We start from the raw sequence: 56553 nt of genomic DNA on the forward strand, positions 1-56553 counted from the left end.
AACCCGACCTCGGTCTTCAACGCCGTCCTGATGCCGATCATCATCATGTTGATGTTCGTGTACATGTTCGGCGACGCGTTCAACGTCGGCGTCGACTACATCGACTACGCGACGCCGGGGCTGATCCTGCTGGCCGTCTGCTACGGGCTCGGCGCCACCGCGACCTCGGTGAACTCCGATATGACGAAGGGCATCATCAACCGGTTCAAGGTCATGGACGTGTCCCGTGGCGCGGTGCTGGTCGGTCATGTCGTCGCCAGTGTGCTGACCAATCTCGTTGCCATCGCGGCACTTATCGGGGTGGCGTTCCTGCTGGGCTTCAGCCCGGCGGCCAGTGCCCTCGACTGGCTCGGCGTCGTCGCCATCGTCGTGCTGCTCGCGATCGCGGCCGGATGGCTCACGTCGCTTTGGGATTGGCGGCGAAGTCGCCGGAAACCGCAGGCATGGCGGCCGTGCCGCTGGTCATGCTGCCGTTCTTCAGCAGCGCGATCGTGCCCGCCGACAAGATGGGGCCTGGCCTGCGGCAGTTCGCGCAGTACCAGCCCTTCACGCCGATCATCGAGACGGTGCGCGGGTTGCTCAACGGCACACCGTCATCCGGCTACGCGATCGCCGCCATCGCCTGGTGCCTCGGCATCGCGATCGTCGGATACCTTTGGGCCTCAGCCACTTTCACGAAGCGAGCGTGATCGAGACCAACTCACTCCAGCTGGTTTCCATGCCCGCCCGAGCCGCCTCAGCGAACGCCGCGTCGCCGAGGTGGCTTAGGGCGGCCTGCTCGATGCGGGCCACGTCCGGTTGCGAAAGATCCGGCAGGCCGCGCATGCCCGCGCTCGCCGCGAGCAGCCGCGCGGCCTGCTCGTACTGTTGCTCGCGCAGCGCGAGATCCGCGATCCCGACGAGCACCTGGGCGATCAGCAGCGGATGCCCGGCCTCCGACACCGCTTGGTACGCCGCGACGCCGTGCGCCCTGGCTTCTTCGAGATCCTCGGCCAGATAGCCGAGCAGGGTTTCGACTATCGACCGGACGATGGCCCGCTTGCCGTCCTCGCCGAGCAGCGTTCGCGCGACGGCGAGCTGCCCGTAGGCCTGCTCGGTATCGCCGCTCCACCGCGCGAGCTCGGCCTTCGACAGCGCCAGCTCGGCCAGCGCGTTCGGCCAGGCGACGCGTTCGGCCACCCGCTGCGCCTCGGCCATGGCGGTCGCGCTCGACTCCACATCGCCCAGTAGCCAAGACAATTGGGCCTGCCGGGAGCGCATCGGCGCGACATCCTCGATGGCACCGACCTCGGTGACGACCGTGATCGCCTGTTCGTAATACTCGACCGCGGCGGCGAACTCACCGCGCATCGCGATGCGGTTCGCTAGTTCGGTCAGCGCGAACGATATGCCGAATCGTTCGCCGATTGCGCGGAACTCGTTGAGCGCCAGCCGAAGATAGTCGTCTGCCTCCTGGCCGCCCTGGCCGAGCTGGATCCGCATCTTGCCCAGCTGCAGCCGGGTCAGTGCGCGCACCCAGGGGTCGTTGTCGTCCAACGAGGGTTCCCACGCGGCCAAGACCTCGTCCGGGTGCCGCAGCATGCGTTCGAGCGGGGCGATCAAGCCGAGCGCCGGGTGATGGTCCGGCACCCGCTGGCTGATTTCGTAAGCCTTGTGGATCCAGTCGGCCGCCTGGTGCTCGTCGCTCTGCTGACCGGAAGTCACGAACTGCACGACGAGCGCGTACACCCAGGCCTTGGTCGCGTCGGGCACCTCGCCGGGCAGGGCGGTGGCGGCCATGATCAGCTCGTTGCCCTCCAGCTTGTGGCCGCCGAGCCACCAGTACCAGCCCGCACCGGCGGCGAGCCGCATCGCACCGGCCGCGTCGCCCGCCGCGAGGGCACCGCGCATCGCGGCGGCGATGTTGTCGTGCTCGGCCTCGAGTACGGCGAGCCAGGCCAGTTGCTCGGCGCGACGCAGATGCGGCTCGGCGGTCTCGGTGAGTTCGGTGAAGTAGGTCAGATGCGCCTGGCGCGCCAGGTCCGATTCGCCTGCCTCCGCGAGACGCTGCTCGGCGTATTCCTTGATGGTGCCGAGCATCCGGTAGCGCGGTGCGCTGTCGCCCGCGGCGACCAGCAACGATTTCTCGACTAGCGCGGTGAGCAACTCGTCCACGTGATCCTGGTCGACTTCGGTGTCCTTCTCGTATCGCTTACCCGCACAGACCCGCTCGGCCGCTTCCAGGCTCGCCCCGCCGGAGAACACCGAAAGCCTGCGCAGCACAACACGTTCGGCGTCGGTGAGTAGCTCCCAGCTCCAGTCGACCACCGCGCGCAACGTCTTGTGTCGCGGCAGCGCGGTACGGCTGCCGCCGGTCAGCAGGCGGAACCGGTCGTCGAGGCGGTGTGCGAGCTGATCGAGCGACATGGTGCGCAATCTGGCCGCGGCGAGTTCGATGGCCAGCGGCATCCCGTCCAGTGCCCGGCAGACGCGCACCATCGTTGCCATCGTGTCCGCGTCGGTCGCGAGGTCCCTGCTCACCGCGCTCGCTCGATCGCGCAGCAACCGAATGGCCGGAGCCGCTTCGATTTCGGCGGGGTCGGCGTCTTCCGCAGGGAGGACCAGCGGCAGGACCGGCCACAGCGCCTCGCCGGTGATGCCAAGGGGTTCCCGGCTCGTCGCGAGAATCCGCACCCGCCTGCACTCGCCGAGCACCCGATGGGCGAAGGTCGCCGCGGACTCGATCACGTGCTCGCAGTTGTCCAGAATGAGCAGCATCGACCGGTCGCGGATCGCGGCGATGACCCGATCCGTCGGCTCCACATCCGCGTCGCTGAGCAGTGCGTCGCGCAGTTTCAGCGCGGACAGCGTCGCTTGCGCGATGTTGTTGCCGTTGCCTTCCACTCCCCTGTCACCGTCGGCGCCGATGGCCGCGAGTTCGACCACCCAGACTCCGTCCGGCAGATCGTCGACCAGCGTGCGTGCGGTTTCCGTGGAGAGTCTGGTCTTCCCCGAGCCGCCCGGCCCGATCAGCGTGGTGAGCCGATGGTCGGCGATGAGGTCGCGGACCGCGGCGACATCAGCGTCCTTGCCGACGTAGCTGGCCAGTTCGGCGCGCAGGTTGGTCTTGCGGTTCTCCTCCCGCCGCCCAAGCTCGCCGCGCAGCAGCGCGACGTGCAGCGCGGCCAGCTCCGGTGACGGGTCGACGCCCAGCTCGTCGGCCAGGGTTTCGCGCATGCGCTCGTACGCGAGCAGTGCCTCGGTGTCGCGACCGCTCGCGACGAGGGCCCGCATCAACGCGGCCACCAGCCGTTCGCGCACCGGGTGTGCGGCAACGAGATCGGTGAGTTCGGTGACCAGCTCAGCGCCGTGGCCGAGGCTGATCTCGCCGTCGAACCGTTCCTCCATCGCGGTCAGGCGCAGCCCCTCGAGCCGGGTGACCGCCGCGTCGAACGCGCCGCTCTCCAGCAGACCGACGTCCTGCATGGCCGCGCCGCGCCACAGTGCGAGGGCCTCGCGCAGCCGCCGCACGCCTTGGTCCTCGTCGTTGCGGGCCTTGGCGACGAGGCGTTCGAACCGCACGGCGTCGACGGCGTCGGGTTCCACCCGCAGCCGGTAGCCGTCCGGCTGACCGTCGACCGACCCGTCCGGCAACGCCTTGCGCAGCCGGGAAACCAAGCGCTGCAAGGCATTTGCCGCGTCGGCGGGCGGCTGTTCGCCCCAGATCCAGTCGATCAGCGTCGCCTTCGGGACCGCGTGACCAGCTTCGAGCGCGAGGGCGGCGACCAGCCCGCGCAGCCGCGCGCCCGGCACGTCGGCCAAAGCGCCGTCGGCCGTGCGAATTTCGAATGGTCCCAGTATCCCGATCTGCACCTGACTGATCCTGCCATGGGCGATCGGGTGGGTTCCGGGTGCCGACGGCCGGTGTCAGGGCTGTGACAGGCCGGTGTCAGGTCCGGCGATGACTGTGGTCACAACAGCCACCGATAGGAACTCCGATGACGCAAACAGTCCCCCACGGCCTGCCCACCGAGCGCGATGCGAGTCCGTTCGACCCGCCGAGCCAGATCACCGAGCTGCGCGAGGCGCGCCCGGTCAGCCCGATCGTCTTCCCCGACGGTCATCAGGGCTGGATCGTCACCGGCTACGAAGCGGTCCGCCAACTGATGGGCGACACCCGGTTCAGCTCCCGCTTGGACATCGGCATCCTGCACACGTTGGAGGACATCTCCGACATGCCGCCCGTCACCGAGCCGTCCCCGCAGATCCCCGGCTTGTTCATCGCGATGGACCCGCCGGACCACACCCGGCTGCGGCGCCTGCTCACCGGCACCTTCACCGTCCGGCGGATGCGGCAGCTCGAAGAACACATCATCGAGATCACCGAGCGGCAACTGGACGAGATGGCGCGGCTGACCCCGCCGGTCGATCTGGTCAAGGAGTTCGCGCTGCCGGTGCCCTCGCTGGTGATCTGCGAAATGCTCGGTGTCCCGTACGCGGACCGGGCGACCTTCCAGGTCAACTCGGCCAAGTTCCTGATCAAGGAGCAACCGCTCGAGGAGAAGATGGCCGCCTACGGCGCGATGACCGGCTACCTCGCCGAACTGGTCACCCGCAAGCGCGCCGAACCCGGCGACGACATCCTGTCCGACCTGGCCCGCAATGACGACCTCAGCATCGAGGAACTCGTCGGCATGGCCTTCCTGCTGTTGCTCGCCGGCCACGAGACCACCGCAAACATGTTGGCGCTCGGCACTTTCGCGCTGCTCGAACATCCCGAACAACTGGCCGAGCTGCGCGCCGACCTCGAACTGGTGCCCGACGCCGTCGAGGAACTCCTGCGCTACCTCTCGGTCGCCGACATCTTCTACCGCTACGCCACCGAGGACATCGAACTCGGCGGCGAAACGATCACTGAGGGATCGACTGTCGTCGTCTCGCTACTGGCCGCCAACCACGACCCGCAACGCTTCGACCACCCCGACACCCTGGACCTGCATCGCAAGGCCCGTGGCCACCTGTCCTTCGGCCACGGCATCCACACCTGCCTCGGCCAGCAGCTGGCCCGCATCGAAATGCGCGCCGGTTTCACGGGATTGGTGTGTCGCTTCCCGTCGCTCGAGCTCGCCGTGCCAGCCGACGAGGTCAAGCTCCGGACCGACATGAACATCTACGGCGTCCACGCCCTGCCCGTCACCTGGTGAACGGACCTGTTGCCGCGACACTATTCAGTGTTACTATCTACTGGTACTAAGCAACAGTGAGTAGCGCGAGGAGGTGATCCGTGGGCAAGCAGATCACGGAGATGCTCAAGGGCACGCTCGAGGGAATCGTCCTCGCGATCTTGGCCGTGCGGTCCGCGTACGGCTACGAGATCACGGCATGGCTGCGCGGGCAGGGCTTCGCCGATATCGCCGAGGGCACCGTCTACGCCCTGCTGGTCCGGGTCGAGAAGCGGGGCCTGGTCGACATCGAGAAGGTCCGGTCGGAGAAGGGGCCGCCGCGAAAGGTGTACTCCCTCAACGCGCAAGGGCAGGAATACCTCGACGAATTCTGGAAGACGTGGAGCTTCCTCTCCGAACGGCTCGAACAGCTCCAAGAAGGAGGCAGCTGACCATGAAGATCAGCAAGCTCACCGCGAAGGTGATCGGCGACATGGGCGAAAAGCGGCAATGGTGGCAGTACATCGAGGCGTTCGCGCGGAACTACCAAGAGGACTCGTGGAAGAACCACGCACGGCAACGGCTGACCGACGCCATCGAGCGAGCCGCCGGAGCAGGAAGTTAGGGCCGTTCGATGACACTCACCCAGGTGATCCACGCGCCGAGTTCGGCGCGCGAGCCACTGCCTACGACAAAAGACGGATTCACGATCGGCCAGGCGGCGGCCTTCGCCGGTATCACGGTGCCGACGGTGCGGGACTACCACCAGCACGGACTGGTCGACGAACCGGAATATGACAGCTCCGGCGATCGCCGATACCGATCGGCCGAACTACTGCGCCTGGTGCAGGTTCGGACGCTCGCCGGAGCCGGTGTGCCGCTAGCCGAAATCAGGGATCTGCTCGACTATTTCGCACACGTCGAGCACATCCTCGACGCCTGCCGCCGGAGCTGAACATCCCCGTCGGCTTCGGTGCGCCTGTCACCAGGGCACTGTTCCGGCGTCGTCGAAGAATCCGCCGGTCGGTCCGTCGTCGGGCAGGGTCGCGAGGTGAATCGCGATGGCCGCGCCCTGTTCGGGGGTGCGGTCGCCTCGGAAGCCGTTGAGGTCGGTGGCGGTCAAACCGGGACAGCCGGAGTTGATCAGGATGTTGGTATCACCCAGTTCCTTGACGTATTGGATAGTGAAGGCGTTGAGGAAGGTCTTCGAGGCCAGATATGCGGTGGGAACCGGGCCCATGTCGATGCCGGGGGTGGTGTGCAGGGCGAGCGAGCCCACGCTGCTGGACATGTTCACGATTCGCGGTGATGCCGAGGCGCGCAGCATGGGCAGCATCGCGTTGGTGACCCGGATGACCCCGATCACGTTGGTTTCCACGACGATTCGCACGGTCGCGGGATCGAGCGCGGTCGGTGTCTGCGGCATATCGCCGGTGATCGCGGCATTGTTGACCAGCACATCGAGCCCGCCGGCATGGTCGGCGATCAATTCGGCCGCCGCGGCCACACTCGCGTCGTCGGTCACGTCGAGCGGCACACCGAACGCATCGATCCCGGCCGCGCACAGCTTCTCCACCGCGGTGTCCCGGCGTTGCCGATCCCGCGCACCCACCCCGATTCGCCAGCCGAGCGCGCCAAGGCCAGCGGCGATCTCGTATCCGATTCCCTTGTTCGCGCCGGTCACCAGCGCGATCGTCTGTTCACTCACACCGCCGATCCTGCTGCGGCTCCGGGTGCGGCGTCCAAGACCGATCGGGTGGGCGGCGATACCGCACGGGTATTGGTCGTGGTGAGCGCCGGATACGATGACCTGGTGGAGACGCGGGAGTTGCGATATTTCGTCGCCGTCGCCGAGGAGTTGCATTTCGGACGGGCGGCACAACGGCTATCCATGGCGCAGCCACCGCTGTCGCGGGCGATCCAGCAGTTGGAACGACGGCTCGGCGTCGTCCTGCTGCACCGCGCTTCTCGCGCAATCACTTTGACCGAGGCCGGGTCGGTGCTTTTGCGGGAGGCCCGGCTCGCCCTCGAAGCGGTCGAAGCCGCCGAGCGCCGCACCCGCCGCGCCGCGGCCGACCGGCCCGGCGTGGTGCTGGCCACCAAGGCAGGAGCGTCCAGAGAACTGTTGTCGAAGCTGCTGGACGCCTACGCCGCCGAACCGGGCGCTGTCGCAGTCGAGGTGATGCTCTGCGGGCCAGGCGAACCGGAAGGTCTGCTACGCAACGGGCATGCCGACGTTGCCCTGCTCCACCGCCCCTACGACACGACGACCGGGTTCGACACCGAGGACCTGCACACCGAACAACAGATCGTGGTCCTGCCCGCGGGGCACCCCCTTGCCAACCGACCCCACATATCGATGGCCGAGGTCAACGCCCTGACCGACCTGCCCCTGCCACGCTGGCCTCGACGGGATGGGAGTTATCCCGACGGCCCGGGCCCGCAGGTTCGCGACCATACCCAGTTGACCCAGCTCATCACGCTCGGCCGGGCCTGCGCACTCATGCCCGAGTCGCTCCGAGCCCAGCTACGCGACGATCACGCCATCGTGCCCGTGCCGGACGCACCAACCGTCACGACTGTCATCGCCTGGCCACCACACAGCAGATCCCAAGCCGTCGCCGACCTCGTCCGCACCGCGACCCGCCTCTGAAGTTGGGCAGGACGCGTTGTGCCCGAGCCTGCCCGCGGATCCGTCGATCCGGCGCATCGTGCGCGACGTGCAGGACGCCAGCCGAGACGCGCTCACAGAAGTGCTGAGGGTCGCGATAGCACGGGGTGAGATTGCGGCGCAGCATGATCCGCACACCCTCGCCGCCTTCCTCGTCACCTTCCTCAACGGACTGCTGGTCTCCTCGAAGATCACGCCAGATGTCCACGCCCTCGAACCCTCGTGGAGGTCGCCCTGGTCGCCCTCGACTGACTTTTTCATGCCCGCAATCTGAATCAGATGATCCAGAAAAGGCGTCGGCTCCCAGGCCGACGCGAAGTACACCAGGAGAGTTGGAACACATGATGTTCGACCATGCCGGAACGCCCGTCCGCACGGGACGAGGACCTCGTGGCTGCGTAGAACGATCCAATTCCGCGCCGCCATGAGGTCCGGACGCTCCCGACAACAGCCCCCGACATCTAGTCACACCCCCTGCCACCACGGTGACAGATAGCGCGAAAAAGTGACAAATATGTTGGTCAGCCACACCGAGGATCCCGCCTCGACTGGCGTGCCGGATGCGCTATCATTAGAACATGCGTTCGAACGGAGCCTTTGAGGAGCAGGTCAGCGCGCTGGAGCGGGCGGTGGCCGGGCTGCGTGGGCTCGATGTTTCGCGGGCTACCGAGGACGAGTTGGCCGACCTGTTGGAGCGGTTGGAATCGGGGGCGCGGATGTTGGCGGGGGTTATTTCGCGGGTTGCGTATCGGCTTCGACAGTTGCGGGATGCGGTGTAAGGGCAAGTTCGAAACCTTCGCTCGGTGTCCGGCGGCGGGCGATCACCTGGTCGAGGTCGAAACATGTTGTGGTGGTGGTTTTTTGCGCGCGTTTGTGCCGATACAACGACCGCTGGACTGTTAAACTCGGCTTGCCCGCGAACTGGGCGGTTGGGCGCAAGGCGATGGATAAAGCAGTATTCAACAGAGCAACATATATGGCGTACAGCCTCGGAACGGTGGCGGTGGCCGCCACATTGGGAGCGGTTGTCTTCCTGTCGGCTTGGACGCTGTACTACTGGCAGGCCTGGGTCCTGCTGGCATCGATTTTCGTCGGCTACGGCACGGGGATCCTGGGTTCTGTTGCGCGTCGTGAACCGGCACCGTTGCGGCCGGAACGATCGAATAAACCTCGGGTCGATATTCCGACGAGTAAGCGGATCGTTCTCCTCCCGATGCGGCTCGGCGTCCTCGTTCTGCTCATCGTCCCCGGCTTCGACCATCGGTTCGGCTGGTCGTCGGTCCCGCCCTCGATCAGTCTCGCCGCCGACCTCCTCTTCGCCGCGGGCCTGCTGCTCACCTACCGCGTACGTGCGGAGATCCTCCGCCAGATCGACGCGACCGCCGAGGAGGCGCGGGACCGACGGATGATCACGACCGGCCCCTTCGCCGTCGTCCGCCACCCCATGATCGCCGGGACCCTCTTGTACGAGGCCACGGTTCCCGTCGCCCTGGGAACCTGGTGGGCCCTGGTCGCCCTCACTGTCGTACTGCCACTGTCAGTGGTGTGGATGTTCTACGAAGAGAAGACCTTTCGGCAGATGTTTGTCGACTACTCCGATTACGCCCACAAGGTCGAACACCTCCTGGTCCCGCGCGTCTGGTGATCCGGCACTCCCCCACGGTCGCCGAGTCGGTAACGTGTCAAAGCCGTTTATCGACAACACCTTTCGACAGGGTGAACGGATGCGCTCGCGCTGTGGGGTATCGGATATTCCAGGCCGTGCAGGTCTGGTGGGGAGGATGACAGTTATGGCACAGGATGCCGATGCGTTGCTTCGTAAGGTCAAGAAGTTCAACAAGGTGGTGATCAGGCTGCAGAAGATGGGGATCGCGCTCGGCCCGCACTACCTGATCACCACGAAAGGGCGCCGGACCGGTCAGACCCGAATCGCGGCGATCGGCGTGATTCCCATTGCCGGACAGCGCTATATCTTCCAGGCGTATCCGAAGGCCGCCTGGGTTGCCAACGTGCGCGCTGCGCAGACGGTCACGCTGTCGCGCGGTCGCCGGTCCTCGGAAGTGCGGTTGGTCGAATTGCCGGTCGAGGAGCGGCGGCCGATCCTGCACGACCACATCGCGAACAGTCATGCGCGAGTGGGGAATCTGTTCGTCACCACCGGCTTGGTCGATGACCCGACACCGCAGGGTGTCGCCGATGCCGCGGATCGGATCGCGGTGTTCCGCATCGAAGCCGCGTAACAGTCGAATCGCTAGAGACTCGCGGCTTCGATACCGAGCAAAGTGTGCAGGCCGGCTTCGCCTTTCGCGGTGACGCGGATGGCGCGGCCGGTGCCGACCCGGGTGATCCAGTCGAGTTCGTGCAGACGGCGGCAGAGTTGCGCGCCTGCGGCACCGCCCAGGTGGGTGCGGCGTTCGGTCCAGTCGAGGCAGGGGCGGGCGAGGGGGCGGCGGGTGGCACGCAACGCGGCGGGCTGGACCCCGAGCGGTCCGGTCAGCCATGCCAGGCCCGCCTCGGTGAGTGCGAAACCGCCGTCCTGGTCGAGCAGGTCCCGGGTGGTCATGGCGTCGGCGATGGCCACGCCGAGGCGGCCCGCGAGGTGGTCGTAACAGGTCCGGCCGCGCGCCAAAGCCGCTGCGACGGTGGCGGTTCGGAGGTTGGTCACGGCCGGGCGGGGCGGATCGAGGTGGGTGACCATGGACTCCAGCAGCTCGGCCACCTGCGGACCCGCCAATTGGACGTAGCGGTGGCGGCCCTGTCGACGCTCGACGAGCAGCCCGCCGTCGAGCAGCCGATTGAGATGTTCGGTGGCGGTCGACGCGGCCACGCCGGTGTGGCGGGCGAGTTCGCCTGCGGTCCACGCGCGGCCGTCGACCAGTGCCAGGCACATGTCGGCGCGGGTGCGGTCGGCGAGCAACGCGGCCAGACCTGCTAGTTCGGCACCTCTGGATGACATAACCCCATCATGGTGCGCGATCGTTTCGGCGGCGACCGAAACGATGCGGGGATACGGTCACGGCATGAATCGGACAGTTCCTCTGATCACCGACCCCGATCAGGTGCGCGCCACCTTGATCAGCGCACCGGTGCTCGCCGTGCCCGCGGTGGACGCGCCGGTCGGCATCGCGTGGTTGCGCGCGCACGTGCCGCGCTTCAGCACCGGAGCCGAGCACCGGCGGCTGCGAGCGTTGGTCACCGCGGAACTCGACCAGCTCTCCCCCGCCGATCTGCGCGAGCGGGCACGTACCGCCGACGGACCGCTCCCCCATGTCCATGCCCTGGCGGAAGCCCTTGGACTGCAAGATATTTCCGTCGACCAGGTGGCGCTCGTCGCCGCGCACTATCAGCCCTACGAGCCGGACAACCCCGCGGCCGACGAGGCCGTCGCGGCATTGGTCGCGGCCTGCGGTGGCGTCGCCGACGACGCCACCGCGTCGCGAATCTGCCTGCTGGTTCAGGCTTGTGCCGCAACCGGTGCCCTAGTCGACAACGCCGAGCAGTCGAACGCGACCGGTACTCCCGAGCAGATCATCGCGCGAACCATGGACGAGAACCCGCCGCTGCGCTCGACCAGAAGAGTCGTCGCCGGCGAGGTGGTCGAGCTCGACATGCGACACCCTGGACTGGGTTTCGGCGCGGGCCCGCATGCCTGCCCCGGACGAGAACACGCCATCGCCATCGCCGCCGGAATCATCGAGGGATCCGCATGAACAAGACGAAGCTCTTCCACGAACTACATCACGGCGAGCAGCCGCTGGTCCTGCCCAACGCCTGGGACTTCGGCTCCGCGGCAGTCCTTGCCGCCGAAGGGTTTCCGGCGATCGGCACCACCAGTCTCGGCGTCGCGGTCGCGGCGGGACTGCCGGACGGCACCGGCGTGACCGGTGCGGCGACCATGGCGCTGGCCCGGCTGCTTGCCCGGCTGTCGGTGCCGGTGACCATCGATATCGAGGGCGGCTTCAGCGAAAGTCCCACCGCGGTCGGTGAATACGCGGCGGAGCTGGCCGAATTAGGTATCGCCGGAATCAATCTGGAGGACGGTCGCGCGGAAAGCACACTGGCCGACCCGGACCACCAGGCCGAGCTGATCGCCGCGATCAAGGAGCGAGTGCCGGACCTGTTCGTCAACGCCAGGGTCGATACCTACTGGGTGCAGGACGACATCGACCGCACGCTGGCCCGCGCCGAGCGGTACGTCGCCGCGGGCGCGGACGGCATCTTCGTGCCCGGCCTGACCGATCCCGACGGCATCGCCCGCATCGTCGCCGCCATCCCGCTGCCCGTCAACATCCTCTACTCACCGACCGGCCCGTCCATCGCGGAACTCGGCGCACTCGGCGTCCGGCGGGTCAGCACCGGCTCGCTGCTGTACCGCACGGCGCTGGCCGTAGCCATCGACACCGCCCGCGCGGTCCGCGCGGACGCTCCGGTCCCGCACGCCGCCCCGCCGTACACCGAAATCCAGGCGCTCACCGACTGAGTCTCGGTAATTTGCCGCCACCCGGTCCCGTTCGACGACCGATTCGCGGTTGTCCGAGAACTGCCAGGGACCTCGCCGACAGAAAGTTTTGGTGTTGGTGTCGATTCGGCGGTGAGGCGTTCGTGTAGTCGGTGAAGCCGGTAACGAACCGGCCTTACCGAAGGAGCGAACATGGGCAGGATCACCGCGGTCGAGCACGTGACATTGGACGGCGTCATGCAGGCCCCCGGCCGGGCCGACGAGGACACTCGGGACGGGTTCCGGCTGGGCGGCTGGGCGCATCGGTTCAGCGATTCCGTGCAGGCCGAGGAAATGGGCAAGCACATGACAGGCCATCACGGCGCACTGCTGTTCGGCAGACACACCTACGAGGACTTCGCCGGATTCTGGCCGCACCAGACTGACAACCCGGTCACCGAGGTGCTCGACAAGGCCCAGAAGTACGTCGCCGCACGCACTCTCACCGAACCGTTGCCTTGGCAGAACTCCACCCTGCTGCCCGGCGACGCCGTCCCCGCGATCGCCGAGCTGCGACGTGACCTCGATCTGGTGCTGCTCGGCAGCCACGATCTGCTGCAATCGCTGATGCGCCACGATCTCGTCGACGAGTATCTGTTGCTGATCGCCCCGACCGTCGTCGGCACCGGCCGCCGCCTGTTCGACGGCATCGAACTGGGCGATCTACGGCTCGGCAGCACTACGCCGACCACGACCGGTGTCATCATCGCCACCTACCAGCGCGGATGAGGAGGACAACCCGATGAAGCAGTACCTGCTCAGCATCTACCAGCCCGACGGTGCGGGCGTGCCCGACAATATCGACGAGATCATGCGTGATCTGGACGCGGTCAACGCCGACCTGAAGGCTTCGGGCGCATGGGTATTCGCGGCCGGGCTGCACGCCCCCAGCACCGCGACCGTGTTGCACGCCAAGGGCGATGACGTCCTGATCACCGACGGTCCCTACGTCGAAGGCAAGGAACACATCGGCGGGTTCACCATCATCCAGGCTGCGGATCTCGACGAGGCCCTGGTGTGGGGTCGCCGACTGGCCGCGGCGATCACGCTGCCGATCGAGGTCCGCCCACTGCGGGACAGCTAGGTGGTCGCACCCGTGACCACCGCGGTGATCGAAGGGGTGTTCACCGAACATTACGGCCGCGCGGTCGCCAGCCTGATCCGCGTCTTCGGCGATATCGGCGTCGCCGAAGACGCGGTGCAGGACGCGTTCACCGCGGCGGTACAGCGATGGCCGTCGGACGGACTGCCGCCGAGCCCGCCCGGCTGGATCGTCACCACCGCACGCAACCGGGCGATCGATCGGCTCCGCCGGGAAGCCTCCCGCGCCGATCGCCACGCGCAGGCCGCGTTGCTGCATGCCGACCACGAACCGGCCGAGGAGGGCGCGGTGCGCGACGACCGCCTACGGCTCATCTTCACCTGCTGCCACCCCGCGCTGGCCCGCCCCGCGCAGGTCGCGCTCACCTTGCGACTGCTCGGCGGGCTCACCACGCCCGAGATCGCCCGCGCCTTCCTGACCTCGGAATCGACCATGGCGCAACGGATTGTCCGCGCCAAGGGCAAGATCCGCGACGCCCGCATCCCCTATCGGGTGCCCGCCGACGCCGACCTCCCGGCCAGGCTGCACGCCGTCCTCGCGGTCATCTATCTGATCTTCACCGAGGGCCACACGGCGACCTCCGGCGACCGGCTCGTCCGGGCCGACCTGTGTGCCGAGGCGATCCGGCTCGGCCGGCTGCTCACCGAACTCATGCCCGACGAGCCGGAAGCCGCCGGGCTGCTCGCGCTGATGCTGTTGACCGACGCCCGCCGCGCGGCCCGCACCGCCGCCGACGGATCCCTGGTGCCGCTCCCCGCGCAAGACCGCGAACGCTGGGGTCGCGAGCGCATCGCCGAGGGTCACGCCATCGTGCGAGAGTGCTTGCGCCGCAACCAACCCGGTCCGTATCAGCTCCAGGCCGCGATCAACGCCGTGCACACCGACGCCCCGATCGCGGCGGCCACCGACTGGCCGCAGATCGTGCGGCTCTACGACCAATTGGCCGCGCTGACACCGAGCCCGATCGTCGCGCTCAACCGGGCGGTCGCGGTCGCCGAGGTCGACGGCCCCGACGTCGCGCTCGCCCTGCTCGACGAGCTCGACCTCGAAAAGTACTACCTGTACCACGCGATTCGGGCCGATCTGCTCGAACGCCTCGGCCGCACAACGGAGGCCGCGGCCGCTTTCGACGCGGCGCTCGCCCGCACCGAGAACGCCGCCGAGCAAGCCTTTCTCACCCGCCGCCGCGCCGCGATGACCGACCGCGATTGACTGTCGACTCGACACGCGCATATCGACCAGCCGCTCCGCATTGTTGACTACCATCGAAATCAGCGGCCAACGGCCGAAAGGGGGTCGCTATGTTCGAGAGATTCTCCGATCAAGCCCGCCGGGTCATCGTGTTGACGCAAGAAGAGGCCCGCGAGCGCGGCCACGACTACATCGGCGCGGAGCACATGCTGCTCGCCGTCCTGCGGGCCTGCGAGATCGGTTCCGCGGCAACCACCGCGCGCGCACTGGCCGAGTTGGGTATCGATCCGACGACCGCACGGGCACAGATCGCGCTAACACCGGGTACTGCGGACCACAGCATGTCGGGCCACATTCCGTTCACCAAGCAGGCCAGAAAGGCGCTGGAGAACAGCCTGCGGGAAGCGCAGGAGCTCGAACACGCGCACATCGAACCGAGCGACTTGTTGCTCGCGCTGACCAGCACCGCGGCTGACGATCCGGAGACACCCGTCGGTGCCGCGGTCACCACGCTGGGTCTCACGCACGAGAAGCTACGGCAGGCGCTGCGCTCCGTCGCGAAGTATCGGGTCGCCGCCACGGTCACCCCGCATTTCACGACGCAAGCGCAGAAGGCGTTGGCGCGCGCCGACAGCGAAGCGCGCAAATCCAATAGCAACAGAGTCGATACCGGGCACCTGCTGCTCGGGCTCCTCGCGCAGGAGGACGAGGTCGTGCGACCCGCGCTGCAGGCACTCGGCATCGATCCGGAGCAACTCGCCACCGAGGTGCTCAACCGGCTGCCACGCGCGGAGTGATCGCTACTCCATTGGCGTGACCAGGATTTCAAGCCAGCCGACCGCCGCCGTCGGCGTGCAGGGTGGTGCCGGTCATGAACGGATTCGTCAGGGCGAGTAGCGCCGTCGCCGCGATGTCGGCCGTACTGCCCACGCGCCGTGCGGGATTAGCTGCGGCGATACCGGCGAAGAAGTCGTTCTTGTTCTCGCCCATGCCATCCCACGCACCGGAGTCGACGATGCCTGGTGACAACGCGTTGACGCGAATCGGTGCGAGTTCCACCGCCAGCGCCTCGGCGAGGAAGCTCACGGCGCCGTTGGTCGTCGCCATCACCGCTCGGCCCGGTGCGGGTCGCCACGCTGCTACCCCGGAGAAGAGCAGGATGGCGCCGCCCTCCCGGATCCGCGGTCCGAAGTGCTTGGCCAGCATGATCGGTCCGATCACCTTGGCGTCGAAGGCTCTCGTCACGGCCGCACGATCGAGGGCGGCCACCGGTCCGTTCGCGTGGTCGGCGGCGACGGACACCAGGTAGTCGATCTGCCCTACGTCTTGCGCCAGTCGCGCGATCGATTCCTCGTTGCCGAGATCAACGGTCGCGCTGCTCGCGGTGGCCGATGCTCGCGGGTTCCGCCCGGCCAGCACGACCGTCGCGCCCGCGTCGACGGCGTCCGCCGCGAGCTGCCGGCCGATGCCGGAGCTGCCGCCGATGATGACGAGTTTCTTGCCGTCCATCGAGCCTGTCATGGGTATCTCCTCGGTAGTGGTTGTCCTTCACCGAGTTCCAACGTGGTGCTGCGGCCGTGCAATCCCGTCGCGATATCGATCTTTCCTTGCCTTCCGATAGGATTTACGAATGGCTACGTTGCGAGCGCTCGAATGTCTCGTCGCCGTGCTCGACTTCGGGTCGGTGACCGAGGCGGCGGCGCGGCTGCACATGTCGCAGCCCGCGCTGTCGCATCAGCTCGCGGCGCTGGAACGGGAGATCGGCACGCCGGTGGTGCTGCGGTTGCCGCGCGGGGTGCGGGCGACGGCGGCGGGGCGGGCGATCGTGGCGGATGCGCGGGCCGCGCTGGCGGCGGCCGAGCGGGTGGTGACCACGGGGCGGGCCGTCGCGGCGGGCACGCAGGGACAGCTGCGCATCGCGTGCGCGGAGAGCATGACCGCGGGGTTGCTCGCGCCGGTGCTGCGCGGGTGGCGGCGGCGTCATCCGGACGTGCACGTCACGTTGCACGAAATGACCAGTGCCGACGCGCTTTCGGAGCTCGTCGGCACGGGCGCGGCGGATCTCGGCATCGGACCGCGACCGTCACAGTGGGACGGGCCGCTAGAAGTGATCGGACGCGAGGAAATCGTCGCCGCGCTGGCAGCGGCGGATACCGCGACACCGATGTCCCTCGAAGACATTGCCGCACAACCGATCGTGCACTATCACCCGGACAACGGCCTCGGCGCCTGGCTCGACGACATCGCCGCCACCCACGGCGTCACACTCACCGCCGCGACGCGCACCAGGCAGGCGACCACCGCGGCGCAACTCGCAGCAGCGGGTCTCGGCACCGCTCTGGTGCCGACCACCGCGCTGTCCGCGAGCTTTCCCGGCGTTGTCCGCAGCCTGCGGCCGCCGATCTTCCGCGATGTCGTCTGCCTGACCACCTTGCCGAATGACCCACTGGTGCAACGGTTTCAACACGAGGTGCACAAACGTGGCGTGCCGGTCCCGGCGGCGATCGCCGCACAGCTCGCGCCTGAGCGTTGACCGGCGTCAGTGCTTACGCACTACCCGCTCACCCTGACCCGGCTTCCAGATGGTGATGTCGAGGTGGTCATCGATGACCTCGACGGTGGACGCGCTGCTCACATCCGCGATGTAGAAGTGGTCGAACTCCTGACCGCGAATATCGAACCCGATGTCATCGAACAGCTTCTGCGCGAAGCGAACGTGGACCTCCTTGTCGGGGAGGTCGACGACGGTGCCGAACAGTTTCGCGTCACCGTCACTGACCTTCGTGTCGATGGTCGCGGTATGCAAGCAGAATCGCGGGTCGCGAGCCAGATCACGGAACTTCGTCGTGCCCGGCATACCCGCGATCACCAGCATGTCCTCGAAGATCCGCGGCTCCACCGGGCTGATCCGCGGGAACCCGTCCGAGCGGAGGGTGCCGAGCATGCACAGGTAGCCGGTGGCGGTGTACCTGCGCACGAAAAGCTCGGAGATGTGCGGCGCTTCTGCGGTGAACTCGCTCCAAGTGGTCATGTCGTCGACAGTACGAGCAATCCTTGACATCCTGTGTCAGGTTTTATGACTAGTCTGGATTCATGCGCGCAAGTCGACTGGTGCAGCTGCTGCTGATCCTGCAAACGCGCGGGCGATCCACGGCAGGCGAGCTCGCCAAGGAGCTCGAGGTATCGGTGCGCACCGTGTACCGGGACGTCGAGGCACTGTCCGCAGCGGGCGTGCCGGTGTACAGCGAGCCGGGCCGCGCAGGCGGCGTGCAACTCGTCGACGGCTACCGAACCCGATTGACCGGCCTGACCACCGACGAGGCCGACGCCGTTCTACTCGCCGGATTACCCGGCGCGGCAGCTGATCTCGGCCTCGGCACCGTCCTGGCCACCGCCCAACTCAAGGTGCTCGCCGCCCTGCCGCCCGAATTACGCGGCCGCGCAACCCGAATTGCCGAACGGGTACACATCGACGCACCGGGCTGGTTCCACCGCCCCGACGAGACACCCACACTGAACACCGTCGCCGACGCACTCTGGCACGACCGCAAGCTGCGGGTGCACTACGGCCGCAAGGACAAAGTCGTCGACCGAACCCTCGACCCCCTCGGCCTCGTCATGAAGGCAGGCACCTGGTACCTGGTCGCCCGAGACGGCACCGCAATCCGCTCCTACCGCGTCAGCCGCATCCGCTCCGCCGAGCAGACCAGCGAATCCTTCGACCGGCCAACGGATTTCGACCTCGCCGACCATTGGTCAACGGCAGCAGACGATTTCGCGCAATCAATGCTGCGCGTGCGCGCCCGCTGCCGAATCGCCACCACCCACCTCCGCATGCTCCGGTTGATGAACGAACCGGCCGCCGTCGCCGAAGCACTCGCCTCGGCCACCGAACCCGACGCCGAAGGATGGGTCGAACTGACCCTCCCCTCCGAGTCCTACGAGGTCCTCGCCCACGGCCTCATGCCACTCGGCGAATACGCCGAGATCCTCGATCCCCCCGAACTACGAGCACGGATGGCCGAAACCGCGGCCCGCATGCACGCCCGCTACCACGACTAGCGCAGCAACTCGCGCACCGCCCGCCCCCAAGTAGACCGCCGCCGCGCACACCTTCGCCCGCCGCGCCCCGATCGACGTGCCGCGCACACAATCGCCAGCTATCTCGTGCGCGGCACGCAAAAACACGCGCGGCACACAACGACGGCCCCTGCCGCACACAAATTCGCCCCGGCGCACACGATCGACTCCTGCCACCGTGCTGTAGCCAATTACCCTGCGCCATAGCATGATTCATGACCGGCCAGCCCTTCCGGCGCCGCCCGCATGAACAGCTCTTCCCGCGCGGTAAACAGCGGCGGAAGCGTTCGACGGACCTCCTGCGCCCGACGCGTCGCCGGATCCGCCGCAACTGCGGCTTGGATCCGGCGATACGCCTCGTCATCGTCGTACTCCCACACAGCGACAACCCGCCCATCCTCCGTCTCCCACCGACCGACCAGCCGCGCCCCATGTCGCAGTTGCACCGGGAGCAGGTGGGTTTGGAAGAAGTCATGGAAGACCGCGAGATTCTCCTCGACGGCCCGATAGATCCGCATTCGATAGATCACAAAAACTCCGCTGTCAGCAAGTCCAGTCGAGCACTGGCGCAAGGGAATCAGCCTGTACCGATGCGGAGATCAACCGCAACGCCCCCACATGCCGATGCGGGGCCGGACTTCGGTGGCCGCGGTCGTCGGTTGTCTCGACGAGCGTGGTACTCCACCAGTTATCCAGCCCCGCAAAGGACTTCGGTATCGGTCGGCAGGGTCAGCTGACGATGGCGAAGAGGGTTGCTGCTACCGCGAAACTGACTACGGAGAGGATGGTTTCGAGGACGGTCCAGGTTTGCAGGGTTTGTTTGACGGACATGTTGAAGAACTTTGCGATGATCCAGAAGCCGCCGTCGTTGACGTGGCTGAGGATGATCGAACCTGCGGCGATGGCCATGGCGATCAGGGCGATCGACATTTGGGAGTAGCCGCCGCTGGCTACCAGGGGTGCGACGATGCCGCCGGTGGTGACGATGGCGACGGTGGCCGAGCCCTGGGCGATGCGGAGGCCGCAGCTGATGATGTAGGCCAGGACGATCACGGGAAGGCCTGCCGCGGACATGGTGTCGGCGAGGGCGGTGCCGATTCCGGTGGCGGAGATGACCTTTCCGAAGAAGGCGCCCGCGCCGACCACCAGGAGCAGCATGCCGACCGGCCGCAGCGATTCCGCGGTGAGCTGGCTGAGCTCCTGCACGGTGGAGCCGCGACGCACGCCGAGCACGTAGAAGGCGACGAGCACCGCGATGAGCAGCGCCACGGCGGGCGTGCCGAAGAACGTCAGCACCTGCAGCAGCTGAGAGTTCTTGTCCAGCAACTGGGTACCGAAGGTCGCGCCGAGGATCAGGATCAACGGGATGGCGATGATCGCGCCGATCAGCCCGACCGACGGCGGTGTCGCGGTCACGGTCTTGGTGGCGACGCCACCCGAACCATCGGAAACCCGCTCCCCCTCATCGGGAGCGGTCTCCGCCTCGTCGTCCTTGGTGACGAGAAATTCTTCGGGCACCTCGACGTGGATGCGCTTGCCGATGTAGCTACCCCACACGATGCCCGCGGCGATGAATCCCGGTATACCGCAGATGAATCCCATGAGAATCAGCCAGCCGAGGCTGACGCCGAGCAGCCCACCCAGCGCCACCGGCCCCGGGTGCGGCGGCAGGAACGCGTGCGTCATCGACAGTCCCGCCAGCATCGGCATGGCGTACAGCACCAGCGAACGACCACCCTGCTTGGCGGCCACGTAGATCAGCGGCGCGAGCACGAAGATGCCGATGTCGAAGAACACCGGGATGCCGAAGATGAGCCCGAGCAGGCCCATCGCCACCGGAGCGCCCCGCTCACCGAACAGATCCAGCAGCTTGCGGGTCAAAACATCGGCGCCACCGGACTTTTCGAGGATCGCGCCGAGCACCGTACCCAGCCCGATGATCACCGCGATGTGCCCGAGGATGCCACCGAAGCCGGTTTCCAGGATGGAATCACCGGACTTGATCGCCGTGCCGACGATCTTCGACACCGGTAGCCCGGCGGCGAGCGCCAGCGCTAGTCCGGTGAGCAGCAGCGCGATGAACGGCTCCAGCTTGACCTTGATAATGGCGAACAGCAACACAGCGATCGCGAGCCCGCAGAGCACAAGCAGCCCCGGGGTGGTGGTGCGCAGCCAATCTACGGTAGCGCCCATAGTGGACCTCTCAATTCATGGATCGAACGAACGATGCCGCACGCGAAGCGATTTCGGACCAGCGGCCCGCTGCGACATCGGAAGGGGCAACAACGTCGGTTCCGGCCGTGACGGCAACTGCGCCCGCGGCCAGGAATTCGGCGGCATTACCCGCGTTGACGCCACCCGAAGGGATGAGCGCCACGTCAGGGAACGGACCACGCAGGTCCTTCAAGTAGCCAGGACCGAGCGCCCTGGCGGGGAAGATCTTCACCGCAGCCGCACCGAGATCCAGTGCGGTCAGCACCTCACTCGGCGTGAAAGCGCCCATCACGACTGGAATGTCGTGCTGTGCGGCGACTTCCGCCACATCCACGCGCAAACCCGGGGTCACCAGGAACTGCGCGCCACTGTCGATGGCGGCCTTGGCTTGTTCACCGGTCAGCACCGTGCCGACACCGAGCACCGCGCCCTCGGCCGCTCGCGCGGCGGCGAGATAGCCGAGCACCCCCGGTGTAGTGAAAGTGAGCTCCAGCGCCCGAATACCGGACGACGCAAGCGCTTCGGCGAGCGCGACCGGATCGGGAATCTCGGGTGCGCGAACCACGCTCAGCACGCGATCAGCGCGGATCACCTGCATGGCCGAGGTACTCAAAATGTCTCCTTCCGCGAAGCGTCCATGCGCAGCGCACGTCCGGCGAGTGTCCCGGTGGGCGCGCCGTTTTCGATGGCGAACTCACCGTTGACCAGCACGTGCTGGATGCCGCGCGCCTGCTGTTTCGGGTTGTCGAAGGTCGCGGTGTCCACCACGGTTTCCGGATCGAACACCACCAAATCCGCGGCGTACCCGGTGAATACGAGCCCACGGTCACGTAGCCGCAACCGATCGGCTGGCCGACCGGTCAGGTGGTGCACGCAGTCTTCGAGTTCGAGCACGCCGAGCTCGCGAACGTAATGTCCGAGATAGCGCGGGAACGTGCCCCAGGCGCGTGGGTGCGGCCGCGCCGGTGCGAGCAGCGCGTCGCTGCCGCCCATGTGCCCGGGATGCACCATGATCGCGCGCACGTTCTCCTCGTGCCCGACGTGCTGCAGGATGCTGGTCGCGAACTGGTCGCGGCGCAGCAGATCGAAGAACACCTCGACCGGCGCCATGCCACGCTCGGCGGCGACCTCGTCCACCCGCTTGCCGACGTACTCGTCGAGCTCCGTGTTGGCCACGCCGCTGATCTGAATGGTCTCCCATTCGACGGTCACTCCGTGACAGCCGTCGGACCCGTTCACGTTCACATCCACGGCAATTCGCGCCCGCGTCGCGGCATCGTCGAGCCGAGCCAGCGCCGCATCCGGCCCACCGGACATCGCCCAACTCGGCAGCAGCGCCGAAAGCGTCGTCGCACCAGGCAGATACGGGTACGTGTCCAGAGTGATGTCGCACCCCTCGGCCCGCGCCGCATCGATCAGCGCCAGGAATTCCGGTGCCCGCCCACGATTCACGTGAAAGTTCATGGTGGCGTGCGTGAGATGCAGCGCGACCCCGGTGGTCCGAGCCAGGCCGATCATCTCGGCGTACGCCTCGAGCGCGCCCGCCCCATACGACCGGGTGTGCGGCGCGTAGAACCCACCGAACTCGGCGACCACCTGACACAGCGCCGCCAATTCCCCGGTGTCGGCATACATTCCGGGCGTATAGGTAAGCCCGCTCGACATACCGACCGCGCCCTCACGCAGCCCCTGCGCCAGCAGTTCCTGCATGCGGCCGATCTCCTCGGCCGTCGCCGGACGCTGGTCCGCGCCGACCACGAGCAACCGCAGCGTGCCCTGCGGCACAAGATAGGCCGCATTGGGCGTGATCCCGCGATCGAGCCGATCCAGGTACTCACCGACACTGCGCCAAGAGAAGTCGAGATCGCTGGGATTGCCGTTCCACCCGGCGATCTGGCGACGCACCACCGCGAGGGTGGCGTCGTCGATCGGCGCGTAGGACAGGCCGTCCTGCCCGATGAGCTCGGTGGTGATGCCCTGACTGATCTTCGGAAAGTGGCCCGGCTCGGTCAGCAGATGCAGATCCGAGTGAGCGTGCATGTCGATGAACCCGGGGCACAGCACCGCGCCCGGTCCCGCATCGATGACACGCTCAGCGCCCTCGATACTGCCCGGCTCGGCGATCCGCGCGATGCGCCCCCGCTCGACCAGCACATCGCCGCGGAAGCGCGGCGAACCCGTGCCATCGATGATGTCGATGTCGCGAAAGAGTAAGTCCGTCATAGTCATCGGCTCGTCAGAAGAACGTATGCAGGAGGTCGACGACCCGCGGCGACGCAGCGTCGGCGTCATCGATCACCGGGATGAGCCGCCACTTGTCGAAGGCGGTACACGGGTGCGACAGGCCCAACCGCACCACCGAACCCACCGGCAGCTCGGTTCCGGCAGGCAGCCGCAGGAACGTGTGCTGATCGTTGAGCGCGGAGACCGTCGCCGCCGGGTCGACGGCCGAAGTTTCCTTTCCCACAACGTATTGCGGCACCGGAAGACCCTCGTCGTAAGGGAAGTCGCGCTTACCCGCGTCCAGCAGCGCCAATTCCGGCTCCGGACGGGAGACAGTGCGCGCCCAGCCGTGCATGGCCGAACGCAGCGGCGTCGCACTGCGCGACGCGGCGAACGGTGAGATACCCGAGTAGAAGCCGTCGTCGTGGATGATGTACGCCCCGGAACGCAGCACGACCGAGGTCGGAACACCCTGTGTGCCTTGCTCATCGGCGAGACCGGCCAGCCGTTCGACGACCAGGTCCTGGTAGGCGCTGCCGCCCGCGGTCACGATCGCGCCGTCCGGATACAGCCCGGCGGCCGCGAGCTCGCGATGCAGGCGGGCGAGCTCGTCGAGGTAATGCCGCACCGTATCGGTGGCGTCGGCGGTGCGGTCATGCGCGAGCGCGCCTTCATAACCGCCCACCCCGGCGAGCGTCAGCCGCTGCGCGTTGGTGACCGCGGCCGCGACAGCGCGCGCCTCTTCGACGGTGCGGGCACCGGTACGACCATGCGGCCCACCGAGTTCGACGAGCACCCGTACCTTCGCCGAGCCCGGCGCGGACCGCAGGTGCTCGTCCATCAGCTCGATCGTCTCGACGCTGTCCGCCCAGCAGACGAACTCGAAGGCTGAATTGTTCGCCAATTCCGCGGCCACCCAGTGCAATCCGACCGGATCGACGAGCGCGTTGGCCAGCAGCACCCGGCTGACGCCGAAGGAACGCGCCACCTGCACCTGCCAGATGGTGGCCAGCGTGATGCCCCAGCACCCCGCGGCCAGCTGCTGCGCCCACAGCTGCGGTGACATGGTGGTCTTGCCGTGCGGCGCGAGTTGCACCCCTGCGGCACCGGCCCATTCGGCCATAATGGCGATGTTCGCCTCGACAGCGGACCGGTCGATGGTCAGCAGTGGCGTCTCGAACTGATCGAGACTCGGTGCGGTGGCGAGGAATTCGCGCACGGTGCGGCCCCAGGCGGCGGGCGGCAGCCCTTTGTGCTCGGGACCGATCTTCCGGTCTCCGAGTCCTGCTACGACGTCTTCGTCGATCGCCACGGCATTCCTTCCCAGCGAATTCACATCATTATGCATAGCGTCTTGCTATTGCATATTTTGCAATGCTTGTTGCGCATCGTGTTTCGTGTGGTTATTCTGCACGGGATGGCCGGTGGCCGCAAGCACAGGAAGGAGATCGGTGTGACGTGGCCTACGTCGACCCGCTCACGGGCGGTAACTGTCGGCGAGGGACTCGCGGTGCTGGTGGCGCAGCCGGGACCGCTGGAGGAGTCGGAGATCTTCGAACGGACCGCCGGCGGCGCGGAGGCGAACGTGGCCACCGTGCTGCGCCAGCTCGGCGTCGACACCGCCTGGCTGTCCCGAGTGGGCGACGACGGGTTCGGCAGATACCTCGTCGCGCACCTGGCGGCACGCGGCGTCGACGTGTCGGCGGTCGTCACCGATCCGGGCAGGCCGACCGCGGTGTATGTCAAGGAGCGCGGCAGCGGCTCGGGCAAGGCCACCGATCTGGCCGACCGAGCGAGCCGCATGCTCTATTACCGGACCGGCTCGGCGGCCAGCGCGCTCTCCCCCGCCGATCTCGCGGCGACCGCGGCCGCCGAGCTGCTCGCGCAATGCCGCCTGATCCACTTCACCGGGATCACCACCGCACTCTCGGAGTCGGCGACCGGCCTCACCGAGGCGCTGCTCGCACTCCCCCGCGAGGGCCGACTGGTGAGCTTCGACCTGAACTTCCGGCCCGCGCTGTGGGCCGGACGCGGCGAACTGGCCGCCGAGGTGCTCGCGCGCCACGTCCGCGGCAGCGATGTGGTGTTCCTCGGCGCCGACGAGGCCGGTGCGGTCTTCGGCACCGACGACGCCGACGAGCTGCGCGCACTGTTCCCGGAACCCGCGCAGCTGATCGTCAAGAACGACGCGCACACGGTCACCGGATTCGCCGGTACCGAGCGCGTCGAGGTGCCCGCGCTCGGGTTGGAGATCACCGAACGGATCGGCGCGGGCGACGCGTTCGCCGGCGGCTACCTCGCCGCACTGTTGCACGGACGACCGCTCGTGCAGCGGCTGCGATTCGGGCACCTCTGCGCCGCAGCGGCATTGACCGGAACCGGCGACGGTGCCGTACTGCCCGCGCCCGCGATACTGGAGCGACTGGCCGCCGTGGACGAAAACGCCTGGGCCGAGCTGCATTACAACGACAGCGTCAATCAGAATGTGGCCTCATGAACGAGCGTCAGCGAGTGAATCAAATACACAGTGTGCCGTGGCGCACGACGGAGCCGAGCGCTAGCGAGGCGGAGTCGTGAGCCACCTTAGAGCTAGCGAGTCGCAGTCATGAGTCAGAGTTTGTCGCGTGCGTTGACCATTCTTGTTGCGCTCGGCGAGGATTCGCGATCGCTGGATCAGCTGGCGACCCAGCTCGGCGTGCACAAGTCGACGGTGCTGCGGCTGCTGCAGACGATGGAGGCGCAGCGCTTCGTCACCCACGACAGCCAGCACCGGTACGTGCTCGGGTCACGGCTGTTCGAACTGGCCAACCGCACCCTGGAGCAGCGCGACGTGCGCACCCTCGCGCGACCGCACCTGAGCGCGTTGAACGCCGACACCAAGCAGACGATCCATCTCGCCACCTACGAGTCCGGCGATGTCATCTACATCGACAAGCTCGACGCCACCCAGAGCGTCCGGATGTACTCGCGAGTCGGTCGTCCGGCGCCCCTGCACTGCACCGCGGTCGGCAAGGTGCTGATCTCGGCGCTGCCCCGGTCGGAGTGGCGGATCATCGCCGAGAAGATCGACTTCCACCCGTTCACCGAACGGACCATCCGCACCCCCGAGCGCTACCTGATCGAGCTGGAAAAGGTTGCCGCGCTCGGTTATGCGGAGGACCACGAGGAACACGAGAGCTTCGTCAACTGCATCGGTGTCCCGGTGCGCAACGGCACCGGCGCGGTGGTCGCCGCGGTCTCCATGTCGGTGCCGGACATGCTGCTCGACCACGACCAGGTGCTGGCCGAACTGCCGCGTGTTCGCGCGGCGGCCGACGCCATCTCCGCCGAGCTCGGCTGGATCCCCGGCCGCGCAACCACATCCACGAAAGGCTGACCATGAGTGAGAAGATCGCCGTCCGCACCACCGACGCGCCCGCACCAGCGCACACGTTCTCCCAGGGCGTGCGCAAGGGACCGTTCGTGCAGGTCTCTGGGCAGGGTCCGGTGGACCCGGTGACCAACGAGTACCTGTACCCGGGCGACGTTGCGGCACAGACCATCCGCACGCTGCAGAATGTGAAGGCGATCGTCGACGCGAGCGGGGCGACGTTCGACGATGTGGTGATGCTGCGCGTCTACCTGACCACCCGCGACGACTTCGGCGCGATGAACGAGGCCTACGGCGAGTTCGTCAACGCCAACACCACCGGTGACGTATTGCCCAGCCGCACCACCGTTTTCACGGGACTGCCGCGCGCGGAAATGCTCGTCGAGATCGACGCCGTCGCGATCGTCTCCGAGTAGAGAACCGTCCCGCGCAGGAAGTCGTCTGGCGCGCACAAAATTGCCAGCAATTACGTGCGCGGCCAGACAATAGGCGCGCGGCGGGTGACAACCAAGAAGCCGCCCCGACCCACGGATGGGTCGGGGCGGCTGTGGCCGCGCCGCGTAGTCAGCCGCGACGCGGGGCCTTGGTTCGGCGGCGGCCCTTAGACTTTCGCAGCCAGTTCGTTGTCGACGGACGCCGCGACCTCATTGTCGCCGGGTTCGTCATCATCTCCCTGCACGCCGCCGCCGAGGACGCCCGCGCCGGGGATCGCGTCCAGTAGCTGGCGCGTGTACGGGTCGGCAGGCGCGGTGAGGACATCCTCGACCGGACCCTGTTCCACCACCCGGCCATCCCGCATCACGACAACCTCGTGCGCCAGCGCGCGCACCACGGCCAAGTCGTGCGAGATGAACAGGTAGCTGACGCCGAGCCGCTCCTGCAGTGACGCGAGCAGCGTCAGGATCTGGTCCTGCACAAGCACATCCAGCGCCGACACCGCCTCGTCGCACACGACGAGCTGCGGCTCGATGGCCAGTGCCCTGGCGATCGCGACGCGCTGGCGCTGACCACCGGACAGCTCGTTCGGGTACCGGTGCGCCATCGCGGCGGGCAGCGCCACCTGCTCGAGCAGTTCGGCGACCCGCTTGCGGCGGCCCTCGCGATCACCGATGCCGAAGGCGCGCAACGGTTCCGCGATCAGCCGCTCGACCGTCCACATCGGGTCCAGCGAGGCGTACGGGTCCTGGAACACCGGCTGCATCGACAGCCGCGCCGCGCGCAACGGCGCACCGCTCAGCCCGACCATGTCGACACCGTTCAGCTTGATGGTGCCGGAGGTGGCGGTGACCAGGCCGAGCACCATCCGCGCGGTGGTCGTCTTGCCCGAGCCGGACTCGCCGACGATCGCCGTGGTGCGGCCACGAGTGATGTTGAACGACACGTTGTCGACCGCGCGCAGCACCCCACCGCGACCGCGGATCCGGTACTCCTTGCTGATGCCGGAGACCTCGAGGATCGGTGAATCCTTGGCGGGCACCGCATTCGACGGCGCGACGGCGGCGGCTTCGTCGGCGGACACCTTCGCGGTGTCGACCTTCTCCGCAGCCGCCGCGTCGTCGGCAGGCTTCGTGTCGGCGGCCTTCTCGTCGGCAGCCGCCGCGTCGGTCGACTTGTCGTCAGCGGCCTTCTCGTCGGCCGCATCGCCCGCAACCTCTGCGTCGGCAGCCTTCTCGTCGCCCGTGCCCCCAACAACTGCCTCGGTCGACTTGTCGTCGGCCTTCTCAGCGACTTCCTCGTCGGAAACCTTGTCGCCAGCAGACTTCTCGGCAGCGGCCTCGACCTCGGTCTCGGCAACTACCTTCTCGGTAACCACCTTGCCGTTACCCTTGGCGGCCTTCTTGACGGCGACCTTGCCATCGACAGCCTTCTCGTCGATCGCCTGTTCGTCGGCAGCGTTGTCCGCGGCCGCAGTCTCGTCCTCGGCCGACTTCTCGTCGGAATCCTTACCGCCAGTAGCCGTTTCGGTAGCGGCCTGGTCGTCCGCAACCACACCCTCGGCAACGCCGCCGTCAGCCTCGCCGACCGCAGCCTTCTCCTCGAGCACCTCGTCCACCACAACCGGATCAGCCCGCCGCGGTGCGATCAACGCAGGCGCAGCCGCAACCAACCGGCGCGTGTACTCCTCCTGCGGATCCGTCAGTACCTGCCGCGCGGGCCCGGACTCGACGATCCGCCCGTCCGACATCACCACGACCCGGTCCGCCCGCTCGGCCGCCAGCCCCAGATCATGGGTAACCAGCAACAACGCGGTGCCGAGCTCCTGCGTCAGCTTCTCCAGATGATCCAGGATCTGCCGCTGCACAGTCACATCCAGCGCCGAGGTCGGCTCGTCGGCGATCAGCAGATCCGGCCGGCAGGCCAGCCCGATCGCGATCAGCGCACGCTGCCGCATACCGCCGGAGAACTCGTGCGGGTACTGCCGCGCCCGCCGCGCGGGCTCGGGCAGACCCGCCTGCCCGAGCAGCTCGATGGCCCGTTCCTTCGCCTCGCTGCGCGTGCAGAGCTTGTGTGCCAGCAGGGTTTCCGACACCTGCCGACCCACCCGCGACACCGGGTTCAGGTTGGACATCGGGTCCTGCGGTACCAGCCCGATCTCTTTGCCACGCAACCCGCGCAGCCGCTTCTCCTCGGCGTGCGTGATGTCCTCGCCGCGCCACTTGATGGTGCCGCCGGTCACCCGGCCGGAGCCGGGCAGCAGGCCGATGATCGAGTGCGCCATGGTGGATTTGCCGGATCCGGAGGCACCGACCACCGCGACCCGCTCCCCCGGCTGGACGACCAGGTCCACGCCGTGCACGGCGGTCACCCCGCCGAAGGACACCCGCAGATCGCTGATCTCCAAGAGTGGTTCTGTCATTGCGGGCTCCTTCAGCGCCGTGTCTTCGGGTCGAGCGCGTCCCGCAGGGCGTCGCCGAAGAGGTTGAATCCCAAGCAGATGAGCGCGAGCGCCACACCGGGGAAGATGCCCGGCCACGGCGTGCGGGTCAGGTACTGCTGTGCGTCGGACAGCATGATGCCGAGGCTCGGCGCGGGCGGCTTGATGCCGAGCCCGAGGAACGACAGGATGGCCTCGCCGATCACCGCGGTCGGCATGATCACCGTGGCCTGCACGATGATCGGCGCCAGCGAGTTGGGCAGGATGTGCTCGCCGAGGATCTTCCAGGCCGGCACGTCCATCGTGTTCGCGGCGAGCACGAAGTCGGTTTCCTTGAGCCGCAACGTTTCCGCGCGGACCACCCGCATCATGATCGGCACCTGGGCGATGCCGAGCGCGATGGCGGCGTCGGCGAGCCCGCCGCCGTTGATCGCGGTGAGCCCGACCGCGAGGATGATGAACGGGAACGCGAGCAGCACGTCGGACAGCCGGGACAGGATCATGTCCAGCGTCCGCCAGTACCCGGCGAGCAGGCCGAGCGGCACGCCGATGAGCACCGCGCACAGCACCGACAGCACGCCGACCTCGAGCGAGGCGCGGGTGCCGTAGAGCACGCGGGAGAGGATGTCGCGGCCCAGATCGTCGGTGCCCAACAGGAATCCGACGGTGCCGGGCTGCTGGAACGGGGTCGGGAAGTGCACCTCGCTCGGCGAATACGGGGCGAGCAGCGGCGCGAACACGCCGACGAAGATCACGATCAGCAGCAGCACGCCGCCGACCACGCCGAGCGGGTTGTGCAACAGCTGGCGCAGTACGCGACCGCGCGCGGCAGCCGGCGGGGTTTCCAGGGGCTTCTTCTCGACGCCGGGACTTGCCTCGACGACCGGGGTATCGGTAATAGTCACTGCGCCCTCCCGGACACTCGCACGCGGGGGTCGATCACCGTGTACAGCACATCGACCAGCAGGTTGATCACGATGTAGGACGCGGCGATCACCAGGATGACCGCCTGGATCACCGGGTAGTCGCGGGTGAACACCGAGTCGAGGGTCAGCTTGCCCATGCCGGGCAGGCTGAAGATGCGCTCGGTGACCACCGCGCCCGCGATGAGCCCGCCGAGCTGCAGGCCGACGATCGTGGTGACCACGATCAGGCTGTTGCGCAGGCCGAACCGGAAGATCACCGCGGGGCGGCTGAGCCCCTTGGCCCGGGCCGTGCGGACGAAGTCGGCGGTCAGCGTCTCCACCATCGACGACCTGGTCTGGCGCTGCACCACCGCGGCGTGCGCGAGACCGAGGATGATCGCGGGCAGCGTGAGGAAGTAGAGGCCGCGCAGCGGATGCTCGAACGGCGAGACATAACCGGAGGCGGGGAACCAGTTCAGGTGCACCGACAGATACAGCACCGCGAGGATGCCGACCCAGAAGGTGGGCACCGACAGCGCGGCCAGCGAGAATCCGTTGGCCACCCACTCGGGCCAGCGGCCGCGATACACCGCCGCGATCACACCGCCGATCACCCCGACCAGCACCGCGATGATCATCGCGTACACCGCGAGCTGCGCGGTCACCGGCAGCGTGGTGCCGATCATGTCGATGACCGGCGTGCCCGTGCGGATCGACCGGCCGAAGTCGCCGGTCAGCGCGTGCCAGACGAATTCGAAGTACTGCACCGGCAGCGACCGGTCCATCCCCAATTCGGCGCGCACCGCGGCGATGGCCGCCGGGTCGGCCTGCTCGCCCGCCATCACGGTGGCGGGGTCACCCGGCAGCGCGCGCACCCCGATGAAGATCACGATCGACGCGAGCACCAACGTGACAGCGGACTGCCACAGACGGTGAAACACATACTGCAACATGGATTTTCAGCCCTTCCGATCCGCGACGAACGCGGCCTTGCCGAGCCGGACTGTGCCGTCGGCGTACACCTCGATGCCCGTCACCCATGTCGAGTGCACGGTCAAGTTACGCAGCCGGTAGGTGTAGACATACGGGTTCTCCCGTGCGATATACCGCACCGCCTGCTCATAAAGCGCACCGCGTTGCGCGGCGCTCGTACTGTGTGCGGCCCAGCCGAGGATGTCGTCCAGGGCGGGTGAGTTGTAGCCGCTGTAGTTACCGTTCGAGCCGGTCATCAGGAATCGGGCGGTGTTGCCGTCCGGGTCGATGCGGCCGGACCAGCCGAGGTAGAGCGCCTCGTAGGTGCCGCGCTTCTGCGCGTCCAGCATTGCCGAGTATTCGGTCGGCACGATCCGCAGGTCGAATCCGCCCTGCGCCACGCTGTCCCGCAGCGCCTGCGCGTAATCCAGCTGATCCTGGACATTCATCACCTGCAGGGTCACCGGGTACGGCAGCTGCACGCCCGCCTCCTCGAGCAGCTCCTTCGACCGCTTCGGATCGAAGAGCGGGCAGGCGGTACTGGCTCGCGTCGCATAGGAGGTGCGTGGAGCGATCGGCGTGCAGGCCGGCTCATACCAGTTGTTGAACGCCTTCTTGACCAACGCGTCCCGGTCGGTGGCCAGCGAGAAGGCCAGCCGGACCCGCGCATCCTTCGCGATGGCGGTGTTGATCGGCTTGACCGGTTTGCCGGCACCGTCGACATTGCCGACGTTGAGATACACGCCCTGGAAGCCGAACGAACCCGACTGCAGCAGGTGCAGCTGCGGAAGCTTGGCCAGTCCATCGACGTCCTGCGGGGACATGGTGTCGGCGACTTGAATGTCACCGGAGCGCAGATTCGCCGTGCGCTGCTTGGAGTCGGGCATGATCCGGTAGGTGATCGAATCGAAGTGCACATTCTTCGCGTCGTAATACAGCGGGTCGCGGACGACCGCGATCGACGTGGTCGGGACCCGCTTGACGAACTTGAACGGCCCGACGCACACGGGGTGATCGCCGAAGTTCTTGTCCGACTCCTTGAGCGCCGTCGGGGACATGATCATCCCGGCGCGGTCCGCGAGCGCGGCGGTGAGCGGCGCGAACGGCTCCTTGTACTTGATCACCACGTGGGTGGAGTCGGCGGCCTCGATCTCGTCGATCGGGCCCATCTCGCCGGTGCGCTGGGAGCCTTCCATCTTCCAGTGCCGCTGCAAGCTGGTCTCGACCGCGTCGGCATTGAACTGGGTGCCGTCGGCGAACTGGATCCCGCTGCGCACCGGAATGGTGACAGTGAGCCCGTCCGCCGAGATATCCGGGAGCGCGGTGGCCAACTGGGGCACCAGGTTTCCGGACGCGTCGTTGTCGTAGAGCTTCTCGCAGATCGTGCTCATCACGTAGCGCATATAGAGCGAGCTGGAGGTGGTCGGATCGAGCTTGTCCGGGTCGTTCGACAGGCCCATCACCAGATCACCGCCCTCACGCACCGGCTGCGTGCCTACGGGTGTGCCGTAATCATCGACGTGCGTTGCGGTCTCGGTGGGGTGTTGCGTCGGTGCGCAGGCAGCGAGGACGGCGGCGACGACACCGAGGACCGCCATCCGAGTGGAGCGAACGAGCATGGGCTACAACATACTTCAACACGCTGCATTTTTCGCCACCACCGTTTCTTTTTGTACATTGTTCTCTTAACCGCCACTGTACGAAATGAAGGCGACCGAAAGAGGCTACGCAAAATAGCGGTCCGGCGATTCCGGACCGCTATTCGTGTGCGGTGTTCAGCTATTGAGCTACGGCGGGCCTTTTCAGTTCTTCTGATCCGTGAAGGCGGCCTTCCCGAGCCGGACGCAACCGTCGGCGTAGGCCTCGATACCGGTCACCCGCGCGGAGTGCACGGTGAGCACGCGGATTCGGTAGGTGTAAACGTACGGATTGTCCTGCTGGATCAACGCCGTCGTCTTGCCGTACAGCTCGGCCCGCTCTGCGGGGTCGGCCGCGCGGGCGGCTTTGCCGAACAAATCGTCCAGGGCGGGGTTGCTGTATCCCGCGTAATTTCCGCCTGAGTTGGTGGTGAGGAACTTGGCGATATTCGCGTCCGGGTCGAGCCGTCCGGACCAGCCGAGGTAGAGCGCCTCGTAGGTGCCGCGCTTCTGGACGTCCAACAGGGTCGCGTACTCGGTGGGCACGATTTTCAGGTCGAATCCGCCCGCCGCGAGGCTCGCCTGCCAGGCCTGCGCATAGCGGAGAAAGTCCGGGGAATTCTGTACCTGCATTGTCACCTGGTACGGCATCTGTACCCCAGCCTCGGTGAGCAATTGCTTCGACCGCTCCGGGTCATAAGCGGGACAGGCCACTCCGGCGTCCGTCGCGAACGTGCTCTTGGGCACGATGCCCGAGCAGGCCGTCTCGAACCAGTTGTTGAAGACCGTGTCGACCAACGTCTTCCGGTCGGTGGCCAGCGAGAACGCCAGCCGGACCCGCGGATCCTTCGCGATCGGGGTGTCGATCTGCTTGGTCGGCTTGCCAACGCCGTCGACGTTCCCGATATTGATGTAGGCGCCATAGAAGCCGAGCGAGCTGGATTGCAGCACCCGCAGGTCGGGATCCTTGGCCAGCGCGTCCACGTCCTGCGGCGAGATGGTGTCGGCGACCTGGATGTCACCCGAGCGCAGATTCGCCGCGCGGATGTTGGCATCGGTGATGATCCGGTAGGTCACCTTGTCGAGGTGCACCTTCTTCGCATCGTAGTACAGCGGGTCGCGGACCACCTCGATCGAGGTCTGCGGCACCCGCTTGACGAATTTGAACGCGCCGACGCACACCGGGTGATCGCCGAAGTTCTTGCCCTCGTCCTTCGCGAGCGCGACCGGCGACATGATCATCCCGGCCCGGTCGGCGAGCGCGGCGGTGATCGGTGCGAACGGCTTTTTGTAGCGAATCACAACGTGGGTCGGATCGGCGGTCTCGATGGCCGCGATCTGACCCATCTCGCTGGTGCGCTGCGAGGTCTTCATGGTGAAGTGCCGCTGCAGGCTGGTCTGCACCGCGGCGGCGTCGAACGGAGCGCCGTCGGCGAACTTGACTCCCTCACGGACCGGAATGGTCACCGTGAGGCCGTCCTCGGAGACGGTGGGCAGCGCGGTGGCCAACTGCGGCACCAGGTTTCCGGACGAATCGTTGTCGTAGAGCTTCTCGCAGATCGAGTTCATGACGAACCGCGTGTACAGCGAGCTGGAAGTAGTCGGGTCGAGCTTGTCGGGTTCGGAGGAAAGGCCCATCACCAGGTCGCCGCCCTCACGTACCGGCTGCGATCCCACGGGTGTGCCGTAATCATCTGTGTGCGTTGCCGTGCCAGCGGGGTGCTGTACCGGTGCGCAGGAGGCGATGGCGACGGCGGTTACGCCGAGCACCAGCATCCGTGTGAAGCGAGCGAGCATGCGCTACAAGATACTTCAACGTTTCGCACTTTTCTCGCCGGGTATTCGTTTTCGTAGATTGTTCTTGTTTGCGTCATCGGATGAATCAATGCGAACTAATCAATGACACGACAAATAGCGGTCCGGCGTATCCGGACCGCTATTCTCCGCTTAAATATTCAGTTATCGTCCCGCGGCGTAGCCCTGCATGCCACGGGGATTGGCTCCCGCTGAAAGTACACCGTTCTCCCGGTCGCGAGCTACCGCGCACAACCGGCCTTCCGACCACGGCGGGCCCACCGTCACGCGATGTCCGCGTCGTTCCAGGTCGGAGATCACTTCGGTGCCGATCCGCGACTCGACGATCACCGCGCCCGGGCTCATCGCCCGCGGATAGAACGAGCCGGGGAAACTTTCCTGATGCCAGTTCGGCGCGTCGATGGCACCTTGCAGATCGAGACCGCCACGCACTTTCTCGCGCATCGCCACGGCGAGGAAGAAATGCAGACTCCACTGATCCTGTTGATCGCCACCCGGCGTACCGAAGGCCATAACGGCCTCGCCGTCGCGCAATGCCAGCGACGGGCTGAGCGTGGTGCGCGGGCGACGGCCCGGTGCGAGCGAGTTGGGTAGGCCCGGTTCCAGCCAGGCCATCTGTAGTCGGGTGCCGAGCGGGAAGCCGAGCTCGGGCACCACCGGATTGGACTGCAGCCAGCCACCACTGGGCGTCGCCGCGATCATATTGCCCCAGCGGTCCACGATATCGAGCTGACAGGTGTCGCCACGGGTGGCGCCGGAGGTGGCCACCGTCGGCTCGCCCGCACCCAGCGGAACATCAACGGCGTCAATGGAACTGGTCTGTACGTAGCCGCTCAGGCGGGGACGCTGGCCGTCCGGGCTGCCCGGGCGCAGATCGAAGGACGCCTGCGGGCCGATCAGCGCGCTGCGCTGCGCGTTGTACCAAGGAGAAAGCAGCGTCGCGAGCGAGACCTGGGTGCTGTCGCCGTACCAGGCCTCGCGGTCGGCCATCGCGAGCTTCGAGCCCTCGATCAGCGTGTGGTAGTACTCCGGGGTGCCGTACTCCAGCCGTTCCGGCAGCAGCGCGAGCTGTTGCAGCATGACCGGCCCCTGGCTCCACAGGCCCGGCTTCGCGACGGTCCAGCCGTTCCAGGTGTAGGTGACCGGATTCTCGTACGACGCACTGAAATTCGCCAGGTCGTCACCGGTCAGCGTGCCGACGTGCCGCTCGCCGGAGGTGTCCATGGTCGGCCGCGCGGACGCGGCGACCAGCGCCTCGGCGATGAAGCCCTCGCGCCAGATGCGGCGCGCGGCCTCGATCTGAGCGTCCCGATCCGAACTGGCGGCCTCGGCCTCGGCGATCAGCCGTCGCCAGGTCGCGGCCAGCACCGGGTTCCGCAGCAAAGCGCCTGCGGCGGGGGCCTTTCCGTCGCGCAGGTAGAGCTCCGCGGAGGTGGTCCACTCGTTCTCGAACAGCTCGGCCACCGTCTCGACGGTCTCGCCGATCCGCTCGACCGCGGGGTGGCCGCGCTCGGCATTGCCGATCGCGTACGACAGCACCTCGGCGAGGCGCTTGGTGCCGTGATCGCGCAGCAGCACCATCCACGCATCGAACGCGCCGGGAACGGCTGCGGCCAGCGGACCGGTGCCGGGCACCAGATCCAGGCCGAGCGCGTTGTAGCGCGCGATGGTGGCCCCGGCCGGCGCCGGACCCTGGCCGCACAACACACGGGGGGGCAGCCCCGCGGGCGCCAGGATGATCGGCACTTCGCCGGCCGGGCCGTTCAGATGTGGCTCGACCACGTGCAACACGAACCCCGCGGCGACCGCCGCGTCGAACGCGTTACCGTCGTCCTCGAGCACCGCCATCGCGGCGGCCGAGGCGAGCCAATGGGTTGACGACACCATCCCGAAGGTGCCCTGCAAGGTAGGACGCGTGGTGAACACCTGCTGAGTATGTCCCGCAAACGGTACGTACGTCCAAGACATCTATGGCACCAAACCGATAGCCTATGGTTATGGAACGCAGGCAGCTGGAGTACTTCGTCGCCATCGTCGAGCACGGCGGGTTCACTCACGCCGCGCGGGCGTTACGGGTAGCCCAGCCGTCGCTGTCGCGGGCGATCGGCAAGCTGGAGCGGGAGCTGGGGGTGGCGCTGTTCCATCGGGTCGGGCGCAATGCCGTGCTCAGCAATGCCGGGGAATTCATGGCCGATCGGGCACGGCAGGTGCTGCGCGATCTGGATGCGTTGCGGGCCGCCGCGCAGGCGGTCGGCGAGGGCGTGGTCGGGCGGGTGGATGTGGCGGCCACCTCGTCCTCGACGCTGGAACCGGTGATCAGCACCATCGCCGAACTACGCGAGCATCACCCCGGTCTGACGGTCGGCACGTGGTCGGCGCTGTCGGCGGCGGAGGTGGTCGCCATGGTGTTGCGTGGTCGCTGCGAGGCGGGGGTCTGCGGTAGCGCGGAGCGACCCGCGGGCCGCGGTTTGGTGGCGCATCACCTGCGCGACGAACAGTTCCTGCTCGTCGCGCCGCCGGGCACGAAGATCGGCACCGATGGCACAGTTACGCCAGAAGACTTGCGCGGCATGAGCTTTGTGATCACCCAGCCCGCCACCGCCGTCCGGGCCCGGTTCGATCGGCTCGCCGCCACCGTCGGCGAACTGCACATTGCCGCCGAGGTCGGCGATCGCAGCGTGGTGCTACCGATGGTGCTGCGCGGCATTGGTTCCGGCCTGATGCCCGACGGCTGGCACGACCTGGCCGTGCGCGCGGGCGCCGAGGTCTACCGGTTCGATCCGCCGGAAAAGCTGCCGCAATGGCTCGTACACCGCGGCGGCCCACTGACCGCCGCAGCCCAAGCCTTCGTCGACACCACGTTGTCCCAGGCCTCCCGCGCCCGCTCGATCGCCTGAGCCGCACCACTTCTGACACACGCACGCGTGTCAGCGCGGCGAGTCGCGGTGCGCGACATCAGAAGGCGTGCAGCTAGCCCGAGTTGCGCAGGGCGGTGGCGAGGCCGTTCATGGTCAGCAGGATGCCGCGTTTGACCAGCTCCGAGTCGTCGCCCGCGCGGAGTCTGCGCAACAGCTCTACCTGCATCTGGTTCAGGGGTTCCAGGTAGGGGAAGCGGTTGTGGATCGACTCGGCCAGGGATGGGTTGTCGGCGAGCAGGTGGTCGTTGCCGGTGATCGCGGCGTGCATCCGGATGGTCCTGGCGTGCTCGTCGCGGATCATGCCGAAGATCTGCTCGCGCAACGCCGCGTCCTCGACCAGCTCGGCGTAGCGGGCGGCGATGTCGAGGTCGCTCTTGGCCATCACCTGTGCCAGGTTCGACAGCACGGTGCGCAGGAACGGCCAGCGGCGGTACAGGTCGGTCAGGGTCGCCAGCCGTTCGGGATCGCCGCCGATCCACTCCTCCAACGCGGTTCCGGTGCCGTACCAGCCGGGCAGCATCACCCTGGCCTGGCTCCAGGACATCACCCACGGGATGGCGCGCAGGTCCGACACCGAGTTCGTCGGTTTACGGGAGGCGGGCCTGCTGCCGATGTTCAGATCGCCGACCTCGGCCACCGGGGTGGACTGGCGGAAATACTCGACGAATCCCGGTGTTTCGTGCACCAGCCGCGAATACGCCGCGCGGGCCCGGTCGGCCAGTTCGTCCATCAGCTCGTAGGACGGCTCCGCGTCCGCGCCGAGTCCCTCCACGTCGAGCAGCGTGGATTCCAGCGTGCCCGCGATCAGCGACTCCAGATTGCGGTGCGCCGCACCGGGTTCCGCGTACTTGGCGGCGATCACCTCGCCCTGCTCGGTCAACCGCAGCGAACCGCGCACGGCACCCGCGGGCTGGGCGAGGATGGCGTCGTAGCTGCGACCACCGCCGCGACCGACGGTGCCGCCGCGACCGTGGAAGAGCCGCAATCGAATACCGGACTTGCGCGCGACCTCGACAAGATCGAGTTCGGCCCGGTAGAGCGCCCAGTTCGCGGCCAGGTAGCCGCCGTCCTTGTTGGAATCGGAGTACCCGAGCATCACTTCCTGGCGCATCCCGCGCGCCGCGACCAGGTCGCGGTACACCGGAACATCCAGTGCGGCAGCCAGTGTCGCGGCGCCCGCGCCGAGGTCCTCGATCGTCTCGAACAGCGGAACGATGCCCACCGAGCAGTGCGGCGGACCCTCCGGCTCGCCGGGATCGAGCAGGCCGCCCTCCTTGAGCAGCAGCGCCGCCTCCAGCATGTCGCTGACCGAGGTGCACATGCTGATGATGTAGTTGGGTACCGCCTCGATACCGAAGGTGTCCACCACATCCCGTGCGGCACAGACGATGTCGACCTCTTTGCGGGCCAGCTCGCTCAGCCTGGCGTGCGGGCCGAGCAGCGGGCGGCGGGTGCGCAGTTCCTCGGCGAGCAGTTCGACGCGCTGTTGTTCCGGCAGGCTCGCGTAGTCCGGATGCACACCGGCCCAGGCCAGTAGCTCGGCGACGACCTGTTCGTGTATCTCCGAGTTCTGTCGCATGTCCAGGCCCTGTAGGTGGAAGCCGAAGGTCTCGATCGCGTGGCGCAGGGCGGCGAGGCGGTCGTCGGCGAGCAGATCGTCACCACTGGCACGGAGCGAGATATCGATGGTGTCGAGGTCGTCGAGCACCGCTTGCGGCGTCGGGTACGGCTCCGCGTCGACATCCAGTCCGTTCGGCGGCACTTCCCCAAGGGCACGCTGGGCGGTCGCGGTCAGTCGTCCCCGGATACGGTGCAGCGCACGGCGATACGGCTCGTCGCCGTGGGTAGCCGGATCGGGATATCCGGCCTCGGCGAGTGCGGCCACCCCGGGCGTCACCTGAACCAGGCGCGCCGACAGGGCGAGGGCCTTCTCCAGTTCCACCAGCTCGCGCAGATACCGCGAGAAGGCGACCGCAGCCGCCTGATGTCCGGCCTGCCGCACGACATCCGCTGTCACGTACGGGTTTCCGTCGCGGTCGCCACCGATCCACGAGCCGGGCCGCAGGATCGGCCGCGGCAGCAGTTCGGCGCCGGGCCAGCGCGAACGCAGCGCCGCACGCACCTCGGCGTTGATCGCCGGGATCACGTCGAACAGGGTGATGTCGTAGTAGCGTAGGCCCACCGAGATCTCGTCCTGGATCCGCAAGCGCTGCAACCGGATCAGCGCGGTGCGCCACAGGCTCAGCACCTGGTGGCGGATCTGCTGCTCGAATTCGGTTCGCTCACGCTCGGTTTCGGTGTAGCGCTGGCGCAGCCGCATCAATTCGGTGATGCGGGTCTGGCTGTCGAAGACGGTGCGGCGGCGGGTCTCGGTGGGGTGCGCCGTGATCACCGGCGAGACGAGCGCGTCGGCCAGCAGGTCCGCGACCTGGGCACCGTCCAGCGCCGCCGCGTCGAGCTTGCGATAGGTGGCGGCCAGCGACGAATCCTGCGGCGGCTCACCGGCCGCCTCGTGCGCCTTACGCCGACGATCACGCTGGATGTCCTCGGCCAGGTTGGCCAGCAGCACGAAATAGCTGAACGCGCGGATCAGCGGCAGCGCCACCCCGATCTCGACCCCGTCCAGCATCTCCGCGACCGCGCTGCGCTCCACCTCCGCCCGCCGCACCCGGAAGGCCTCGATCCGCACCCGCTCGATGAGGTCGAACACCTCCGGCCCCTCGTGGTCCCGAATGGTGTCGCCGAGTACACCACCGAGAAATCGGATGTCGTCGCGCAGCGGCCGAATGGCGTCGTGTTGCGTCTCGCTCGTCGATTCACCCATGATCAAACAGTATTGCCGTCCGGCGCGCGTTGGTATGCGACGCCGCCCACACCGTGTCGCCGCAGCGGGCGGAAACGTCGTCCGGCCTGCGCTGTCACCCCCGGGATAGCTGCGTGGCATCGCTTCGCGCCCTACGAGCAGCTCACAACTCGCGGATCACCCGCGCCGGGTTACCCGGCGCGAACACCCGCGGCGGCAGGTCTCGGGTGACCACGCTGCCTGCGCCGACCACCGTGTCGTCCCCGACTGTGACCCCGGGGCACACGATGACACCGCCGCCGAACCAGACGTTGTCGCCGATCCGGATGGGGGCGGCGGTCTCCCAGCGCTGCCTGCGCAGTTCGTGGTCCGCCATCGGGTGCAGCGCGGTCAGTAGCTGGCAGCGCGGTCCGATGGACACGTCGTTGCCGACGGTGATCGGCGCGCAATCGAGCAGGATCGCGTCGTAGTTCAGGAAGCTGTTCGTGCCGATCTCGATGAGATAGCCGTAGTCGCACTGGAATCGCGGCATGATCCACGAGCCCTCGCCCAACTTCCCGAGCAGCTCACGCAGCACCGCGTCCCGCTGCTCGGTCTCGTCCGGCCCACTCCGATTGAACTCATCACACAGCTGCTGCGCCCGCCGCCGCTCCCCCACCAACTCCACATCGTTGTCCCGATACAACTCCCCGCGGAGCATCCGCTCCTTCATCTCACCCACCCGCGCCACTCTAAACGCCGAACGGGACCTGACCCGGACCGCTGTGCGCGGTTGCCGTGGCCATGTCCCGTTCGATGGAGCGTGTCAGGCGGGCAGGCCCTGCACCGATAGTCGGTGGAACAGGACCTGCTCGAGCAGGGCGACGAGGACGTCCTTGACCGATTCCCGGTTGCGCGCATCGCATTCCAGCACCGGAATCCAGTCGTCCAGCTCCAGCGCCTCGCGGACCTCGGCGAGGTCGAAATGCACGCCGTTGTCGAAGCGGTTGACCACCACCACGAATGGCGTCTGCTTCTCCTCGAAGTAGTCCAGCACCGGGTAGCAGTCGTCGACCCGGCTGGTGTCCACCATGATCACCGCGCCGAGCGCGCCGTCGACCAGGTCGTCCCACAGGAAGACGAACCGGTCCTGGCCCGGCGTGCCGAACAGGTACAGAATCAGCGAGCGGTCCAACGTGATTCGGCCGAAGTCGAGCGCGACCGTGGTCTGCGTCTTGTCCGCGCGCCGGCCCGGATCGTCGATGCCGAGCGACACCTCGGTCATCGCCGCTTCGGTGACCAACGGCTCGATCTCGGAGATCGCGCCGATGAATGTTGTTTTGCCGACACCGAATCCACCGCTGATCACGATCTTCACCGACGACGGCATCGTCGGCGGTGGCGGACTGTTCACGTCAGAGTGCCCGTACAAGGTCCCTGATCCTCTCGATGGCAGCGGTAGACAGTTGATCGGCCTCGCGCACGGTCGCGTACCCGCCGGCGACGAGGTCGCTCACGACGACCTTTGCGACACCGACCGGAACACGCAGCGCGGTACCGATTTCGGCGATGGAATGGGGCTGCTGGCACAGCTGCACCACGGTGCGCTGTTCGAATTGCAGCGGTGCGGAGAGCGCCGAGGGCGGCGCCTGCACCAGGGTTTCGATGCGCAAACCGTCCATCAACGGCGTAGTGCGCCCCGCGGTGACGACAAAGGGACGCACAAACTGTTCATCACTGTCGACAAGTTCTTCGGCCGGCGGTTGTTGCTGGCCTGGGCGGTCCGGATCGAACCACCCGAACATCTGATTCATCGGGATCATCCGCGGGTCCGGCAGCCTCGGCCGGTCAGGATCTCTCATCTTCGCAACGTCTCTCGCAACTCGGATATCAACGCCGGGTCAAGGAGCGACCCGGCGCGTTCGGCCAGCACGGCCATTTCGTAGCCGACAAGGCCGACATCGCAATTGCCGTCGGCGATCACGCCGAGGCAGCTGCCGTCACCCATGGCCGAGACGAGCAAAAAGCCGCGCTTCATCTCGATCATGATCAGTTTGAGTCCGTCGAAGGAGTAACTGCGTGACGCACTCTTGGCGAGGCTGGCGAGCCCCGACACCATGGCCGAAAGGCGGTCCGCGGAGGTGCGGTCCAGGCCGTCCGACATCGCGATGAGCAGTCCGTCCGAGGAGACCGCGACGGTGTCGCGGACACCGTCGGTTTCCCGGACGAAGTTCGCGAGCATCCAGTTGAACGTGTGCGGGTCGGCGCTCGGCAAGTGAGTGGTCACCGGTTCTCCTCTGCGATGGTCTGAGCCTGATCGTCGGCGCGGGTGTCGTGGTCGCGGGCACCGACGTAGGGACGGGTGGTCGACGGCGGCGGCGGGGCGCCGCGGTCGTGTCCGGCCCGGAACGACGAAAGCATGCTACGGGTTTCCTCCGGCGAACGCTCCGGAATCGGCGCCCGATCCGGACGCTCCGACGCGCCGTTGGTTTCCCGCCGCGGATCGGTGCTGGGCGCCGTGCCCGCAGTGCGAGTCTTCTTGTTGCGCTTGACAAGTCCGTTCCGCGTGGTGCGCGGTGCCGATGCACCCGGGTTCGCCGATCCGTTTCCGCTGTACAGGCTTTCGGCGACACCGTAGTGACCGTCCGGCGCATCGGGCAGTCGCCAGGTTCCGGTATCGGTCAGGTTGCCCTGCTGCGCCGGTGGCGCCGGAGGCGGCGTGGAAACCGTTGGCGGGGAAACGAACTGGGAGTACGCGGAGGGCGCTGGAGCGTTCGGCGCGGCATGCTGCGGACCGTTGTACTGGTCGTTGCGCGGTACCACCCGCTGCGCCGCGGTCCACGGACCCTCGGCCCTGCGGTCCGCGCCGTTCTGCTCGTTCGACGAGATCGCCGGCGCCGCATGGGCGGGACCGCGCGGGCTCGGCGGGATCGGGTCGGGCGCGGTGTTGCCGCGGATCACGGCCGGAGAAGTCATGGCGCCGTTGGTATTCGGCCCCGGCTCCAGCTCGGGCACGCCGTTCGACTCCGAATCGGCGCCCCAGGATCGCTCCAGCCCGGTGCCGGAGATCTTGGCCTGCACCGCGGCGGGCCGTCGATCCCCTTCCTGCACAAGGATTTCCAGTGGCAGCGACATCCGCGCGACGATGCCGCTGACCGGCGAGACGTTGAGCTCGACGTCGATGCCGAGCCGCTCGGCCAGCCGACCGACCACGTAGTGGCCGAGGTAGCGGGTCGGCGCGACGATGAAGTCCTGTTCGCCGCGCAGCCTGGCGTTCGACTGGGCCAGCTGGTCCATCGGCATGCCGACACCATGGTCGACGACGGCGAGCAGATAGCCGTGCGGCACCCGGCGCCCGTAGATCTCTACCTCGAGATCCGGTGGGGAGAAGGCGAGTCCGTTCTCGATCAGCTCGGCGAGCATGTGCGCGAGCTCACTGACCACCGCGCCGGTGATCATCACATCGTCCACCCGGCGCAGCACGACCCGGCGGTAGTCGTCGACCTCGGACAGACCCGCGCGGATCACATCGCTCAGTGCGATCGGCTGGGCCCAGCGCCGCGGGCTGGCCTCGCCGACGAGCACCAGCAGGCTCTCGGCGTTGCGGCGCATGCGGGTGGCCAGGTGGTCGAGCTCGAACAGGTTGGACAGACCCTTGGGGTCGAGTTCCTCGCGTTCGAACTCGCTGATCAGGCCGAGCTGGCGGCGGACCAGGTTCTGGTTGCGCCTGGCCAGGTTGGCCATCGACTCCGTGGTGTTGCGGCGCACCAGCGCCTGCTGCGAGGCCAGCTCGAAGGCGGTGGTCTGCACGCGGTCCAGCGCGCCTGCCACGGCGGCGATTTCGGTACTCGCACCCGCGGGCGCCAGCACCGGCATCGGCGCCTCCGGTCGGCTGTCGTCCGCACGCGACCAGGCCTCGATGACCTGGGGCAGGCGGCGCGTCGCCACGTCGTCGGCCTCGCCGGCCAGCGCGGCCAGCGGGCGGACGATGGCGCGCACCGAGGTGATCACCAGCACGATCATCGCGGCGATGGCGATGGCCGAGGCGACGAGGAAGAAGATCAACTTGGTCGCCGCGGCGGCGCGCAGGCTGTCCGCACGGGCCTGCACGTCGTCGCCGACGGCCTGCTGCACGGTGCGCTGCTCATCGAGGACGCTGGACATCTGCGTCCACCAGGTCATCGGGTCGACCTCGCGGACCAGCGGCCCGTCGCTGGAGGCGATCGCGATGCTCTCGGATTGGTCTGCCTTGGTGGCGTTCTCGCTCAGTTGCGCCGCGTCCAGCTTGGCCTGCTGGGTCTTGGTCGCGTAGCGGGAGAACGCGGTGAAGCCCGCGAGCTTGGTGGAGCGGATCTCCATGAACTGCACGTACTCGCCGCCGTTGAAGCGGCCCGCGGTGAAGACGCCGTTGAGGAAGCCTCGCTCCTTGTCGACCTCCTCCTTGGCCGCGCCGAGCGCGTAGAGGGCCTGCAGACCGCGCTGGATCTGCGGGTCGCGGGCCTGGTCGAGGCCGAGCGCGAGGCGGTTCAGCGCGGTGACGCCGTCGGTGTAGAACTGGAAGACGACCTGCCTGCTGACGCGGCGCGTGTCGATCTGGGTGCGGGTGTTGGCCAGCAGATTCAGCTGGCCGAGCGCCGCACGCACCTGATCCGCGCCGGGCGCGTCCCCGGCCGCGGCGCTGGTCAGCGTGCCGAGCGCGCTGTCAACCTTGCCGCGCTGGTCGAGCAGTGGCTGCTGCAGGCGGTTGTCGCCGCCGAGCAGACCGTTGCTCAGACCGAGCTCACGCTGGATCTGGTTGGTGAGGTCCTGCACACTCAGCGCCAGCGAGACGGCCTTCACCGTGTCGTTGGACTCGCGGAAGTCCGAGAGTTCGCGATAGACAGTGACTCCCAGCAGGGCGAGCACCAAAATCAGCGCGAGCGCGAGAATTCGGGTCAGCTGACCGCCGATGGTCCTCGGCCGGATGACGGCCGACATTCTGCCACTGGAGTTCCCGGAGGGAACTGCAATAGTGAGATCCGGTGTGTCCCCGGGCTTTGGTTGCCGTAGACGTGAACGCACCAACCTGCTACTCCTCCGAAAAGCCGGCCGTGACAGCTCCACGACGAGCGCACGGAAAGTCTCCGAGCAAAATCCCATATGCCCGGTCCGGCGTCAACTCGAGAACCCCAGATAGGGAACTTTGTTCATACTTTTCAACCCGCACTGCAACCCGTTGCTACCAACTGTCCAGATCTGGACAGAAAGGTGGTTCAAGGTTGTAGCAGAACTTAATGCGCACCGAGGTCGGTGCGCATCGCTGTCGATCAGTCGGCATCCGGGCGCCGGCCCGAAATGCCCTCGGATAGTAGCCGAGTCGTCGCCTTGCGCGCACCTCGAGTGGCGGCGGTCCGCTGCCGAACGCACTGATGGGCTGCCGAGGATCGGCAACCCATCAGCAAGCGAGGTCGGAGGTTACGCGCCGCCGAGAATCGCGAGTACCTTCTCCGAGGTGTAGAACGGCTCCAGCCGCTCCCGAATCAACGTGGACAGCACGCCGTTTCGCTTCGCGCCCTCGATCACCGCCGGGCCGTAGCGCAGGATTTCGGTGGCAATGGCGTCGGCGGACAGGCCGAGCTCCGGCAACATGGCCGCCAGGGTGTAATCACCGTACTTGGTGAAGAACACCTCGACACATTCGTCGACGAGCAGCCCGAAGTATTCCTTCTCCCGGGTGGTGACCGCGATTTCGTAGCAGATCAACACCAGCTCGTTCAGGTCCTTCTGCGACAGATAATCGCGCAGGCCGCTCACCGGCTCGTCGGCGTGCAGATCCCAGAATTCCATCGCGGCGTCGTGCACCGGAGCGTCGCGCAGCATTTCGCGGATCGCGTTGTTGGTGCGCTTGAGCGCGAAAACCGCGCCCTTGCCTGCCATGTCACCGATGAAGGTGCTCTCGGTCGCCTTCTTCGCGGTCTTGGCCGCGGACTGCCCCATCGAGATCAACGAGGAGACGCCGGGGATCTTGCCGGCGATCTGCTTGTTCGCCTCCATGAAGTCCGAGATCAACTTGTCGACGAACTTCGACGCGACGGTGGCCACCAGCGGGCTCTCGGTGAGCCGGTCCAGGATGCGCTCCTGGGCCTGATGCATGCCGAAGATCTTCTCCAGCAGCGCCTCGACCGGTTCGCGGTCGACCACCTGGCCGAGGGTGTAGTCGTTGTTGTTGGCGATGTGGTCGTAGATGGAATCGGCGAAAACCCCGACCATGTCGGCGATCACCGGACTGCCGCCGATCAGATCGATGATGGTCGCGACGGTCTGCTTGGCCTGGTCGATCTCGACGATGTCCTTGAAGATCAGGGTGTCCGCGACACCCAGCACCGACTCGACATCGCGGGCGACAACTTCGGCGAAGCGATCGCCGGTGACCTCGGCGAGCACGAATTCCACCTGTGCATCGAGTAGCCGTTCAGCAATCTCGCGCGGCTCCGTCATGGTGTTCCACACCCATTCACAGTCGTAGTACGGTGCGCCCGGCCAGGTTACGGCCCTTGTGTTTCGGTATCGTTGCCGCGCAACGACTTCCGTATCTGATCCAGGCGTTCACGCGCCGCCTGCTCGCGCGCGTCCCATTGCTCGTCCGCGCTGCGGCCCGCGGGAGTCTGCTGGTCGAGTTCGCTCATCCCCTGCGCGGAGCCGAAGCGCTGCTCGACCTTATCGCGAACTGACCCCCAAGTAGGGACACCGGAAGACGAATATCCACCTGTCTCAGTCGGTGCCGGGATACCGGTCGGTGGTACCGGTACCGCGGGTACCGCAGAGGTGCTTCCTACCTGGCCGGATACGTCGTGCAGCGGCGGCGCGTCATGCACCGAGGTGGGCATCGTGGTAGGAGTCACACCGCCGACGGTGGTCGCATCACCGCCGTCGAGCAGGCCGAGCAGTGCGGCGTGCACGACCTCGAAGCCGGGACGTTCCGCGGTGGCGACCAGCAGCACGCCGACCAATTCACGGTCGGACAGCGCCGCCAAACGGGCCGCGATCTCGCTGTTTTCAGTCATATCACCAGGCTACGCAGGGCGATGTCCTACGTACGGACGATGGCACCGGCCCAGTCACGCACCAGCTCGAACCAGGCCGAGCCGCCCACGATGATCAGATCGTTGTGGCCCGCGCCGGGAAAGACCTTCAGGCGTTTCGGTTCGCGAGCGGCCGCGTACAGGCGTTCGGCGTGCCGCAGCGGCAGCAGTTCGTCGTTGTCGCCATGCATGATCAGGACCGGGGCGCGCAGGGAGCGGATCCGCTTTTCGCTCGGGTACGCGTCGGGGACGAGCGGGCCCGGCAGGAACGGATAGACGGATCTGGCGGCGTCGCGCAGGCCGGAGAAGGTGGACATCAGCATCAGTCCGGCGGGCGGATGCGCGAGGGCGAGTTCCACCATGACGCCGCCACCGAGCGACTTACCCAGGTAGAGAACGTGATTCGGATCGACACCGGGTTGTTCGAGCAGCACCCGGCGCGCTGCCCGCGCGTCGAGATAGGTGCCGTGCTCGGTCGGACGTCCGGTACTCCGCCCGTATCCGCGATAGTCGAACGCGAGCACATCGAACCCGGCCTCGACGAGCAGCGCGAACAACGCGATCCGATCGCCGATATTGCCCGCGTTGCCGTGCGCGAACAGGATGTGCCCGATCGACTTCGGCGCGGGCAGCCACCAGCCGTGCAGCGTTTCCCCGTCGGCGGTGCTGATCGACAGATCGGTGTAGGCCATCCCGAGGACGGCGGGCGTCTGCAGGATCGGTCGATCCGGCAGATAGGTCAACGCGTTCAGTATCGGACTGGCCGGGTGTCGCATGCTCTCGTTCTTACCCCTCCCCCAGCCGTTCGGTCACTCGACCCGCATGACTTTCGCGCTCCGCAGTCAGTGCCGCCGGTGGATATGCACGACCGTACCGGTCAGCGACTCGCCGGAAAACGGGCCGCTTCGCGCACTGCTGGAACGGGTATACAAGGCGGGGATTGTCAACCAACGAAAGGGAACATCTTTTATGCGGACAACGATTCTCGCGACTGTGACGCTCGTGGCGGCGCTCGCCGGCTTCACCGCCGCAGCTGTGCCCGCCAGTGCGGTTAGCGATACGGACACCTGCGCGTCCGTCAGCGCAACCGCCAACGAACTGACCACCGGAATCAACGCGTCCAAGGCGAACGGCGCCGGATCCGCGGCAGACGTGAAAGCGGCATTCGGCACCGCGGCCGCAAAGCTGGACACCGCCGCGGCCAACGCCGACGACGGCAAGGTCAAGACCGCGATCGCGGGCGCCGTGCCGTTCATGAACAAGGCGGCAACCGCCGCCGACGCAGACCTCGGCGCCGTGCTGCAAGACCAAGAGCTGCAAAACGCCATGTCGGCCCTAGACCAGGCCTGCCGCACCAGCTAGCGAAATCCGCACGACCTCAGGCCCGGAAGCTTCACCTTCCGGGCCTGATCGCGCATGCCGAACGCCGCCGCGCACGTTCCATCCCCCCGCGCACGAAATCACCCGCTGATTCACACGCAACAAGCAAACCCGTACGCGGCAGACCATTCAATGCGCGGCAACCTCAGCCAGGAGATGGTCCGGTGCTGCGCACGTTCTGCCCCGCCGCGCACATCTCGTGCCACCGCGCACGAAATCGCCCGCTGATTCATGCGCAGCGGGACCACCGGTGCGCGGCAGACCAATCAATGCGCAGCTGAATGCGACAGCGTTCAACCGCGAGTCAGCGCCGGGCTGCGCACGTTCTGTCCCGCCGCGCACCGGTTGTCCTGCCACGCACGAAATCGCTGGCAATTTCGTGCGCGGCAGGGTGATTCGTGCGCGGCGGGCGGACTATCCGCGCAGGACTGCGCCTACGGCGTCGGCCGCGGCGGCGACCGCGGCGTCGCGAGCGGCGCTGGCTTCGTCCTCCGTCAGGGTGCGGTCGGTGGCGCGGAAGCGGAGGGCGTAGGTGAGGGACTTGCGGCCCTCACCTGCTTGGGTGCCCTCGTAGACGTCGAACAGGGCGATGTCTTCGAGGAGGTCGCCGCCGCCGGTGCGCAGGGCAGATTCGACGGCGGCGGCCTGCGTCGTCTTCTCGACGCTGACCGAGACGTCCTGCAGCACCGCCGGGAACGGGAAAATCGTTGGGGCGGGGCGGGATTCGAGCAGGGGCAGGGCGTCGAGATCGAGTTCGACGGCGCAGGTGCGCGGCGGCAGGCCGGCACGTTCCAGCACGGCGGGGTGCAGTTCGCCCGCGTAGCCGACGACGTTGCCGTCCACGACCAGTTCGGCGCAGCGACCCGGATGCCACGGCAGGTAGGCGGCGGGGCGGCGTTCGATGGTGACGCCCGCCGCGTCCGCGACCGCATCGGCGATGGCGAAGGCGTCGGCGGCCTCGGCCTGACGTCCCTGACCCCACGGCCCACGCGGGTCGCGGCGACCGGTGAGGACGGCCGCGACGTGCACGGGCTGGGCGGGCAGCGAGTCGAGCAGGTCGGCGATCTGGTCGTCGGTGGGGCGACGGTCGACCGGCAGCGCCTCGACCGGGTGCACGTTGTCCCCGGGCAGCACCACTTGGGCGATGCCGAAGATGGTGAGGTCGCGAGCGCCGCGAGAGATGTTGCGGGTGGCCACTTCCAGCAGTCCGGGCAGCAGCGTGGTGGCCAGCTCGGCCCGCTCGACATCGAGCGGGTTCAGCACCCGGGTGCTCGCCCGGCGCGGGTCGTCCGCGTCGAGCCCCCAGGTGTCGAAGACACCGGCGGGCATGAACAACGGCGCGGGCACCTCGACGGCACCGGCGAAGGCCAGCGCCCGGCTGACCGCGCGGCGGCGGAGCTGGGTGGCGGTGAGGCCACGCCCGGCGGGCGCGGTGGGCAGCACGGACGGGATCTGCTCGAGCCCCTCCAGCCGCAGCACCTCTTCGACCAGGTCGGCGGGCTGGGCCAGGTCGGGCCGCCAGCTCGGCGGGGTGACCTCGAGCTGACCGTGCCCGGTGGTCTCGTCGACGGCGACCTCGACAATGCAGCCGATCTGGGCCAAACGACGCGCGGAGGTGCCGGTCGGGTAGACGACACCGGCGACGCGGTCGGCCAGGTCGATGTCCATCCGGATCGGCGGCGCGGACGGCACCGGGACCCGAACGTCGGTGAGCGCGGATTCGACAGTGCCACCGGCGATTTCGGCGAGCAGCGTGGCGGCGCGGTCCAGCGCGGCCACGTTGATCTCCGGGTCGACCACCCGCTCGTACCGCTTGCCCGCCTCGGACACCAGCTTGTGCCTGCGCGAGGTGCGGTAGACCAGCAGCGGGTTCCAGGTGGCGGCTTCCAGCACGATGTCGGTCGTTTCGGCGCCGACCTCGGTGGTCGCGCCGCCCATCACGCCGGCCAGCGAGATGACGCCGGAATCGTCGGCGATCACCACATCCTCGGGGTCGAGGGTGCGCTGGACCTCGTCGAGGGTGCGCAGCGTCTCGCCCTTGTTGGCGGTGCGGACGACCAGGCCGCCGTTCACCTTGGCCGCGTCGAAGGCGTGCAGCGGCTGGCCCAGTTCGAGCATGACGTAGTTGGTGACGTCGACCGCCGGGGAGATCGGGCGCACGCCGGACAGCAGCAGCCTGCGCTGTAACCACCAGGGGCTCACCGCATTCGGGTCGATGCCGGTGACCCGGCGGACCGCGAAGCGGGTGCACTTGGACTCGGGTTCGAGGCGGATCGACCAGGCGTCCTGCTCGTCGTCCGGCAGGGTGCGCACGGCGGGATCGGCGTAGTCGAGGTCGAAGCCGCAGGCGAGTTCGCGGGCCAGGCCGCGCACCGAGAAGCAGTAGCCGCGGTCCGGGGTGATGTTGAGCTCGATGACCGTATCGTCAAGGCCCAGCAGCTCGTTCGCGTCCGCGCCCGGCTCGGCGGTGCCCGGCTCCAGCACCAGGATGCCCGAATGATCCTTGCCGATACCGAGTTCGGCGACCGAGCAGATCATGCCGTTCGAGACGTGCCCGTAGGTCTTGCGCGAGGAGATCGCGAAACCGCCGGGCAGCACACCACCGGGCAGCACCACGACCACCAGGTCGCCGACCGCGAAGTTGCTTGCCCCGCAGACGATCTCCTGCAGTTCAGGATTGCCGACGTCGACCTTGCAGAACCGGATCGGCTTCTTGAACTCGGTCAGCTCGGTGATCTCGGCGACGCGGCCGACGACCAGCGGCTTGTCGATGTCACCGGAGATCCGCTCGAGCTGGTCGAGTTCTTCGACCTCCAGACCCACCCGGACGAAGCCCGCGTCGAGTTCTTCCGGCGTCACCGACCAGTCGGGGTTGGTGCGCTGGATGATGTCGGTCAGCCAGGACTGCGCTACTCGCACTTGACGTTTCGCTCTCTCGATCGAAGGGTGGGGTCAGGACCGGATGCCGAAGGGCAGCGTGAAACGCACATCGCCCTCGACGATGTCGCGCATGTCCGGGATGCCGTTGCGGAACTGCAGCGTCCGCTCCAGGCCCATACCGAACGCGAACCCGCTGTACACCTCGGGATCGATCCCGCTGGCGATCAGCACCTTCGGGTTCACCATGCCGCAGCCGCCCCACTCGACCCAGCCCGCGCCGCCCCGCTTGTCCGGGAACCAGACGTCGACCTCGGCGGAGGGTTCGGTGAACGGAAAGTAGTTGGGGCGCATCCTGGTTCGGGTTTCCGGGCCGAACAGCGCCCGCGCGAACGTGTCCAGGGTGCCGCGCAGGTGCGCCATGGTCAGGCCCTTGTCCACGGCCAGCCCCTCCACCTGGGAGAAGATCGGAGTGTGCGTGGCATCGAGCTCGTCGGTGCGGAAGGTGCGGCCGGGGCACACCACGTAGATCGGCAGCTCCCGCGACAGCAGCGAGCGCACCTGCACCGGGGAGGTGTGCGTGCGCAGCACCTGGCGTGAGCCTTCCGGCGCGATGTGGAAGGTGTCCTGCATGGTGCGGGCCGGGTGGTCGGGCAGGAAGTTGAGCGCGTCGAAGTTGAAGTGCTCGGTCTCCACCTCGGGACCCTCGGCGACCTCCCAGCCCATCGCGACGAACACGTCGGCGACCTGCTCGGAGATGACGGTGACCGGGTGCCTGGCACCGAACGGATGCCTGCGGGCCGGCAGCGTCACGTCGATCGCCTCGGCTACCAGGACCGCCGCGTCCCGCTCTTCGAGCAGGGTCGCGCGGCGCTGCTCGAACGCCTCGGACACCCGGGCGCGCGCGATGTTGACCCGCTTGCCCGCGTCGGCCTTCTCGGTCTTGGGGATGCTGCCCAGCGCGCGTTGCGCCAGCGCGAGCGGCGCCTTGCCGCCGAGGTGCTCGGTTTTCGCGACCGCGAGCGCATCGAGGTCGGCCGCAGCGGCGAACGCCTTCTCGGCGGCCGCCGCCGCGGCGGCCAGTGCCTCCTCGGTCAGCGTCGCGTTCTGCTCGACTGCGTCGTTGTCGTCGGCCACGATGGTTCGACTCTCCCCTGGGGATCGGTTCGCGGGCACGGCTGGTTCCCTGCCCACATTGCTGCTGGTGGAATCCTATTGGATGCGCCATATCCAGTTCATCCGGATTCCCCGGTGCGCGGTGGGACACCGATTGCGCTGCGGATGAGCGGTGACAGTGCGACGACAGTCACGCAGGCTGTGCGATCTTCTCGAGGACGACTGCGGCCGATCAATCGGCTCCCCGCCGCCGGACCGGCGGTCCATCGTCTATCACGCCAGCCACCGACTCCGTGGCCGCAGATCCGCCGATGCCGGCCGTCTCCGCAGAGTCGACCGGCATCGGTGTGTACTACCCGTCAGGCTTGAGTGATCTTGGCAGGCAGTAGCAGTGACAGGACGGCGCCGACCGCGACGATTGCCGTGCCGACCCAGATCGCGGGCACGAGGCCGTCGACGAACGCCTGCGGGCTGAGATATGAACCGTGCGAGGCGAATACGGACGCGAGCACGGCGACGCCCATCGCGACGCCCACTTCCCGCAGGGTGCTGTTGGTGCCCGAGGCCATCGCCCGATCATCCGGGGCGGCACTGGCCATGACCACCGAGGCGTTCGGCGGCATGGTCAGACCCATGCCGATGCCACCGAGCACGAACGCGCCGACGAAAGAGCCGTAGCTGGCGTCGACCGAGGTGATCGCCGCCATCCAGCCGAGCGCGATCGCCAACATCAGCTGACCGGACGCCAGCAGCGCGCGGGCGCCGATCCGGTCGACGAGCAGACCCGAGATCGGGGCGACCACCATCGGCACCATCGTCCACGGCATGGTGCGAATGCCCGATTCCAGCGGGCTGTAGCCCTGCACCACCTGGAAGTACTGCGCCAGCAGGAAGATCGACCCGAAGACCCCCATGGCGAAGGTGAAGCTCGTCGCATTGCTGATCCCGTAGGCCCGCGAGCGGAACAGACGCAGCGGCAGCATCGGATCGGGTGTCCTCAGTTCCCACGCGATCAAACCGGTCAGCAGCACCGCGCCTGCGATGAAGCAGCCGAGCACGCCGGCCGAGGTCCAGCCGTCGTCGGCGCCGTGGATCACGCCCCACACCACCGCGAGCACCCCGCTCGCCGACAACACCAAGCCGACCAGGTCGAGTCGCCGAGTGCCGCCATACGACTCGCGCAGCACCCGGGCCGCGAACGGCACAACGGCGATGCCGATGGGCACGTTGAGCCAGAAGATCCACTGCCAGCTCAGCCCGTCCACCACCGCACCGCCGACGACCGGCCCGACCGCGACGCCGAGTCCGGCGATGCCACCCCAGATCCCGATGGCGGCGCTGCGCATCCGCTCCGGCACCGCCGCCGACAGCAGGGTCAGCGACAGCGGCATGACGGCGGCGCCGCCGAAGCCTTGGACGACCCTGGCGGCGATCAACATCCACGGTTCGGTGGCGAGCGCACAGGCCGCCGACGCCACCGTGAACAGCGCGATGCCCGCCAGGAAGATCCGGCGGCGACCGAGTCGGTCACCGATCGCGGAGACGGTGAGCAGCAGCGAGGCGAAGGACAGCGTGTAGGCGTTGATGAACCACTGCAGATCGGACAGTGAGGCGCCGAGTTCGGTACGGATGATCGGCAACGCGTTGGTTACCACGAGATTGTCGAGCGTGACCATGAACATCGGGATGCCGACAGCGGCGAGCACTGCGGCGACCGCGCGGCCGCTCATGGGTTTGGCGGGCTCGACCGGGGCCAGTGCAGCGTCGGGTTCGAGAATTTCGGTCATGATCGGCCTTTGTTGTAATTGACTGATAACTACTGAGCCGAAGAGTATGCATCGACTGATAACATGTCAATACCAACGGGGCGGGCGAACGGAATGGAGCATGATGTCGGGTTCGACCAGGGTCCGGATGACCGCCTCGGAACGCGGCGAGCAGGTACTACAAGCTGCCGTCTCCGCCTTCGCCGAATCCGGCTACGCGGCCACCCGCACCGACGAAATCGCCAGGCGCGCAGGTGTTTCCCAGCCTTACGTGATCCGGCTCTTCGGCACCAAACAACACCTGTTCATCAGTGCGATGCATCGCGTGTGCGATCGGATCGAGGAGGTGTTCCGGGCGGCGCGCGCGGAGGCGGAGCCCGACGCGACACCGGAACAAGGACTGCACGCCCTAGGTCATGGCTTCGGCATCTTCCTGGCCGACCGGGAGATGCTCCAACTGTTCCTGCACGGCTTCGCGGCCAGCGGCGACCCGGCAATCGGCGACGAGGTACGCACCCGGTTCGGCAACATCTACCAACTGGTGCGCGACCTCACCGGCGCCGACGTCCACCAGGCTCGCGAATTCATCGCCACCGGCATGCTGCTCACCGTCCTGAGCGCAATCCAGGTGGCCGGCCCCGACGCGGTCGCACCCCCATGGGCAACCGAAATGCTGGACGACTGCGCCGTCCTCGACGATTGACCTGCCAGCCGCACCACATCCGACACACGCACGCGTGTTAGTGCGGCAAGTCGGCGTGCAGGAAATCAGAAGCCGTGCGCCTACCTCAGCGGCGTGCGCGCATACGTGGCGCACGAGGCGCACGTGGCGCACGAGGCGCACGTGGCGCACGTGGCGCACGTGGCGCACGAGGATCGGCGCTCGCCACAGCCGCACTACTTCTGACACACGCACGCGTGTGTCAGAAGTAGTGCGGCGAGTCGGGGTGCGGGAAATCAGAACCCGTGCGTTTACCCCGGCAGGGCGCAGCACGCCCACCGCACGATCGGATCGGCGCCCGCCGCAGCCACACCACTTCTGACACACGCACGCGTGTTAGTGCGGCGAGTCGGGGTGCGGGGAATCAGAGGGCGTGCGGCCTACTTCGCGTAGCGCACGCGGGAGTTCGCGTAGAGGCAGATGGCGGCGGCGGTGGCCAGGTTCAGGCTTTCGGCGCGGCCGCGGATCGGGATGCGGATGCGGTGGTCGGCGCGGTGTGTGACGGCCGGATCCAAGCCGTGCGCCTCGTTGCCGAACAGCCAGGCGACCGGCCCGGTGAACAGTTCGTCGGCGTCATCGAGGTCGACCTCACCGTTCGCGGCGGTCGCCAGGATCGTGATGCCCGCCGCCGCAAGGGAATCCAACGTTTCGCCGACGTCGCGGTGGCGCGCGATCGGGACATGGAACAGGCTGCCCGCACTGGCGCGCACGCATTTGCCGTTATGTGGGTCGACCGAGTCACCGACCAGCACCACCCCATCGGCACCGACCGAATCGGCGACGCGGATGAGGGTTCCGGCATTGCCGGGTTCGGCCATCTCGACGGGCACGGCGAGCATCCGCGGCTCGGTCGCGAGCACATCGGCCAGCGGCACATCGATCAGCTCGCACACCGCGACAAGTCCTGGCGCGGTGACGGTTTCGCCGAGCTGCTGCGCGGCGCGATCGCTGACCAGCGTGGTGCGCACGCCCATCCCGGCGGCACCGGCGACCAGTTCATGCTCGCGAGCCGCGGCACCGGCGGAGTAGAACAGCTCCTGCACCCGCCCCGTATCCAACGCGGCGGCAACGGAATTGGCCCCTTCGGCGAGAAAGAGCCCGGTCTTGCGACGCTGCGCACCGCGCTGCAGCTTGACAGCGGAAACGACCCGTGGATTGCGCTCCGAGAGCGCGTCCACGGGTCGTTCCGAAAGATATTCGCTTGTCACCCGGTGACTTACGCGGCAGGCGCGTTGACG

At 67.4% G+C, this 56553-nt stretch carries 54 protein-coding genes and 2 pseudogenes (2 of these 56 only partly in view); 25 read left to right on the top strand and 31 right to left on the bottom strand.

Annotation, left to right across the window (positions count from 1 at the left end; translation table 11 throughout):
- Window positions 1–339, top strand: a pseudogene (locus ACIBK2_RS36405) (ABC transporter permease); its annotated part reaches 33 nt to the left of the window's first position; the annotation flags it as partial.
- Between the two features lie 53 nt (window positions 340–392).
- Entirely contained in the window at window positions 393–689 is a 297-nt protein-coding gene (locus tag ACIBK2_RS36410) for an ABC transporter permease (RefSeq protein WP_396974601.1), read from the top strand.
- Here ACIBK2_RS36410 and ACIBK2_RS36415 read toward each other — a convergent pair.
- Entirely contained in the window at window positions 673–3852 is a 3180-nt protein-coding gene (locus ACIBK2_RS36415) for a BTAD domain-containing putative transcriptional regulator (RefSeq protein WP_396974242.1), read from the bottom strand. The genes ACIBK2_RS36410 and ACIBK2_RS36415 overlap by 17 nt on opposite strands.
- A 125-nt stretch (window positions 3853–3977) precedes the next feature.
- Between ACIBK2_RS36415 and ACIBK2_RS36420 the strand changes: the two genes are divergently transcribed.
- The 4 genes from ACIBK2_RS36420 (at window position 3978) to ACIBK2_RS36435 (ending at window position 6096) form a co-directional block, all read left to right on the top strand.
- A complete protein-coding gene (locus ACIBK2_RS36420; protein ID WP_396974244.1) occupies window positions 3978–5183 on the top strand; it encodes a cytochrome P450 in 1206 nt (401 codons plus the stop codon).
- A gap of 80 nt (window positions 5184–5263) precedes the next feature.
- Window positions 5264–5593 carry a PadR family transcriptional regulator gene (locus ACIBK2_RS36425; RefSeq protein WP_396974246.1) on the top strand — a complete coding sequence of 110 codons (330 nt, stop codon included), beginning with the start codon at window positions 5264–5266 and terminating at the stop codon, window positions 5591–5593.
- Between the two features lie 2 nt (window positions 5594–5595).
- On the top strand, window positions 5596–5766 hold the full coding sequence (locus tag ACIBK2_RS36430) for a hypothetical protein (RefSeq protein ID WP_396974247.1): 171 nt from the start codon (window positions 5596–5598) through the stop codon (window positions 5764–5766).
- 9 nt (window positions 5767–5775) lie between these two features.
- The gene (locus tag ACIBK2_RS36435) at window positions 5776–6096 is read left to right on the top strand and encodes a MerR family transcriptional regulator (RefSeq protein ID WP_396974249.1); all 321 of its coding nucleotides are present in this window, start codon (window positions 5776–5778) and stop codon (window positions 6094–6096) included.
- A gap of 27 nt (window positions 6097–6123) precedes the next feature.
- On the opposite strand, the gene ACIBK2_RS36440 is transcribed toward ACIBK2_RS36435, so the two are convergent.
- Window positions 6124–6849, bottom strand: a complete 726-nt coding sequence (locus tag ACIBK2_RS36440; RefSeq protein WP_396974251.1) for an SDR family oxidoreductase — start codon at window positions 6847–6849, stop codon at window positions 6124–6126.
- Between the two features lie 105 nt (window positions 6850–6954).
- Between ACIBK2_RS36440 and ACIBK2_RS36445 the strand changes: the two genes are divergently transcribed.
- The 5 genes from ACIBK2_RS36445 to ACIBK2_RS36465 all read left to right on the top strand — a co-directional run bounded on the left by ACIBK2_RS36445 (window position 6955) and on the right by ACIBK2_RS36465 (window position 10052).
- Window positions 6955–7794, top strand: coding sequence for a LysR family transcriptional regulator (locus ACIBK2_RS36445; protein ID WP_396974252.1), 840 nt, complete (start codon window positions 6955–6957; stop codon window positions 7792–7794).
- 67 nt (window positions 7795–7861) lie between these two features.
- Complete coding sequence (locus ACIBK2_RS36450; protein WP_396974254.1) at window positions 7862–8086, top strand: TetR family transcriptional regulator C-terminal domain-containing protein; 225 nt, start codon at window positions 7862–7864, stop codon at window positions 8084–8086.
- 304 nt (window positions 8087–8390) lie between these two features.
- Entirely contained in the window at window positions 8391–8591 is a 201-nt protein-coding gene (locus tag ACIBK2_RS36455) for a hypothetical protein (protein ID WP_396974256.1), read from the top strand.
- 197 nt (window positions 8592–8788) lie between these two features.
- Window positions 8789–9457 (top strand): methyltransferase family protein, encoded by a 669-nt coding sequence (locus tag ACIBK2_RS36460; RefSeq protein WP_396974258.1) that lies wholly within the window; start codon window positions 8789–8791, stop codon window positions 9455–9457.
- Between the two features lie 145 nt (window positions 9458–9602).
- Window positions 9603–10052, top strand: a complete 450-nt coding sequence (locus ACIBK2_RS36465) for a nitroreductase/quinone reductase family protein (RefSeq protein WP_396974260.1) — start codon at window positions 9603–9605, stop codon at window positions 10050–10052.
- Window positions 10053–10063: 11 nt separating this feature from the next.
- On the opposite strand, the gene ACIBK2_RS36470 is transcribed toward ACIBK2_RS36465, so the two are convergent.
- Window positions 10064–10768, bottom strand: coding sequence for an ArsR/SmtB family transcription factor (locus tag ACIBK2_RS36470; RefSeq protein ID WP_396974262.1), 705 nt, complete (start codon window positions 10766–10768; stop codon window positions 10064–10066).
- Window positions 10769–10832: 64 nt separating this feature from the next.
- Here ACIBK2_RS36470 and ACIBK2_RS36475 point away from each other — a divergent pair, with 64 nt between their 5' ends.
- The 6 genes from ACIBK2_RS36475 (at window position 10833) to ACIBK2_RS36500 (ending at window position 15400) form a co-directional block, all read left to right on the top strand.
- Window positions 10833–11522, top strand: coding sequence for a hypothetical protein (locus ACIBK2_RS36475; protein ID WP_396974264.1), 690 nt, complete (start codon window positions 10833–10835; stop codon window positions 11520–11522).
- Window positions 11519–12292 carry an isocitrate lyase/phosphoenolpyruvate mutase family protein gene (locus tag ACIBK2_RS36480; protein ID WP_396974265.1) on the top strand — a complete coding sequence of 258 codons (774 nt, stop codon included), beginning with the start codon at window positions 11519–11521 and terminating at the stop codon, window positions 12290–12292. Before ACIBK2_RS36475 ends, ACIBK2_RS36480 begins: the two co-directional genes overlap by 4 nt.
- 171 nt (window positions 12293–12463) lie before the next feature.
- Complete coding sequence (locus ACIBK2_RS36485) at window positions 12464–13039, top strand: dihydrofolate reductase family protein (protein ID WP_396974267.1); 576 nt, start codon at window positions 12464–12466, stop codon at window positions 13037–13039.
- A 13-nt stretch (window positions 13040–13052) separates the two neighbouring features.
- Window positions 13053–13394: a YciI family protein gene (locus ACIBK2_RS36490; RefSeq protein ID WP_396974269.1), complete on the top strand. Its 342-nt coding sequence runs from the start codon at window positions 13053–13055 to the stop codon at window positions 13392–13394.
- Between the two features lie 12 nt (window positions 13395–13406).
- Window positions 13407–14624 carry an RNA polymerase sigma factor gene (locus tag ACIBK2_RS36495; protein ID WP_396974271.1) on the top strand — a complete coding sequence of 406 codons (1218 nt, stop codon included), beginning with the start codon at window positions 13407–13409 and terminating at the stop codon, window positions 14622–14624.
- 89 nt (window positions 14625–14713) lie between these two features.
- A complete protein-coding gene (locus ACIBK2_RS36500) occupies window positions 14714–15400 on the top strand; it encodes a Clp protease N-terminal domain-containing protein (RefSeq protein WP_396974273.1) in 687 nt (228 codons plus the stop codon).
- Between the two features lie 28 nt (window positions 15401–15428).
- Here ACIBK2_RS36500 and ACIBK2_RS36505 read toward each other — a convergent pair whose 3' ends face one another.
- Window positions 15429–16124 (bottom strand): SDR family oxidoreductase, encoded by a 696-nt coding sequence (locus ACIBK2_RS36505; RefSeq protein WP_396974275.1) that lies wholly within the window; start codon window positions 16122–16124, stop codon window positions 15429–15431.
- Window positions 16125–16233: 109 nt separating this feature from the next.
- Between ACIBK2_RS36505 and ACIBK2_RS36510 the strand changes: the two genes are divergently transcribed.
- The gene (locus tag ACIBK2_RS36510) at window positions 16234–17136 is read left to right on the top strand and encodes a LysR substrate-binding domain-containing protein (RefSeq protein WP_396974277.1); all 903 of its coding nucleotides are present in this window, start codon (window positions 16234–16236) and stop codon (window positions 17134–17136) included.
- 6 nt (window positions 17137–17142) lie between these two features.
- On the opposite strand, the gene ACIBK2_RS36515 is transcribed toward ACIBK2_RS36510, so the two are convergent.
- Complete coding sequence (locus ACIBK2_RS36515) at window positions 17143–17634, bottom strand: pyridoxamine 5'-phosphate oxidase family protein (RefSeq protein WP_396974279.1); 492 nt, start codon at window positions 17632–17634, stop codon at window positions 17143–17145.
- Between the two features lie 62 nt (window positions 17635–17696).
- On the opposite strand from ACIBK2_RS36515, the gene ACIBK2_RS36520 reads away from it, so the two are divergent.
- Entirely contained in the window at window positions 17697–18665 is a 969-nt protein-coding gene (locus ACIBK2_RS36520; protein WP_396974281.1) for a helix-turn-helix transcriptional regulator, read from the top strand.
- Between the two features lie 209 nt (window positions 18666–18874).
- Here the strand turns inward: ACIBK2_RS36520 and ACIBK2_RS36525 are convergent, their stop codons facing one another.
- The 5 genes from ACIBK2_RS36525 to ACIBK2_RS36545 all read right to left on the bottom strand — a co-directional run bounded on the left by ACIBK2_RS36525 (window position 18875) and on the right by ACIBK2_RS36545 (window position 24468).
- Complete coding sequence (locus ACIBK2_RS36525; RefSeq protein ID WP_396974283.1) at window positions 18875–19213, bottom strand: NIPSNAP family protein; 339 nt, start codon at window positions 19211–19213, stop codon at window positions 18875–18877.
- Between the two features lie 199 nt (window positions 19214–19412).
- Window positions 19413–20876: a GntP family permease gene (locus tag ACIBK2_RS36530; RefSeq protein WP_396974285.1), complete on the bottom strand. Its 1464-nt coding sequence runs from the start codon at window positions 20874–20876 to the stop codon at window positions 19413–19415.
- A gap of 10 nt (window positions 20877–20886) precedes the next feature.
- Entirely contained in the window at window positions 20887–21495 is a 609-nt protein-coding gene (locus ACIBK2_RS36535; protein ID WP_396974582.1) for a bifunctional 4-hydroxy-2-oxoglutarate aldolase/2-dehydro-3-deoxy-phosphogluconate aldolase, read from the bottom strand.
- A gap of 11 nt (window positions 21496–21506) precedes the next feature.
- Window positions 21507–23120, bottom strand: coding sequence for an amidohydrolase family protein (locus tag ACIBK2_RS36540; RefSeq protein WP_396974287.1), 1614 nt, complete (start codon window positions 23118–23120; stop codon window positions 21507–21509).
- A gap of 13 nt (window positions 23121–23133) precedes the next feature.
- A complete protein-coding gene (locus ACIBK2_RS36545; protein WP_396974289.1) occupies window positions 23134–24468 on the bottom strand; it encodes an alanine racemase in 1335 nt (444 codons plus the stop codon).
- A gap of 105 nt (window positions 24469–24573) precedes the next feature.
- Here ACIBK2_RS36545 and ACIBK2_RS36550 point away from each other — a divergent pair, with 105 nt between their 5' ends.
- From ACIBK2_RS36550 to ACIBK2_RS36560, 3 genes are all read left to right on the top strand, one after another.
- On the top strand, window positions 24574–25617 hold the full coding sequence (locus ACIBK2_RS36550; RefSeq protein ID WP_396974291.1) for a sugar kinase: 1044 nt from the start codon (window positions 24574–24576) through the stop codon (window positions 25615–25617).
- Between the two features lie 108 nt (window positions 25618–25725).
- Complete coding sequence (locus ACIBK2_RS36555) at window positions 25726–26496, top strand: IclR family transcriptional regulator (protein WP_396974293.1); 771 nt, start codon at window positions 25726–25728, stop codon at window positions 26494–26496.
- A gap of 2 nt (window positions 26497–26498) precedes the next feature.
- Complete coding sequence (locus tag ACIBK2_RS36560) at window positions 26499–26906, top strand: RidA family protein (protein ID WP_357391438.1); 408 nt, start codon at window positions 26499–26501, stop codon at window positions 26904–26906.
- Window positions 26907–27091: 185 nt separating this feature from the next.
- On the opposite strand, the gene ACIBK2_RS36565 is transcribed toward ACIBK2_RS36560, so the two are convergent.
- The 7 genes and pseudogenes from ACIBK2_RS36565 to ACIBK2_RS36595 all read right to left on the bottom strand — a co-directional run bounded on the left by ACIBK2_RS36565 (window position 27092) and on the right by ACIBK2_RS36595 (window position 36620).
- Window positions 27092–28546 carry an ABC transporter ATP-binding protein gene (locus ACIBK2_RS36565; protein ID WP_396974584.1) on the bottom strand — a complete coding sequence of 485 codons (1455 nt, stop codon included), beginning with the start codon at window positions 28544–28546 and terminating at the stop codon, window positions 27092–27094.
- 15 nt (window positions 28547–28561) lie between these two features.
- Window positions 28562–29347 (bottom strand): annotated as a pseudogene (locus ACIBK2_RS36570) (ABC transporter ATP-binding protein); the annotation flags it as partial.
- Window positions 29348–29358: 11 nt separating this feature from the next.
- Window positions 29359–30270, bottom strand: coding sequence for an ABC transporter permease (locus tag ACIBK2_RS36575; protein ID WP_396974295.1), 912 nt, complete (start codon window positions 30268–30270; stop codon window positions 29359–29361).
- Entirely contained in the window at window positions 30267–31211 is a 945-nt protein-coding gene (locus ACIBK2_RS36580; protein WP_396974297.1) for an ABC transporter permease, read from the bottom strand. Before ACIBK2_RS36580 ends, ACIBK2_RS36575 begins: the two co-directional genes overlap by 4 nt.
- Window positions 31212–31229: 18 nt before the next feature.
- Complete coding sequence (locus tag ACIBK2_RS36585; RefSeq protein WP_396974299.1) at window positions 31230–32861, bottom strand: ABC transporter substrate-binding protein; 1632 nt, start codon at window positions 32859–32861, stop codon at window positions 31230–31232.
- 183 nt (window positions 32862–33044) lie between these two features.
- Window positions 33045–34676, bottom strand: a complete 1632-nt coding sequence (locus ACIBK2_RS36590) for an ABC transporter substrate-binding protein (protein WP_396974301.1) — start codon at window positions 34674–34676, stop codon at window positions 33045–33047.
- Window positions 34677–34838: 162 nt separating this feature from the next.
- Window positions 34839–36620 (bottom strand): gamma-glutamyltransferase family protein, encoded by a 1782-nt coding sequence (locus ACIBK2_RS36595; RefSeq protein WP_396974302.1) that lies wholly within the window; start codon window positions 36618–36620, stop codon window positions 34839–34841.
- A gap of 71 nt (window positions 36621–36691) precedes the next feature.
- Here ACIBK2_RS36595 and ACIBK2_RS36600 point away from each other — a divergent pair, with 71 nt between their 5' ends.
- Window positions 36692–37591 (top strand): LysR family transcriptional regulator, encoded by a 900-nt coding sequence (locus ACIBK2_RS36600; protein WP_396974304.1) that lies wholly within the window; start codon window positions 36692–36694, stop codon window positions 37589–37591.
- Between the two features lie 73 nt (window positions 37592–37664).
- Here the strand turns inward: ACIBK2_RS36600 and ppc are convergent, their stop codons facing one another.
- The 9 genes from ppc to ACIBK2_RS36645 all read right to left on the bottom strand — a co-directional run bounded on the left by ppc (window position 37665) and on the right by ACIBK2_RS36645 (window position 48231).
- On the bottom strand, window positions 37665–40436 hold the full coding sequence (gene ppc / locus ACIBK2_RS36605; protein WP_396974307.1) for a phosphoenolpyruvate carboxylase: 2772 nt from the start codon (window positions 40434–40436) through the stop codon (window positions 37665–37667).
- 142 nt (window positions 40437–40578) lie between these two features.
- Window positions 40579–41115: a sugar O-acetyltransferase gene (locus ACIBK2_RS36610; protein ID WP_396974586.1), complete on the bottom strand. Its 537-nt coding sequence runs from the start codon at window positions 41113–41115 to the stop codon at window positions 40579–40581.
- Between the two features lie 105 nt (window positions 41116–41220).
- Window positions 41221–41763 (bottom strand): ATP/GTP-binding protein, encoded by a 543-nt coding sequence (locus tag ACIBK2_RS36615; protein WP_379289034.1) that lies wholly within the window; start codon window positions 41761–41763, stop codon window positions 41221–41223.
- A 46-nt stretch (window positions 41764–41809) separates the two neighbouring features.
- Window positions 41810–42208: a DUF742 domain-containing protein gene (locus ACIBK2_RS36620; protein WP_223885747.1), complete on the bottom strand. Its 399-nt coding sequence runs from the start codon at window positions 42206–42208 to the stop codon at window positions 41810–41812.
- A gap of 44 nt (window positions 42209–42252) precedes the next feature.
- Window positions 42253–42636, bottom strand: a complete 384-nt coding sequence (locus tag ACIBK2_RS36625; protein ID WP_357391518.1) for a roadblock/LC7 domain-containing protein — start codon at window positions 42634–42636, stop codon at window positions 42253–42255.
- Between the two features lie 41 nt (window positions 42637–42677).
- On the bottom strand, window positions 42678–45371 hold the full coding sequence (locus ACIBK2_RS36630; protein WP_396974309.1) for a nitrate- and nitrite sensing domain-containing protein: 2694 nt from the start codon (window positions 45369–45371) through the stop codon (window positions 42678–42680).
- Between the two features lie 477 nt (window positions 45372–45848).
- Window positions 45849–46871: a hypothetical protein gene (locus ACIBK2_RS36635; RefSeq protein WP_396974311.1), complete on the bottom strand. Its 1023-nt coding sequence runs from the start codon at window positions 46869–46871 to the stop codon at window positions 45849–45851.
- A gap of 47 nt (window positions 46872–46918) precedes the next feature.
- Window positions 46919–47437 carry a hypothetical protein gene (locus ACIBK2_RS36640; RefSeq protein ID WP_396974312.1) on the bottom strand — a complete coding sequence of 173 codons (519 nt, stop codon included), beginning with the start codon at window positions 47435–47437 and terminating at the stop codon, window positions 46919–46921.
- 26 nt (window positions 47438–47463) lie between these two features.
- On the bottom strand, window positions 47464–48231 hold the full coding sequence (locus tag ACIBK2_RS36645; RefSeq protein ID WP_396974313.1) for an alpha/beta hydrolase: 768 nt from the start codon (window positions 48229–48231) through the stop codon (window positions 47464–47466).
- Window positions 48232–48448: 217 nt separating this feature from the next.
- Between ACIBK2_RS36645 and ACIBK2_RS36650 the strand changes: the two genes are divergently transcribed.
- Window positions 48449–48817: a hypothetical protein gene (locus ACIBK2_RS36650; protein ID WP_396974315.1), complete on the top strand. Its 369-nt coding sequence runs from the start codon at window positions 48449–48451 to the stop codon at window positions 48815–48817.
- 432 nt (window positions 48818–49249) lie between these two features.
- Here the strand turns inward: ACIBK2_RS36650 and pheT are convergent, their stop codons facing one another.
- The 3 genes from pheT to ACIBK2_RS36665 all read right to left on the bottom strand — a co-directional run bounded on the left by pheT (window position 49250) and on the right by ACIBK2_RS36665 (window position 54615).
- Entirely contained in the window at window positions 49250–51754 is a 2505-nt protein-coding gene (gene pheT, locus ACIBK2_RS36655; protein WP_396974317.1) for a phenylalanine--tRNA ligase subunit beta, read from the bottom strand.
- A 33-nt stretch (window positions 51755–51787) separates the two neighbouring features.
- Window positions 51788–52849: a phenylalanine--tRNA ligase subunit alpha gene (gene pheS, locus ACIBK2_RS36660; protein ID WP_396974589.1), complete on the bottom strand. Its 1062-nt coding sequence runs from the start codon at window positions 52847–52849 to the stop codon at window positions 51788–51790.
- Between the two features lie 338 nt (window positions 52850–53187).
- Window positions 53188–54615 carry an MFS transporter gene (locus ACIBK2_RS36665; protein WP_396974319.1) on the bottom strand — a complete coding sequence of 476 codons (1428 nt, stop codon included), beginning with the start codon at window positions 54613–54615 and terminating at the stop codon, window positions 53188–53190.
- A 100-nt stretch (window positions 54616–54715) separates the two neighbouring features.
- Between ACIBK2_RS36665 and ACIBK2_RS36670 the strand changes: the two genes are divergently transcribed.
- Complete coding sequence (locus tag ACIBK2_RS36670) at window positions 54716–55297, top strand: TetR/AcrR family transcriptional regulator (RefSeq protein ID WP_396974321.1); 582 nt, start codon at window positions 54716–54718, stop codon at window positions 55295–55297.
- A gap of 398 nt (window positions 55298–55695) precedes the next feature.
- Here the strand turns inward: ACIBK2_RS36670 and ACIBK2_RS36675 are convergent, their stop codons facing one another.
- Both ACIBK2_RS36675 and rplT read right to left on the bottom strand, forming a co-directional pair.
- Window positions 55696–56493: a TrmH family RNA methyltransferase gene (locus ACIBK2_RS36675; protein WP_396974323.1), complete on the bottom strand. Its 798-nt coding sequence runs from the start codon at window positions 56491–56493 to the stop codon at window positions 55696–55698.
- A gap of 38 nt (window positions 56494–56531) precedes the next feature.
- On the bottom strand, window positions 56532–56553 hold the end of the coding sequence (rplT, locus tag ACIBK2_RS36680) for a 50S ribosomal protein L20 (protein ID WP_107655317.1). The gene runs 359 nt beyond the window's last position; only the last 22 of its 381 coding nucleotides appear in the window; the start codon falls outside the window, past its right edge; its stop codon occupies window positions 56532–56534.

Source organism: Nocardia sp. NPDC050175 (assembly GCF_044459885.1).
In the GTDB taxonomy this organism is placed as follows: domain Bacteria; phylum Actinomycetota; class Actinomycetes; order Mycobacteriales; family Mycobacteriaceae; genus Nocardia.

What these genes read in the sequence shown, in the direction of transcription:
- ACIBK2_RS36410 (WP_396974601.1), top strand. Translation starts at nt 393, where the DNA reads ATGGCTCACGTCGCTTTGGGATTGGCGGCGAAGTCGCCGGAAACCGCA.
- ACIBK2_RS36420 (WP_396974244.1), top strand. Translation starts at nt 3,978, where the DNA reads ATGACGCAAACAGTCCCCCACGGCCTGCCCACCGAGCGCGATGCGAGT.
- ACIBK2_RS36430 (WP_396974247.1), top strand. Translation starts at nt 5,596, where the DNA reads ATGAAGATCAGCAAGCTCACCGCGAAGGTGATCGGCGACATGGGCGAA.
- ACIBK2_RS36435 (WP_396974249.1), top strand. Translation starts at nt 5,776, where the DNA reads ATGACACTCACCCAGGTGATCCACGCGCCGAGTTCGGCGCGCGAGCCA.
- ACIBK2_RS36455 (WP_396974256.1), top strand. Translation starts at nt 8,391, where the DNA reads ATGCGTTCGAACGGAGCCTTTGAGGAGCAGGTCAGCGCGCTGGAGCGG.
- ACIBK2_RS36460 (WP_396974258.1), top strand. Translation starts at nt 8,789, where the DNA reads ATGGCGTACAGCCTCGGAACGGTGGCGGTGGCCGCCACATTGGGAGCG.
- ACIBK2_RS36465 (WP_396974260.1), top strand. Translation starts at nt 9,603, where the DNA reads ATGGCACAGGATGCCGATGCGTTGCTTCGTAAGGTCAAGAAGTTCAAC.
- ACIBK2_RS36470 (WP_396974262.1), bottom strand. Translation starts at nt 10,768, where the DNA reads ATGTCATCCAGAGGTGCCGAACTAGCAGGTCTGGCCGCGTTGCTCGCC.
- ACIBK2_RS36475 (WP_396974264.1), top strand. Translation starts at nt 10,833, where the DNA reads ATGAATCGGACAGTTCCTCTGATCACCGACCCCGATCAGGTGCGCGCC.
- ACIBK2_RS36480 (WP_396974265.1), top strand. Translation starts at nt 11,519, where the DNA reads ATGAACAAGACGAAGCTCTTCCACGAACTACATCACGGCGAGCAGCCG.
- ACIBK2_RS36485 (WP_396974267.1), top strand. Translation starts at nt 12,464, where the DNA reads ATGGGCAGGATCACCGCGGTCGAGCACGTGACATTGGACGGCGTCATG.
- ACIBK2_RS36490 (WP_396974269.1), top strand. Translation starts at nt 13,053, where the DNA reads ATGAAGCAGTACCTGCTCAGCATCTACCAGCCCGACGGTGCGGGCGTG.
- ACIBK2_RS36500 (WP_396974273.1), top strand. Translation starts at nt 14,714, where the DNA reads ATGTTCGAGAGATTCTCCGATCAAGCCCGCCGGGTCATCGTGTTGACG.
- ACIBK2_RS36505 (WP_396974275.1), bottom strand. Translation starts at nt 16,124, where the DNA reads ATGACAGGCTCGATGGACGGCAAGAAACTCGTCATCATCGGCGGCAGC.
- ACIBK2_RS36510 (WP_396974277.1), top strand. Translation starts at nt 16,234, where the DNA reads ATGGCTACGTTGCGAGCGCTCGAATGTCTCGTCGCCGTGCTCGACTTC.
- ACIBK2_RS36515 (WP_396974279.1), bottom strand. Translation starts at nt 17,634, where the DNA reads ATGACCACTTGGAGCGAGTTCACCGCAGAAGCGCCGCACATCTCCGAG.
- ACIBK2_RS36520 (WP_396974281.1), top strand. Translation starts at nt 17,697, where the DNA reads ATGCGCGCAAGTCGACTGGTGCAGCTGCTGCTGATCCTGCAAACGCGC.
- ACIBK2_RS36530 (WP_396974285.1), bottom strand. Translation starts at nt 20,876, where the DNA reads ATGGGCGCTACCGTAGATTGGCTGCGCACCACCACCCCGGGGCTGCTT.
- ACIBK2_RS36535 (WP_396974582.1), bottom strand. Translation starts at nt 21,495, where the DNA reads ATGCAGGTGATCCGCGCTGATCGCGTGCTGAGCGTGGTTCGCGCACCC.
- ACIBK2_RS36540 (WP_396974287.1), bottom strand. Translation starts at nt 23,120, where the DNA reads ATGACGGACTTACTCTTTCGCGACATCGACATCATCGATGGCACGGGT.
- ACIBK2_RS36545 (WP_396974289.1), bottom strand. Translation starts at nt 24,468, where the DNA reads ATGCATAATGATGTGAATTCGCTGGGAAGGAATGCCGTGGCGATCGAC.
- ACIBK2_RS36555 (WP_396974293.1), top strand. Translation starts at nt 25,726, where the DNA reads ATGAGTCAGAGTTTGTCGCGTGCGTTGACCATTCTTGTTGCGCTCGGC.
- ACIBK2_RS36560 (WP_357391438.1), top strand. Translation starts at nt 26,499, where the DNA reads ATGAGTGAGAAGATCGCCGTCCGCACCACCGACGCGCCCGCACCAGCG.
- ACIBK2_RS36585 (WP_396974299.1), bottom strand. Translation starts at nt 32,861, where the DNA reads ATGCTCGTTCGCTCCACTCGGATGGCGGTCCTCGGTGTCGTCGCCGCC.
- ACIBK2_RS36590 (WP_396974301.1), bottom strand. Translation starts at nt 34,676, where the DNA reads ATGCTCGCTCGCTTCACACGGATGCTGGTGCTCGGCGTAACCGCCGTC.
- ACIBK2_RS36600 (WP_396974304.1), top strand. Translation starts at nt 36,692, where the DNA reads ATGGAACGCAGGCAGCTGGAGTACTTCGTCGCCATCGTCGAGCACGGC.
- ppc (WP_396974307.1), bottom strand. Translation starts at nt 40,436, where the DNA reads ATGGGTGAATCGACGAGCGAGACGCAACACGACGCCATTCGGCCGCTG.
- ACIBK2_RS36610 (WP_396974586.1), bottom strand. Translation starts at nt 41,115, where the DNA reads ATGCTCCGCGGGGAGTTGTATCGGGACAACGATGTGGAGTTGGTGGGG.
- ACIBK2_RS36620 (WP_223885747.1), bottom strand. Translation starts at nt 42,208, where the DNA reads ATGAATCAGATGTTCGGGTGGTTCGATCCGGACCGCCCAGGCCAGCAA.
- ACIBK2_RS36625 (WP_357391518.1), bottom strand. Translation starts at nt 42,636, where the DNA reads ATGCTCGCGAACTTCGTCCGGGAAACCGACGGTGTCCGCGACACCGTC.
- ACIBK2_RS36630 (WP_396974309.1), bottom strand. Translation starts at nt 45,371, where the DNA reads ATGTCGGCCGTCATCCGGCCGAGGACCATCGGCGGTCAGCTGACCCGA.
- ACIBK2_RS36635 (WP_396974311.1), bottom strand. Translation starts at nt 46,871, where the DNA reads ATGACGGAGCCGCGCGAGATTGCTGAACGGCTACTCGATGCACAGGTG.
- ACIBK2_RS36640 (WP_396974312.1), bottom strand. Translation starts at nt 47,437, where the DNA reads ATGACTGAAAACAGCGAGATCGCGGCCCGTTTGGCGGCGCTGTCCGAC.
- ACIBK2_RS36645 (WP_396974313.1), bottom strand. Translation starts at nt 48,231, where the DNA reads ATGCGACACCCGGCCAGTCCGATACTGAACGCGTTGACCTATCTGCCG.
- ACIBK2_RS36665 (WP_396974319.1), bottom strand. Translation starts at nt 54,615, where the DNA reads ATGACCGAAATTCTCGAACCCGACGCTGCACTGGCCCCGGTCGAGCCC.
- ACIBK2_RS36670 (WP_396974321.1), top strand. Translation starts at nt 54,716, where the DNA reads ATGATGTCGGGTTCGACCAGGGTCCGGATGACCGCCTCGGAACGCGGC.